Here is a 57,671-nt window from a genome sequence, read left to right on the forward strand (position 1 = left end):
ACTTCGGTAGCGTTGGCATCGGCTGCGGCATTCACGGTTTTTACTTCGGCATCCGCTTTGGCGTTGATGGTTTTCACCTCGGCATCGGCCTTGGCGTTAATGGTTTTTGATTCGGCCTCACCTTTGGCGGCCGCCACCTTTGATGCCGCCATCTGCGTATTGATCTCCACCTGCCGGGTTGATTTTACTACCTCGGGTTGCATATCGGCACCGGCCTTGGCGCTTTCAAATTCCTTACGCTCAATTTGGGCGTGGCGCTGTATCTCATAGGTCACCTTTTCCTGCTCGGCTATCTTACGGTCGGTAAGGGTTTTCATCAGCGCGGCGGGCGGCACTATGTCGCCGATCAGGGTATCTACCCCTACCACATTGTAGCCGGCTAATACGGTGCTTATATGATCCTTAGCATCATTTTGCCTTTGTATACGGTTAGCCAGAAAGCCGATAACATCACTACGCTGCGCCGAGTTGCGGAAGTAGTTGGCAATGGTAGGCTCCAATACCTGCGATACCAGGTTCTTCATCTTACCGAAACGGGCAATAACCTTTGGCGCCTCGTTACGCGGCACGTGGATGATCTGCGATACATCAAGGTTGAACGTAAACCCATCGGACGAGCGGACGGTTATGGTACACAGGTTCTTATCCAGCTCGTGCGCCTCGGTACGGCTATCGGCCCAGTTGAGTACAATGTTGGTGGTAGGCACAATCTCAACCGCGTGGGTGTAAATATTCACGGGGTGCTTACCTGGGTCGAGCGGTTCTTCCCAAACACCTTTCTCATTGCGTTTTACTATGTTACCGTGCTTAAAGCTGTCGCCGCTTGTATCCTTTCCTTCGGGGCCAACGAAGGAGTTTACCACGCCTACGTAACCTATCGGTATATAAACCATATCCACCTGCTCAACACTTACAAACCAGGGGTTAAGGTAATAGGTACCTGAAAGGATCACGTCCTCCTGCAAACCCTTGCGCCCACCGGCGTTAATAAATGCTATCGGGTCCTGATAGTTTTTATGCCCGTGTACTGATTCGCCCGCTATTTCGCCTTTGTCCAGCGGCTCGCCATCCAGCGTGGTAATGATGCCCACCTTGTTATCATTAATGTGGGTAATAGGCACGGTTTGTATCTCAAACAAAAAAGTATTGATACGATAACTACCCGGCGTAAGGAATGCCGCCTGCGGGCCTTTTTGCCCGTTATTATCCAAAAAAGCGATGGCATCCTGAAACTTATCACAATCAACAGGTTTACCCAGCACCCGGCCGGTATCTAATGATGCACCATCCTTCGCCTTAACCAGACCAAGCTTATCCTGCTCAATAATGGTGAACGGAGCCATGATCACCTCGTACTGCCATGGCCATAAGCGCCAGTATAAACCGGGGGCAAGCGCTTTGGCCTGCATACCGGCCTCGCCATGGGTAGCGATAATGCGCCCGTCGGGCATACGCTTGCTGTTGTTTAGAGTAAACTTTTTAATAACTAAACCAATACGGTCATCAGGCACGATAACCATTCCACAGAAAACCCTGAGCACAAATTTGTACATAACAAGGGCTACTACGATGGGCACAACCCACCACAGGTTAATAAATAAACCAGACATTTTTTTTATGAATTTTAGAATGATAAGCCCATAAGGTTGGGGCCTTTTTGAAAAGCTTACAGCTTTATTTTCAAAACCTTAGCTGTATAGCTGTTTAGGATTTGAGTAGAGTTACGGTCGCATTTGTATAAATATTACGTACCAAATATTGCATAGTTTTAAACCCTCGTCAAGGGTTTTTAAATATTTACTTAAGTTATAATAAAGTGATATTTTTACAATTCACTTATTAATTTTCAGCCTACCGATATGGCAAAAAATATCATTCTGTTAATAAATATCGCCTTACTTTTTTTACTTGCCGGATGCTCAGGCAACCTAAAACCCGAAAATCTGCGCGGAAAATGGAAATACGTAAAAGTTTTTAATCCGGAAGCCAACCCTCCCGACAGCGTATCGACCATGGAACTGGAGGAATTAAAACCCTACATTGAGTTTACCAGTGATGACAGATTGCAAATAATTTGGGGCGGCAAAACATTATCAAAAGGCACCTACCATATTGAGGCCGACAACATCCGCTTTAAAGAAGACCTCGGCGAAGGCCAAACCCGTGAATTCCCCTTCTACGTATCAAAACTTACCGATAAGGAAATAGTGTTTGAAACCGTAGGCGCGGACGGGTCGAAAGTAACGGCGATAAGGGAGTAGTTGATTTGGTCGATGGTCGATGGTCAATAGTAGGATTTATTTAGAGCTCAACTATGGACTATGGACCATGGACTATCGACCATCATCGACCCACTAATGCACCATAACAGCAGCTTCCCCCGTTACACCGGTAAATTTGCCGCGGTTTACGCGGAGGCTGGTGAATAGGATGACGAAGGCTATTACTGCCGCTATGCACATGGTGGCGGCCAGTGGTACTACTGATAGGCTATCGAACAAACTGATACTGGTTGATACCAGCGCGCCGATACCCAATTGCAAAGCACCAAATAATGATGATGCTGTACCCGCGTTTTTGGAGAATGGCGCAAGGGTTAAGGCGGCGGCGTTAGGGTTTGTCATGCCCAAGCAGCACAGGTAGGCAAATATCATTACCACGGTGCCCCAAAAGCCTAATACTCCTAATATCGATCCCAATAAAAATAACACCCCCACCAAAGCCTGGGCGGGTAATGATACCTTAACAATTTGCTCGCTGCTAAAGCGGCGCAGCAACAGGCTGTTCACCTGACTTGAGCCGATGAAGCCTACCGAGAGGCCGGCGAATATCCAGCCGTAAACCTTATCGCTTACGCCAAATACTTCCATAAACACCAGTGGTGAACCCGCCACATAAGCGAACAAGCCCGAAAAAGCGAACGATCCGGTAAGCGTGTAGGTATAAAACTGCGGCACTTTCAGCACATTTAAAAAGCCGTTAATGATAGGCTTGGGTTTTAACGATATGGTTGGATCGGGCTGATAACTATCGGGCAATACAAATATTACGGCCAATAAAATAAACACGCCCATAGCGGCTAATACGATGAATACCCATTGCCAGCCCGGGCCGGCGGTTACGTAACCGCCGATGGTTGGCGCTACCATGGGCGATGCACCTACTACCAACATTAGCAGGGCGAATACCTTGGCGTTATCCTTAACCGGGAACAGATCGCGCACCATGGCCATTGATGCCACCGCCGCGGCGCAACTACCTATGGCCTGTATAATGCGTAGTATAATCAGCGCGTTTAGCGAAGTAGCCATAGCGCAACCTATGGATGCGATGATGTAAAAGCTGAGGCCGAACAGCAATGGTTTGCGTCGGCCAAATTTATCTAACAAAGGCCCGTACAGCAGCTGCCCTGCCGATAGGCCGATAAAAAAGCTTGATAGCGACAGTGCCACCCCGGCAACATCGGTATGTAAGTATTTGGCAATGGCCGGGAAGCCCGGCAAATACATATCAATTGAGAATGGCCCTAAAGCGGTTAGCGTACCTAATATTAATATAAGCGAGATGTATCGTTGTCTGGTCATTGCTGTAATAAGCCGGTGTGTTGATCGGGGCAACAAAGATGCGGTATGCTTTTTAATAAATAATAAGCGCAATGTAAATTCAGCTACAGCAATGCAACAGGTTTACTCGTTATCGTAATAAGTAGCATCCTTTATTATCTTGCCATCCTTATTAAAGGTAAGTACCGAACATATAGGCAAATGCCACTTTTGCCCGCCCTGTGGCGTACCGCTCGATGTAAATTCAACCACCACTACATCGCCGCTGGCGTGTATGGCATCAATATCATCCTTAATATCGGCAAACATTTGCTGCATTGCAGTGTACTTCTCGGCTGTTTCGGCGCGGGTCTTTTTAACATACTGCGGTCCGAAGGATGGATCTAAAAAACTGGCCGTATCGGCATAGTGGTTGGCCATGGCTTTCCAATCGTGCCGGTTAAAGGCCTCGAACATGCTTTTGGCGGCTGCGGTGTTGGCCGCTCCGCGATTGTCGGTTTTTATGCAGGCACTTAATGCTGCCGCCATAGTGATAATGATAAGGTTGTTTATTTTCATATTGATCAGGTTAATAGTGTCGATAGTTCGCCCCAGTTATCGGTAGCGGTAGTGTTGAGCAGGCCTTTGCCGGTTTCGCAGTAATGCTTTAGCTTAAGCAGATGCCTTGCCCAATGGAAATTACATATCGAAAAATATTCGTTTTGCGCGGGCCAGCCGCTTTGCTTAAAGTTAAGTATCATCACGCCGTTTTTCTCTCTTATCTCAAAACTGATGATGGTGTTGTACCACTCGTCACCCTCCAGCAGGCAGCGCCAGGCTACATAGGTGTGCGGTTGCAGGCATACAACCTGCATCGGTATTACATCGCTACCCTCGTAAAACAGGTTGATATAGCCAATTTCGGGCTTGGCCTCCACACGGCTTATCCACCATTGGGCAAGACCCTCCTGCTGGGTAACCGCGTTAAATACCCGCTCGGGGCTGGCCTTTATCCATAACTGGTGTGTGATCTCGGCTGTGCCTGAATGATCGCCGTACTGAAAACAATTTAAGCCGAACATCATACAAATAGGTTTTATTAATTATACACACTTTGAGCTGATACTAAATTACAACACAATTTTGTTTACAATAAGGTGAGAACTTGACAAGGTAAGGGGGCGTATCGGACAAATTATTATAAATTAGCTACTTAATCACCTTTTGTAAACATGATACCGTTAACCGTAATGTACACGCGCCAATGCCGTCCGCTAAGCATTGCCGCCATTTTAGATGTATTTGAGAGTGTAAACAATGCCATGCTTCGCCGTGGCGAAACGCCTGTTTTTGATATACAACTAATAGGCGCCGAAACCGAAGGCTTGCTGAATAACAAATACCATATACTGAATGTTGACAATGCCGCCGATGCCCGGCTGATACTGATACCGGCCTTTAATTCGGACTACGGGAACCTTAAGGAGATGATAGGTGCCAATATGGAATTCATCCCCTGGATATTGAAACAATTTGGGCAAGGCGCCGAGGTAGCCAGTTTTTGCACCGGGGCTTTCCTGTTAGCAGCTACCGGTTTATTGAACGGTCGTAAAGCTACCACGCATGTGCTGGCCACGTATGATCTGGCCCGCAACTTTCCGCAGATTGATGTACAACCCGAAGAAGTGGTTACCCATGATGGCGGCGTTTACACCAGTGGCGGTGCTACTAATACTTTCCACCTGTTGCTTTATTTGGTTGAGAAATATTGCAGCCGCGAGGTGGCCGTACAGATAGCCAAGTTATTCGCCATTGATATGGATAGGGACAGGCAAAACTACTTCGCCACCTTTTTACCCTCAAAAGATCATACCGACCCGCTGGTAGCCAACGCCCAGCAGCGCATGGAAGAACAGTACAACAAATCGGCAACTATTGAGGAGATAATCGGCGATATACCATCGAGCCGCAGAAACTTTGTGCGCCGCTTTAAGCATGCTACCGGCATCACTCCTATTGAGTACCTGCAACGTACCCGTTTAGAGGGTGCTAAAAAGCTGTTGGAAAAAACCAACCAAAGCATATCCGAAGTGATGTATAATTCGGGATACAATGATGTAAAATCATTCAGGCAGTTATTTAAAAAAGGCGTAGGGCTTACGCCTAAAGAGTACCGCGATAAGTTCAACGTGATAAGGGCTAACTAAAAAACACGCTTGGCTTGCTATTTGCTAATCATACATATTAAATAGTAACACCTATGAAAAAGTTAGCAATATGTTTAAGCCTGGCGATGGCTACCATTATATCGGCGGGCGATGCCGCGCATGCGCAGCAGGACACAAGCAAGAAGAAAAAGATGAGTTCGCAGGGTAAGGGCGCCATTATTGGCGGTGCCGGTGGTGCCGTAGCGGGTGGCCTTATCGGCGGTGATGTTAAGGGCGCGCTTATTGGCGGCGCTTTAGGTGCCGGTGGCGGTTACATCATCGGTAACGAAAAACAAAAAAGTAAAGAGAAAAAAGCGCAGGCTAAAAAAGACAGTATCAAGAACAAACAATAACAGCCCGTGTACAAAACAGCTCCGTTATTTAACATGACGGGGCTGTTTTGTGTAAAAATGTTACTGTTTGTAGTATCACTTTTTAGTATCTTTCCGTTCAGCATATTAAATGATCAGATTTTTCGCCGCTTTACTTGCCCTGCTTGTGCCATGCTTCGCCCTGGCTCAACCCCGCATGTACAAGGATACAGCCGCCGTGATCAACACCGAAGGCCAGCGCGATCTGATCGATATAGCCAAAGACCTGTTCAACATCAAGCCTAAAAAAGTAGAGGCCGAGGAGGATAAGGATCTGTACTTTTCATTCCTGCCTGCATCATCAACCGTACCGGGTGGTGGTAAAGCCTTGTTTACCTCTACAACTGCCGGTTTTTATACGGGGGACAGGAGTACAACCTATCTATCGAGTGTTACCTTCGCACCTTATTTTAACTTTAAGGGTAGATATGGTTTGCCTATACGCTCCAACATCTGGCTAAAAAATAACTCCTGGAATATTATGGGTGATACCCGGGTGCTTAAATACCCGCAGTATACCTGGGGCATAGGCGGTGGTAAGGATAACGATACCAAGCTGTTGTTAGATTACCGTTACTTCCGCTTTTACCAAAGCGCGCTAAAGCAGATAAAACCTTATTTTTTCGCGGGGATAGGTTACAACCTTGACTACTACATCAATATTGAAACCAATAGAAGTAACGCGCTCAGGAATTTTACGGGATATGAGTCGGGGACGGAGGATAGTCAGAATTCTTTTTCATCGGGGCCGAGTATTAACCTGTTGTACGATACCCGCAATAACTCTATAAACCCACTGCCGGGTTGCTATGCTAACCTGGTGTACCGTTTCAGTAGCCCCGTATTTGGCAGCAACAATCACTGGCAATCACTTTATGTTGATATGCGCAAGTATATATCGCTTACGCCGCTGCAACGCAAAAAGAATGTACTGGCGCTATGGGCGTACTACTGGACTACCCTGACACCCGGTACACCATACCTTAACCTGCCCAGCATAGGCTGGGACCCCTACAACCGCTCAGGCCGGGGTATTGAACAGAATCGTTTTCGTGGCGATGGACTGATCTACATGGAAGGAGAATACCGCCGCGATATTACCCGTAATGGCTTGTTAGGTTATGTGGTATTTGCCAGTGTAAACTCGGTAACGCAGCAAAATACACGCAGCTTTCAGTACTGGCACCCGGCAGGCGGCGCAGGCTTACGTTTAAAGTTCAACAAAAACTCGGGCACCAATATCGGGGTTGATTATGCGGTGAGTCGTGGGTTTTCAACCATTATGTTCAATTTGGGCGAGGCGTTTTAACACACTCCAAAATATTGTCCCATAAAATGTTTATCGGCTGCTAAAACAATTAAGTGCCCCTAAATGATTATATTGCATTATGCGCCCACTTTTTTGCCTTGTAGCTTTAGTTGCATTAGCCGCCTGTTCAAACCCAAAGCAGGATGATAAGGCTATTGCCGCCGCGCAAACCAACGCCCAAAAATGGACAGCCACTCACCTGGCCGATACACCGGGTTATAAACCCGTAGGCTTTAGTGAGATGGACAGCATTATACTATCGTACCAAAATGATAGCGCATATATTCGGCTGGATGATTCAATAATGGAAGTGGAAGCTTTACGCTTTCGCGAGATGGGCGAGAACTTTAAACTGTTTAACGAGCGGAAAGAAAGCGGATTTTACGAAAATAAACAAGCCGGATTCAGGAAACTACAGGCCGGAATAATCAAAAAGGTAAAGCCAAAATTTGTAGGCTATAAAATTGACCATCAATTTACGGTGACAGATAGTACCGGGGCCGAACTGGTGAATACGTTGGTGCTTTGTTTTGACAGGGATGGCAACCTGACCAAAGTGGTGCGGTAATAATTAATTACCGTTTATCAATATATCCTTCGCCATGATCATGGGTACGCTGATATATTTTTTCTCCATATAGCTGATCACCTTCTCCAACACCTCGCGCGATTGCTGATCCAAACCTTGTACCTCATCAACAAAAACAGTGTTTAAAGCGGTGCTGCGTATCTCCTTAATTTTTTCAGGCACCTGACGCATAGCGATCTCTACGCGGCGTTGTTTAAGTTGCAAACTAAACTCGGTCATGTTATCGCCAATAATGGCTTCGGCGTGTACCAGCTCCTGGTAGCGCTCCTGTAGGTTACGTTTGGCAACCTCGTTAAGCGAGTGTACCTCAATAAAGTTAACCGGGAATTGCTCCAATACTTCGGGCGCGGTATCATTAGGTACGGCAAGGTCAACTATGGTTTTACGGCCGGTTTCGCCATTCAGTAACGAGGCGTAAAGTTCAGCAGTAATAATAGGCAACGTAGCCGATGTACAGGTTATGATGGCATCAAAGCCACTTTTATAGTTAGCCAGTTCGTCAAGGCCATAAGCTTCGCCACCCAAATCGGCAGCTAATTGCTGCGCATTGGCCACGGTGCGGTTAAATACCACAAAGTTGCTAAACTTATGTTTTTGAAGATACTTGCTGATGTTGCGGTTGGTTTCGCCGGCACCGATGATGAGGATGCGGGCGTTTGAGCAAAGTTTAAGGTCTTTTAGTTTGCGGTAAGCCAGAGATACTACCGAGATGGGGTTTTTAGAGATGTTGGTGTGGGTGTAAACTTCTTTTGCCGTTTTAACCACACAATTCATCACCATTCGCAGGTAATCGCCGGTTAGGCCGCCCTCTCTGCCTTGCTCGTATGCTTTGCGTATTTGGGCTAATATCTCCTTTTCGCCTACTACCAAACTTTCTAACGAGCATGAGGTACGTAGTAAATGGTTCAACGCATCCTGTCCCTCGTAAATAACGGCGGCATCCATAAAGGTGCCCATGTAGTGCGAGCATAAGCCCATTTCAAGCGAACCGATAAATTTTTCGGCGAAAGGCCTGTCAACTTTTTGAGAGGTGGCTAAAACAAATACCACACGGTTACAGGTAGCCAGGTAGAATAATTCGGAGATACCGAATTCAACCTTAACCCTTTGAAGTTTAACGGTCAGATCCTCCTGGCAAATAACCAATTTCCCCAACTCCTTCAGCTCGATCTGTTTGTGCGTAAAAGCTATAACCTTTAAATACTTCAAAGCAGTTTAAAATTTAACCCAACAAAAATAACAGGAATAATACCCCCTTATGTCAACACTTTGTCAAACAGCCGTATTTAGAATGTATATAAATAACACACATTCCTTGTTTACGGGGCTGCAAATAAACATTTTTCAACCCGCACACACAACATGGCAAAACAATATTTTGCGATTGATGCTTATCAGTTACCCTTGCTAACATGTACCTGTGAAATAGCGTTTAGGTTGCCTGAACTGCATTATAAATTTAATAACATTATTGATTGTTAGGCATTTATCGGCATAAATAAAATCACTATGAAAAAAGCGGCGCTTATACTTATGATTATTGGTTACGCGTTGGCCGGCATTAACCACTTTATTAACCCGGCATCATACATAAAAATAATACCGTCCTATCTGCCATTTCCCAAAACGTTGAACTTACTGGCAGGCATTTTCGAGGTATTATTTGCCATGCTTTTAATTCCGGTAAAAACAAGAAAGCCGGCGGCATTTGGTATTATACTAATGCTGGTCGCTTTTTTACCGGTGCACATCAGCATGATTGCGGATGCGCCGCTGCAATTGGGCAGCCTTACAGTTACGCCGCTGTTGGCCTGGGTACGGCTGGTTATATTACAACCCTTGCTGATAGCCTGGGCATGGTGGTGTGGTATGCCAACTATAAAACGCCAATAAACAAAACGTACAATTAGCCCGTTAATCCATTACAACTCCGTTATTACAGATGATAGTACAGCAACAATTTGTTACCCCCGGCGCTAAAGGCCGCCCCATATCGCTTGATGTTACCGTTGATACCGAAACGCCCGATGCCCCGCTCGTGATATTCGCCCATGGCTTTAAGGGGTTTAAGGATTGGGGCACGCATAACCTGCTTGCCCGCTACTTTGCCGAACGGGGTTACCGGTTTTTAAAGTTCAACTTTTCGCACAACGGGGTTACTGCCGATGAGCCTACAGAGTTTACCGACCTGACCAGCTTTAGCGAGAACACATTTTCTATCGAACTGGATGATTTAAAATACGTGCTTGATTTTGCAGGCAGCGGCGCGGCTTTTAAACCCACTAATGAGGTGTACCTGATAGGCCATAGCATGGGCGGCGGCATAAGCATTATACAAACAGCCGAGGATTCGCGGATCAAGAAGCTGATCAGCATGGCGGCGGTGGCTACCTTTCGTAACCTGTGGCCGCGCCAGGCCGAAAAGCAATGGAAGCTGGCCGGTGTAATGCACTTCCCTAACCAGCGCACCGGGCAGCAAATGCCGGTAAAATCGACCCTGTTGGATGATCTGGATAAAAACCCTGAGCGATTGAATATTATAGTGAGGGCGACGGAGATAACCCAACCCTGGCTGATAATACACGGCGATGCCGACTCGACCGTACCCCTATCGCACGCGGAGGAATTACATGCCGCCCAGCCCGATGCTGAGCTTTATGTTATTCAGGGTGGAGATCATACCATTGGCGGCAGGCATCCGTATACCGAAAAACAATTGCCCGATATGCTGCGCGAGTTTTGCGACAGATGCATCACTTTTTTACAGAACGATTAAACTACAAAGCCCCATATTAGCATTTGTATATTAACACACCACACTATGGGCATACAACACGCTAAAAAACAGGGCAAAAAGTTTGTCAACCTGATTCCTACTGATGCCGCGGGAATGGGTAAAATGCCATCGATATTACGCGAATACCTCAGCAATAAGCAGGAGAATGTACCGCTGAAAAAGCTGGGGCCGTTTACTACCGATGCCGGTATTTACAATACGCCACCCGCCAGCGGATTGCGCATTACCTGGATAGGCCACTCGAGCATTATTATTGAGATAGACGGCAAACGCCTGCTTACCGACCCGGTTTGGAGCCAGCGTGTATCCTTTTCGCAAAGCATAGGGCCTAAGCGTTTTTTTGACGCGCCCCTGCCATTGAACCAGCTGCCACATATTGATGCCGTGATCAGCTCGCACGATCATTATGATCACCTGGATGAGCATACAATTAAATATCTGGCAACCAAGAACATTCCGTTTATATGCTCGTTGGGTGTTGGCCAGTACCTGCGCAAATGGGGTGTTAAAACCTATACCGAACTGGATTGGGGCGATAGCATAACCCTTGATAACCTGAAGATAACCGCTACCCCGGCCAGGCATTTTTCGGGCAGGAGTTTGTTTAATCGTGATGAAACGCTGTGGTCATCATTCGTAATAAAAGGGCCGGAACATAATATATTTTTTGGTGCCGATTCGGGGCCCTCACCAAGCTTTAAGGATATTGGAGATGAGTTTGGTCCGTTTGATTTGACCATGCTTGAGGTTGGCGCCTACGGCAAATACTGGCCCGATATACACATGGGGCCTGACCATGCGTCAGATGCCCACCTCGCCCTGAAAGGCAAAGTAATGATGCCCATACATTGGGGAACCTTTAATTTAGCACCACATGCCTGGCATGAACCAGCCGAAAGGTTACTTGACTACGCCGAGCAAAAGAACATTAAACTGTTTATGCCTGTACCCGGCACGCCTACCGATATGGAGGGCGAGCTATTATCAAACTGGTGGACACCCTACATGAGCCTATAAAAAAACAGCGGCCGGGTTATCCGGCCGCTGAAAAAAAAAATTAAAATAATCTAAAAACTATCTTGTATACCTGCTGATGATATCAATGATCACCTTGTTTTTTTGCAGCTGCGGCAAATAATCAAACAGGATATAATGTTTTTCAGGATCGGTTGACAAGGCCATCTCTAACTGATTTAACGCCTCGTTATAGTCACCTTTGGCAAACAGGTAAGCCACCATGCGGTAGTAAAGTTCTGCCGCGTCGGGGTTATTCTTGATGGCCTGGGTCATTACCTCAATTGCTTCACCCAGTTTTTCCTGCTCGTACAGTATCGACGAATAATCAAGCCATGCATCCACATCCACCGGGTTCAACTCCACCACTTTTTCGTAGGCTTTTTCAGCTTCCTCAATATGCCCCAACTTATACTCGGCATCGGCAATGGCAAACCAGTAATCGGCGTTTGAAAGGTCAAGATCCAGCGCTTTTTTGTAGAAGTGCAGGGCCTCAAAATAACGCTCCTCAAAATCGAGCGTTACCCCAATGCCAAACCAGGCATCGGCAAGCTTAGGGTCCATTTTAACCGATTTTTTGTAGAAAGCACGGGCATCGTCCATCTGCTCCAGCTTTTCGTAGCACTCGCCAATGGCACAATAAGTATCGGCATTAGGCTGCTCGTACTCAAAAGTCTGGCGGTATACCTCAATAGCCTCGGCATACTTTTCGAGGTTAACCAGCGCGTTGCCTTTGTTAAAATAGGCTGATGCAAAGCTATCCTTGATCAGTATGGCATAATCATACGCGTCGATAGCCTTTTCAAACAAACCCAGTTTGGTAAAGGCGTTGCCGAGGTTATACCATGCGGCGTAGCTGTACGGCTCGTTATCAATATATTGCTGATAAAACTGCACGCTTTCGGCCTGGTTGTCGAGCACGTCATAGCAAAATGCCAGTTCGTACAAGGCATCCTGGTTTTCCATATTCTGCTCAAGGCAGCGTTTCAGGTAAGTTACGGCCTGTTCATAATCGCCCATGTTTTGATGAACGTAGGCCATGTGCAGCAATACCTCGTCGGTATCGTCGGCCAGTTCAAGGGCTTTTTCATAATTTTCGAGGGCTTCGGTGTAGCGCTCCATGCTTTCGTACAAATTACCGCGGATGATGTAGATATCCGGGTCAGACGCTTCGAGCATGGCGGCTTTTTCAAGGGCTTCAAAAGCATCACTCGCACGGTTTGTAACCATTAACAGTTGTGCCTGCTTTATTAAAAATACAGCGGCAAACGGATGCTGGTTACGGGCATACTCCACTACCTGTAATGCTTTCGGCGGATCGTTCTTCTCGATGTAGTAGTCGATAATGTTCTCAAACGCCTGGGCATCAAAAAAGTACTGGTCGTGGTTACGAATCATCTCTTCGTAACGTTCTACCGAGAACTTGGGATCCTCAGTAAAACCAAATTCAAATTCTTCTTCCATTCACTAATTTGTTTGCAGAACATCTCGCTTACAAAGCAATCTTTATTGCTTTAAGGCTTATTTGCGTTCAATTTAATAACTAAAATTATCGCCGGGATAATTTAGTTTTCCACATCCGAACATTAGCTAACACCTTTCGGTTGTAACTATCTGATAATAAACAAATATCAATGGGTACGAATGCGAAGATGGGCTGCTGAACGAAATCGGATTAAAAAATTACCTTTGATAAAGGTACAACATAATACGCAACCTTAGTGTTATTACGTTGACGATTTACATATTAACGACAAAAACTATACGTTTAGTACAAGCACACGCGGTATGATGCATCTGATAAATAACTCATATCGGTATAAACAACATTCAATAAATAAACATTATACATCATATAAATTATAAAACAATCATTTATTCATGCTTAATATAAAACGAACGATTGCTGCGCCGCTTTTGGCCGGCGCTTTATTGCTTAACCTTGGCGCATCCGCGCAAACCCCCGATAGTACAGCCGCCCCGGCTGTCGAATTACCCAAAAACTGGCATCTGCTCGATCTGAAAACCGATGGCTATTTCGGCATCAGCCTTACCCCGGCTTACGAGCTGGTAAAAGGCAAAAAAAGCAAAACCGTAGTGGTAGCCACCATTGATAGCGGTATTGATACCGCCCAAAAAGACCTTGCACCCGTACTTTGGACTAACCCCAAAGAAAAAGCCCGCAACGGTAAAGACGATGATAAGAATGGTTATATTGACGATATACACGGCTGGAACTTTTTAGGTGGCCCGGGCGGCAAAGCCGACTATACCGAAACTACCGAGGAAGTACGCGAATACAACAGACTAAAGGGTAAATATGGCAGCCTTACCGAGGCCACAGCTACCGACAAAAAGGAATTTGCTTACTGGCAAAAGGTAAAATCAACTCATGATACTACTGTGGCTAAGGCCCAAACAGAAACCCAGCAGCTATCGCCCGTATTGAATGTGCTGATGGCTACCAGCGGGTATGTTAAGCGTGAATTGAAGCTGAACTCCGAAGGGTCATTTAAAAAAGCTGACCTGGATAAGATCACCTCGGCTAATGATACCGTGATGCAGAGCAAGGCCATCTGGCAATCAATATTTACCCAGCAGGGTGGCGATAATGATGCCGCCGGTGTTATAAAAGAGCTTAGCGAATACCTTACCAAGCTTAACAATGATGTTAATCCCGATCTAACATCGCGCCAGCGCATTGTGGGCGATAACCCTGATGTTTGGGATACCAAGCCTTATGGCAGCAACATACTTAAATTTCCTGATGCATCGCACGGTACAGGTGTTGCCGGTTTAATTGGCGCGGTACGCAACAATGGCTATGGTATTGATGGCGTTGCCGATAACGTGCGCATTATGGCCATCAAAGCTGTACCTAACGGCGATGAGTACGATAAGGATATTGCCAAAGCCATACGTTACGCGGTGGACAATGGCGCCAAAATTGTGAACATGAGCTTTGGTAAAAAGCTATCGCCACATAAAAAATGGGTTGACGAGGCCTTTAAATACGCGGCATCAAAAGATGTATTATTGGTACAGGCCGCAGGTAATGATAACCAGGATGTTGATGCCAAGCCACAATTTCCGAATGATACTTTTGAGGATGGCTCGGTTACCGATATGGATAACGTGATAGTAGTAGGTGCATCGGCCGCTAAGAATGACCAGGAACTGGCCGGATCATTCAGCAACTATGGTAAAAAGAACGTGGATGTTTTCGCGCCGGGTGTAAAGGTAACTTCGGTTGATAAGGATGCCGAGTTTAACACTGCCGATGGTACCAGCTTTGCTTCGCCAATTACAGCAGGCGTTGCGGCATTGGTGTTAGAGTATTATCCTAAGCTGAGCGCAAAACAATTGAAACAGGTTATCCTGCAATCGGCAACGCCGCTTAACGGCACCATGGTGCTAAAACCGGGCAGCAAAACCGACAAGGTTGACTTTACCACCCTATCAAAAACAGGCGGCATTGTCAACGCCCAAAAAGCGTTAGAAATAGCTGCTACCTTGAAAGGCGAAAGGAAATAATTGGGCATTGGTCATTGTGTTCATTAGTCATTGAATAAAATACTAATGACAATTGCCTAATGACTAATGAACATTGCAAATAAAAAAGGGAAGGCCTGGTAATTTTCGCAGGCCTTCCCTTTTTTATTTATGTTTTATGAGGTAGGTGCCGCCCATGTTGGCTCGGGTTAGTTTTTTATCCTCATAGCCGTAGCTTAAATTACTTAGCACAAGCTTTACTTCAAAACTTTTTGACTGACCTGTAATGGTCAATAACGATGCACGAACCTCAACGGGCTCAAAATTGGTATAAATTCCGGTATCGTCTTTTTTGGGATATTTAGCATTTAAAGGCTGGATAATATCGTTCGAATCAAACGTGATCAGTTCATTGTTTACCCATATTGAATGTTTGTAGTTTCTATCTTCATTTTGTTTAATTGTTAAACCAGCTCCTTTTGATACATTAAAGATGGTATCAGCATCAGTATTCAGATCAACCATATAATCATAACCTTCTAAAGGCAGTATTTTATCTTTATTGATAAAATTATAGTTCACCGTGGGCTCACTGAAATCTATCCCATCACCACCATAGCCGCTGAATTTGTTAAGCTTTAATTGCTTTTTTACCCAGGTTAATTTATTACCTCTTAATTCATATCTATCCACCACAAAACCTTTATTCCATTTGCTTTTTTGCTTGCCTAATGAATCGCTTACCGCTTGCAGGTCTGCTTTAAAGTATGGTTGTAAAGAAGTAAGATCGTGGTGATTTACCAGATAATCTAAAACAGCGGCGGCGCGGTTACCATCCTTTTTGCTGATTTTTTTTACGGGGATAAATTTGCCATCGCGATAGCTGTTATTGCGTTTCATGATGTTGACCAATATGGTGCGCTGCGAATATTCTGATACCGAGTAAGCGCCTTGCGGGCCGTATATGGATAGCAGGGTAAGTATGCTCAGGCTTATGGGTATCAGCTTTATATTTTGCTTTTTAAACAGCAAAAAGTATATGGTGATAAACAACAACCAGCAAGCCAAGGCCATTAAAAAGTATCTGAACTCGGTAATGCCATACTTAAACACCCTTGCGCCAATAGCCACGAATAGCAGCGCCAGCAATGGCAGCATTAAAAAATAAAAGCTGCGGGTATAGGTTTTCAACCATTTGTTTTCGGCCTGCTCGCGTACGGGATAAACCAGCAATAACGACAGGATGCCGAATACCGAATAACCCATAATGAGATAGCCTACATTGCCTTTGGGTAGATTCCATTCGGTCAGTATCTTGATCTCATAAGCCAACAGGATGGCTACATAGATAGTCGCCAGCGGTATAAGTACGTATTGGGTAAATACCTTTAAGCCTTTGGGGTAAGTTTCATCCTGATCCAACTCCTCGTAATTTGCCGGAACACCCGATAAAAAGAAAATGGTACCGAACATGAAAACTATCCACGTCCACAAAATGCGGTAGGTATCCCACTCAAACTTAAAACCGAACAGATAGTTTACCGCCCCAATGGCTGCCGATATACCCAACCCCAGTACCACACAATACAATGCCGAAGTTAAAAACCGCAAAAACAGCGTTTTATTGAACTGCCAAAAGCCCTGAATATGCCCCTTAGCGGTAAAAGCCGCATAAGCCACCATCAGTTGAAAGGCCAGGCTCAGTAAAAAGAAACGATGATAATCGGCCTCGCGCTCCATCGGGTTTATCAAAAACAATATGCCTATGGCTACTGCCGATGCTATCAGGCTTAACAGGAGCTTTCGGCCTTTGGGCAATGCTTTAGCCTCGGCATATAAAGTTGCTGACAATGTAAGCAACAGCCCAAGGTTGCCCATCATGGTGAGGCGCAGGCACCAGCTTTCGGCATTGCGGGCAATGCTGCTCAGCTCAATATTTACCGTGGTAGCTATAGTTGCCGTGAGCGCGAAAAGCAATTCGAACGGAAAACGCCTTATGGTTTTGGCCGCGCTTGTCGCCAGGTTTTTAACCGATGGAAATTTCATAGTGATAAGTTTATTAAGGGCTAATGTAGCAATTTGTTTATATACCCAAATAAATCACCCCCTAAACAGATAACTGCAAAAACCGCCAACCCAAAACTGACCACTGACCACTAACCACTAACAAACTATATTGTAACATCGCTGTAAAATAAATAAGCATGTGCCCTACACGTTGCATTTCAAACATTATCGATTATATTTGCGTCCGTAAAAAATCATTTTTCAAAGTACAATGAGAGAAATACAATTCAGAGAAGCGCTTCGCGAGGCAATGCAGGAAGAAATGCGCAATGACGATACAATATACCTGATGGGCGAAGAAGTTGCCGAATATAACGGTGCCTACAAAGTAAGTCAGGGTATGCTTGATGAATTTAGCGCTAAACGCGTTATTGATACGCCTATCTCTGAATTAGGTTTTGCGGGTATCGGTATCGGTTCGGCCATGAATGGCTTAAAACCTATCGTTGAGTTCATGACCTTCAACTTCTCGCTTGTAGCTATTGACCAGGTTATAAACGCGGCAGCAAAAATGATGAGCATGAGCGGTGGCCAGTTCTCTGTGCCTATCGTTTTCCGTGGCCCTACAGGTAACGCGGGTATGCTTAGCTCACAGCACAGCCAGTGTTTTGAAAACTGGTATGCTAACTGCCCGGGCTTAAAAGTGGTTGTTCCATCAAACCCTTACGATGCTAAAGGTTTATTGAAATCAGCTATCCTTGATCCTGATCCGGTTATCTTCATGGAGTCAGAGTTAATGTATGGCGATAAAGGCGAAGTGCCTGAAGAAACCTACTACATTGAAATAGGTAAAGCCAAAGTAGTTAAAGAAGGTACTGATGTTACCCTGGTTGGTTTCGGTAAAATAATGAAAGTGGTTAACGCCGCTGCCGAAGAACTGGCTAAAGAAGGCATCAACGCTGAGGTCATTGACCTGCGCACTGTTCGCCCTATTGATTATGCTACAGTAATTGAATCGGTTAAAAAAACTAACCGTTTGGTAATTGTTGAAGAAAGCTGGCCATTAGGTTCAATTGCTACCGAGGTTGCTTTCAAAGTACAAAAAGACGCGTTTGATTACTTAGACGCTCCAATTCAACGCATCATGGGTGGCGACGTTCCGCTTCCATATGCCCCTACTCTGATACAAGAGTACCTGCCAAATGCCGACAGAGTGGTTAAGGCGGTTAAACAGGTAATGTACGTTACCAAATAAGCCCTCAAACCAAACTAAATACAATTTTAAAGCCTGCTTTATTTTTAAAGCGGGCTTTTTTGTGGGCGATGGATTTTTAACCCGACCGTAATCTGAATGCCATAAACGCCTGCGATGCCTGTAAAAAAGCATCATGGTTTTAATTTTGCAGCACGAAATGCAAACCATGAGCACAAACAAAATAACACTAAGCGTTCTTGATCAGTCGCCCGTACGGCAGGGAGCTACCGCCGAGCTGGCCGTGCAGGAAACCATAGCATTAGCAAAACTTACCGATAAATTGGGCTATCACCGCTTTTGGGTATCTGAGCACCATAACACGGGCATTTTAGCCGGTTCAACGCCGGAGGTATTGATAGCGCACCTCGCGGGCGTAACCAAGCATTTACGTGTAGGTTCGGGCGGTATTATGATGCCTAACCACAGTACCTTAAAGGTTGCTGAGAATTTCAGGATGCTGGAAGCACTATTTCCGGGGAGGATAGACTTGGGTATGGGGCGTGCGCCGGGTACCGACCGTATAACGGCGGGCATACTCAACCCGTCAAACCAATTCAGGGAGCAGGATTTTATTGAGCAATTGGCCGATCTGGTCGACTATTTTCACGACCGTGGCGAACCCGGCACCATCAAAGCCCGCATACGTGCCATACCGCAGGTGCAAACCGTGCCCGGCATGTGGCTGCTAAGTTCCAGCGGACAAAGCGGTTTGTTTGCCTCGCATTTTGGTATGGGGCTATCGTACGCCCACTTTATCAACCCTAATGGCGGCGCGGCAGCGGTACAGCTTTACCGCGATCGCTTTCAGCCATCAGAGGATATGCCCGAGGCACAGGCTAACGTGGCGCTGTTTGTTTTTTGCTCGGAGGATGAGGAAAAGCTAAGGCAACACCGCGCTGTTATGCAGCACCGCTTTTTACAGTTTGATAAGGGCGGCCCCATCGGTCCGCTAACGTATGATGATGTAAAGGATGCCGTTTATAGCCCTGCTGATCAGGACAGGCTGGCCCATCACAGCAAACGTGTTATTACCGGTAAACCCGATGAAATAAAACAAACCCTAACCGCCCTTGCCGAAGATTATAAGGTAGATGAGATCATCGCCGTAACCATTTGCGAGGATTTTGAGGACAGGCTAAGATCATACCAATTATTAGCCGAAGTATTTGAGCTGGAAGCCCGGGATTGATCTATCCTACCAGTTGCTGAAAGGAAAAATCGGGCGAGCGCATCTCCATTTCGTTCTGGCTTGATTCGGCTTGTGCTTTTGGGGCGTAGATAAACATTTGCTGTTCATAATCGGCAATGGCATTGCTTATGATATCGAAATTGCCGGAAGTGAGGTTATCGGCCAAAATAAGCGCGTCCACAAGTCCGGTATTCACACCCTGCCCCGCAAAGGGCGGCATCAGGTGGGCGGCATCGCCAATTAAGGTTATGGGCAATGGTCGCTCAGTTTTCCACGGCTTATCCAGGGGCAGCTTACGTGTTGGCAAACCAACAAATTGTGTTGTTGCACTAAACAGCTCCTGGTATCGTTCATCCCATCCGGAAAACCTGTCGCTCAGGTAAGCGGTAACACTATCTTTATCCTGAAAGTTCAATGCTTTTTCAAATCCGTCCTGCGGTTTTTTAAAAATTACGCCATAGGTTAGCGCACCATTGTTGTATGGGTTGGCAACCAGTAAATTACCCTGATGCGCTACCATTAGCCTGCTGCCATCACATAGTTCAAAAAACGCCGGGCAGTTGAGTTCAGGCTGAGGTATATCGCCCTGAATGATGAACGTTCCGGTTTCTTCAACCATAGCGTCAGTTACATATTGCCTTATGGCCGACATGCCACCATTGGCACCGATTACCACATCAGCCTCAACGTCGGGTTGACCCTCAAAACTCAATACCCATTTGCCTGAACGTGCTACAAGCCCGGTACATTTACTATCCCACAAAACGGTGCCGCTGGTCAGGCTATCCAGCAGTATCTTACGCAGATCATTACGGTTTATTTCGGGGTTATCATATTTGGTTTCGGCGGTAGGTTTTCGGGTAGATAATACCTTGCCGTGCTTATCAACAAATAGGATACCCATAGGTAAAGCCCCGGCATAATACTGTTCGAGCAATCCTGCTTTCAGCATAGCCTTTTGTCCTGAATCCTTATGCAGATCGAGCGTGCCGCCCCATATCCGTGCCTCGGGATCTTTATCTCTTTCGTACACGGTTACATTGGCTCCGCTTTGCTGTAACAGCCTGGCCAGCGTTAACCCAACCGGACCAGCGCCTATAATGGCTACTTTTTTATCTGTTAGTAACATAATGTTTAGCTTTTGTTTGCACTACAAATCTCCGTAGTTATAACATGATAAAATATCCATATTTGACTTAAAAATAGCCGTAAAAGACTTTATTTCTATTCATGATCGATAAATATATACCCATTGTTCTTCAGCAATTTGCCCGGTTACTCAATATCGACATTGAAAATAACCGGTTGGATATTCCTGCTGAATATGGCGCAGGTTATTGCAGCGGTTATGTTTTTAACGAGCATATCCGTATTTTGATCAGTAATTATGAGTTACACCAAGATCTCATCATCAGCAACCCAAACCTGCATTCGGCAGGTAAGGTGATATTCTTTAAATTTCAAAACATCTTCACAAAAGCTGATAATAATGGCAAAGCATTAACCGCTCCTCCATCCGTGCTCATCGCCACCAGTCGTATCAATACCGATGAATTAATAGCTATACACAGCAATACGGCCACCATCAACATTGAGGTACAGGCTGATTACCTGAACAGCATTTTTGACACCGACAATCGCTCGCCTATTTTGCAGAGCTTATTGGATAACAAGCAACCCTTAGTATTTGAACAGTTGATTTATCCCTCGCTACAAAAAGTGGTTGATGAAATTTTAGCGCAACCGGCCAGCCAAAACTTCAAGCTGTTTTTGTTACGCATTAAGGCCGAGGAGCTGATATGCAAACTATTAATGGAGTTAGAAAAACGGGAAGAAGAACAAATACATGCACTAAATATTAAAGACATACAAACCATTTACAACATAAAAGAGCAGATACTTAAGCAATTGCACATACCGCCTGTGATTGATAAGCTGGCCATTGAAGCAGGTATGAGCCCTACCAAGTTAAAGCGCTTGTTCAGGCAAATTTTTGGCGATAGTATTTTTAGTTATTACCAGACTTTCAGAATGAAGGAGGCAGCACGGTTGTTAACGGAGGAAAAATTATCGGTATCTGCCGTGGGTTATAGTTTGGGTTTTACCAACCTGAGCCATTTTACACGGGTATTTAACGAACATATTGGAATGAAGCCTAAGCAATACAGCACTGTAAACCAAACGGGGAACTTAATAAAGTAAAAGAAGAAACAGGTTCAAAAACCTTATAAAAAAGCAAAGCCCCTGATGGGCAGGGGCTTTTACTAACCAATTATAAACCTAAATTATGAGAAGAGCTGTAGGAGAAGGAGTCGAACCTCCACGGAGTGGTTATTCTTATTGCTAAGAGTTTCCCAGAATCTCCGCCACCGGGACAAGGAGGTGTGTCTGCCAAAATTTCACCATCCTACAGTATTTATCCGAGCCATCGGATGCTGTTGGGGAAGGATTCGAACCTCCACAGAGTAGTTAGCCCGCTTCGGGTTTCCTATGATCTCCGCCACCGGGACAAGGAGGTGTGTCTGCCAAAAATTTCACCACCCAACAGTATTTTTCTTAAAAGAACAAGTAAGCTTTTGTCGTTCGCTTAGAACAAAGTTAAGTTAGTTGATAAATTCTTGCAAATATTTCAACAAAATAATTTTATTTTTATTCACATTTTAATTAAACTTGTATTAAAATATAGATTTTTTAATTTATGCCCCACAGAAAAGCCCAAAATTTAGAAATTGATAATCTCGATATTCAGATATTATCGATCTTGATGAAGAACGCAACAACTCCTTACACGGAGATCGCTAAAGAACTCATCGTATCAGGCGGAACCATACACGTACGTATGAAAAAGCTTGAGGAGATGGGCGTTATCAAGGGCGCCAGCCTTGAGGTTGACCCGCAAAAACTGGGGTATGACATTACCGCGTTCCTTGGTATTTACCTTGAAAAAGGCTCGCAATACCAGGAAGCCGTGGCTCAACTAAAAAATATTAACGAGATAGTTGAACTGCATTACACCACCGGTAGCTGGAGTATTTTCGCTAAAATTGTATGCCACGATACCAACCATCTGCGCGAAGTTTTGAACGAGCAGATACAAAGCGTAAGCGGTATTCAACGTACCGAAACATTCATTTCACTCGAAGAAAGTATTAAACGCCAAATAACACTGGAATAAATTTTTACTTGAACTTACTTTTTAAAGCAGCAAGCTTTGCAGCCATATCCGTTTCCGGGTGTGGCTTATTTTTTGGGTTTGATTGATTCCTGTTATTATTATCGTTACGGCGTGGGGCGGCTTTTTCATCCTCTTTCATAGAGAGTGATATGCGCTTGCGGTTAACATCCACCTCGGTAACACGCACCTCAACCTTTTGATGCACCTTAAGCACCTCATTAGGGTCTTTAATAAAACGATTGGTAATCTGGCTCAGGTGCACCAAGCCATCCTGATGCACGCCAATATCAACAAAAGCGCCAAAGGCGGTAATGTTGGTTACGATGCCGGGCAATTTCATGCCTATCTTCAGATCACCAATAGCGTTAACACCATCGGTAAAGCTGAAGGCCTCGAACTTTTCGCGTGGGTCGCGGCCCGGTTTGGCCAGCTCGGCCATAATATCGTTCAGGGTCGGCAAGCCTACCGTGTCCGACACATATTTTTGCAGGCTGATGCTTTTGCGCAGCTTGTCATCAGTCATTAATTCCTTAACAGAGCAGTTATTATCCTTCGCCATTTGCTCCACCAGGGCATAACGCTCGGGGTGTACGGCACTGGCATCAAGCGGGTTCACGGCATCGCGTATGCGTAAAAAGCCAGCCGCCTGCTCAAAGGCCTTATCGCCCAGGCGGGCAACCTTACGCAGTTCGTCGCGGCGCTTAAAGGCGCCATTCTGATCGCGATAGGTAACAATATTTTGCGCCAGTTGCGGACCAAGGCCTGATATATAGGCCAGTATTTGTTTCGATGCCGTATTAAGCTCCACCCCTACCGCGTTCACACAACTGATCACGGTATCATCCAGTGAAGTTTGTAGTTTGTTCTGATCAACATCATGCTGATATTGGCCTACCCCTATTGATTTCGGGTCGATCTTCACCAGCTCGGCCAGCGGGTCCATCAGCCTGCGGCCGATTGAAACCGCGCCACGCACGGTAACATCCTTATCCGGGAATTCCTCACGCGCCACCTCGGATGCCGAATAGATAGACGCGCCGCTTTCATTCACCATTACAATTGTAACGCCCGGCAAATTCAATCCACGCACAAAAACTTCAGTTTCGCGCCCGGCGGTGCCGTTGCCTATGGCAATGGCTTGTATTTTATATTGATCGGCTAAGTATTTAACCGTTTTTTCGGACTCCTTAACGTTGCCGGCACCGGTGTGCGGATATATGGTGGCGTTCTCCAGCAGCTTGCCCTGTTCATCCAAACAAACCACCTTACAACCCGTACGGAAACCCGGATCAATAGCCATAACACGTTTTTGCCCCAGCGGAGCGCTCAACAACAATTGGCGCGCGTTCTCGGCAAACACTCGGATAGCCTCATCATCAGCCTGCTTTTTGGTGAACAGGCGTATCTCGGTTTCCATAGATGGCTTTAGCAAACGCTTATAACTATCCAGCAAAGCCAGCTGCACCTGTTGCGATGCCGGGTTGTTCCCTTTTATAAATGCCTTTTCAAGCAAATTGGTAGCTTCATCATCCTCCGGTTTGATATCCAGCCAAAGTATCTCCTCCTTTTCGCCACGACGCATGGCGAGCACACGGTGTGATGGTGCCGTTTTTACGGCTTCGCTCCAGTCAAAATAATCTTTGTACTTAATGCCATCCTGTTCCTTACCATCAACCACGCGACTATGTATAGTACCTTTTTGGATAAACAACTCGCGCATTTTGGTGCGGGTATCGGCATGCTCGCTAATGTATTCGGCAATAATATCGCGGGCACCAGCAAGGGCTTCGTTAATATCGGCAACACCTTTTTCGGTATCGATATATTTTTCGGCTTCGGCATCCACATCAAACCTGTTTTGTTCAAGCAGGGCATCGGCCAGTGGTTGTAAGCCCTTTTCGCGGGCGGTGGTAGCACGGGTTTTGCGCTTAGGGCGATATGGCAGGTAGATATCCTCTAACAATACCATCGTTTCAGCCTCGTTGATCTTGGCCTCCAGCTCAGGCGTTAACTTACCCATATCAACCAGGGATTTCAGGATAGCCTCACGACGCTTATCCAGATCGCGCAGTTGTTGCAAGCGGTCGCGCACGGCGGCTACCTGCACCTCATCCAAACTGCCCGTCAGCTCCTTACGATAGCGCGATATAAAGGGCACGGTAGCGCCCTCATCTAACAGGTTGGCGGTAGCGCTTACCTGTTTTTCGGCAACAGCTAATTCGGCGGCAATTTTTTTGAAATGGGTAACCATAAGCATCTTTTTTTCGGACTGCGAAGTTGGGTTTCTTTGATGAAAATTCAAAGCAAAATCCAGCCTTTATTAAAAGCTTAATGCTGATCGTTCAATATGGCTACAGCCTTTTCAAGCAATTCGTCGCGCCCCTCGCGTATACCTTTAATGGTTGGCTTAACCGGTACATCTATCTTAACACCCACACGCTGGGTTTCGGTACCATCAGGATAGTAAACACCTATGCCCGATATGGTTGAACCTAAAGCCCCCGGCAGCGGGAAGTTTGATATATTACCATCGGCACCCGCTGTTCGGCTACCAATTACGGTTACATTGGGCGAGCTTTGAAAGGCGATGGTGGTATACTCTGCCTGGCTTTGCGCATCCTGATTAACTATAACCACTACTTTGCCCTTATAACTATCGGCAGCTAAAGCCCCATTCTCTATGGCTGGCTTATAAGTAAATAAGCCGGGGTATGATGCAGATGTGGTGCTGAACTTTACAAACGGCGAAGGCATGCCTTTTATAAAATTACCGAACGTAAACGGCATAAATGCTGATGGATAGCAGCGCATATCAACTATAATGCCCTTGCTGTTTTTAAATAGCTGTTTAATTGTAAACAGATCCTCGTTTTTATACTTGGCAGGATAAACATAGCCTATACCATCTTTCCGCAAGTAATAACCCTCTTTGCCATAGTTATTATCAATAATTCCGTTGTAGGATTGCCGGTAATCCATCCCCTCAATGTTTACCGATCTGACAGCCCCTGTACCCTGTACCTCAAATTCAAACACTTTATTGGGCGACCGTAGTAAGTATTCGCGCGGCATATCGCGTAGCATAGATTCATCGTTTGATGCTATTGAAAGCGGGCGATACTTTTCGATCAATTCGGCAACACTAACGCCGTTTATTTTGGTGATCACATCACCTACCTTAAAGTTCTGCTTAACATTAAGGGTATCCTTATAATAACCGGTAACTAACAATTTACCCTCAATAAACTTTGCCTGAAACGGCGGACTATTGGTACCCTTGTATCTTTCTAACTCGCCGCGCTCGTTTGCGAAAAAGGCATGCCCCTCGTGAATACTCGAACTTAGTTTTAATACGGCGAGGGCATAATCGGTACTATTACCCGCTTGCGCGAAAATGGCTATATTCCTATCCAGCGCGTTAACCCAGTTCTCGCCTATAAGGTGCCGGTTAGGGAAAAAGTATTTAATGATGTTCCAGTAACGGTAGAGCGACAACATGCGATAGCCTGCATCAACCACCGGTAACTGGGCATAAGTATTCTCTGCAATAAAAATGGGGTTGCCTACACCTTGTGCAAAACTTATATAAATATTGGGACCCGTATTTCTGTTAGCCAGTATATATTTTAGTTTGGCCGTGAGCGATGGTTTGAAAACCTTATTAGTAAATAATGCACCATAATCGGGCTTTAGCTTGATGTTGCTTATTTTTTCGATGGGTGTGCAATCATTACAAACGGGTGGAACGCCCAGTTTATCCATCCACTTTTCAAAAGCGGCCGAAGCTTCGGCATCATTCTTGGCGGCGATAACGGCAGGCATCACCCTGAATAATTCGGCATCCCAATTATAATCGCCTTTAGCTACAGCGGGGTGATGATACTTTAAAAAGCCCCATAATTGCCCCAACAGCGAAAGGTATTTTGTGTTAACAGGTGTTACTGAGATGGCATTTATTTTAGAGCCATACTTAAATACAGTATCTCTTTCGGCTACGGAGAGCTTGCGCTGAAATAGTTTTGCCTGCTCAACGGGCTTATCGTCAATATACAATTTCAAATCATCAACCCAGGCTTGCCCCTCACCTACCATTATACCACCACCTGTAATGTTAGTGGCCTCCTCTTTATTGTAAGGTACTTTGATAGAACATTTTATCCAGTCCTGATCGCCGGTAATGCCGTGCTCGTTCATGTTATCTAATTCGAGCACTTTAGTCCGGCCATCTATACGCAGCCATAAACCGGCGTAGCCATTTTTAACTGCCTTGGTTTTTACATAACCTTCCAGGCGTACGGTATCGCCATCAAATATCTTGGGAATTCTGAACGTGACAGCGCCAAAACTCATAGCCGATTTGCCTTTTGTTAAACTAACCGAGTATTTGCCGCTGTGCGCAACGGTACTATCCAGCCTGATCAAATACCAGCTACCTTCGCCGGAATTAAAATTGATCCAGTTAACAGGTTTGCCTTTTTGCAGCTGCTCAAAGCCTCCATTAAAAGGGGACTCCGTTTGGGCATTGCACGAGATAATTAAACAAGAAAAAAACAGACAAAATAATAAAGCAGGTTTTTTCATCATGATACAGTAAGGTTTGATGTAAGGCCAACGCACTCGTATACAGCGCAATGGCATTTAACCTATAATCGTGAAAAAACCTGCTTTATTGCGTTATACGCTAATATTTATTTTATATACACAAAGCTCACACTATTCGCAACGGCAAGGCCGCTTACGCTTTGGCTATTGTATACCACGGTGTACTTACCTGGTTTTTCAATAGCATAAGCCTTTCGTAAATCAACAGTGGTTGTGGTGCTGTCGCCCGGGGCTACCTTGATATAGCTATCGGCAGGTGGGGGCATCATGCGTTTGGCCATGGCACCGCGGTAATTTACTTCCTGCCCGTCATCGCCCTTAATATCAACATACTTGCTTAAAGGCGGCTCGAACGGGGTATGCCATTTCAGGAATTGCGAGGCAGTATCGGCAGGATTATAGACAGTAAATTTCATATTCACCGGCTGGCCAACCTTTATGGTATCGGCTATTTGCATGGTGGCATATATGGTTTTGGGCATATTTTGTTGCGAGGCTGTGGTATCGGCAGCATTAGCGGTTGAATCAACATTGCCCGAGCTGTTATTGCTCACACTGCATGAAGCCAAAGCCAATACCGTGGCAGATAAAAGAAGTTTGTAGTTTTTCATGGAACAAAAATGCTAATTATATTAAATTCTAAAATCGAAATACTAAACTCTAATGGGTAAATTCTAATAGATAAATTCTAAAATCTAATATCTAAATTCTAAACTTTGACAGGCGATGCAGAGAAAGGTTAATTCCTTTAAATAATATTTCACCAATAACTAATCTCTAATTACTAACCACCAACCTCTAACTACTAATATCCAACCTCACCATTCACTACTAACCACTCACTACCTCAAAAATGCCATATCGCTTTCAAGCTCAAGTTGCGGCCCATGTTGTATATGCCGAGCCGGCCGTTGGGTGATGATTGATAGTACTCGAAATACTTTAAGCGGTTAAGGTTGGATTGATACACCTTATCGAACACATTATCGGCTTGCAAAAACAGTTCGAGGTATTTTTTATCAGATGTGGTTTTGATGGTGGTACCCGCGCTCAGGTTAATGAGTGTGTAGCCGGGGGTGTAGGTTTCGGTATTATCGAGGGCGTAAAATTTATCCTGTGCCGAATAGATATCAGCCTCAACTCCCGCGTAAATTTTGGAGAACGCCCCATATTCACCATCCAACTTAAAGCGCAACTGCGAGCGCACATGCAACGGCGGGATAAAAGGCAGATACTTTGCCGCGCCGTTCGATTGCTCTATCAGCGCATCGTTCTTATTAATACCGCGCACATAGGCCAAACTGTTATTAAAGTTAAGCCATTTTAACCCCTCGGGATGCAGGTTGAGGGTGAACTCGGCACCATACAACCTTGCCTTTGATTGCTGATATTGGTAGGTGCTGTTACCCTCCACTATCACTACCGGGTTGCCGTTAGCATCAGTAAGGCGGGCCTGGTATATGTAATTATCGATATTGTTATTGAACAACTCGGCCATAATATCCATGTGGCGCAGGTAGGCAATAAAACCCACATCCTGCTGTAAACTGAACTCCGGCTTAAAAGTGCGGTTGCCCAGGTAAACAATGTGCGCACCCGGATCAAGCCCGTTCGAGCCGATCTCTGTAATATTGGGCGCACGATACCCGCGTGCCACGTTGGCTTTAATTAACAATCGTTCGGTTATGTTATAAGTTAAACCCAAGCTGCCCGATATACCGGTATAATTTTTATCAAACTCCGGGAATTGCAGTTCAGCATCAGGTGTACCTGCCTGCACCTGTTTGCCGAAGCCGGTACGCGCATCGGTGCCTACATAAAAATCATTCCAGCGAATGTGGCGGTTATCATACCTCAATCCACCCGAAACATCAACCTTGCCCCAGCTTTTTTTGGCGAAGATGTAGGTACCGATATCAAACAAGTTATAATCAGGTATCGGGAAATCGGTAGCGTTTTTATTCCGATTGGTTTGGTAAAAACCGTTAGCGCCAATGGTGCTTTCTATCCCGGCAAATACAGGCAGGTTGTAGCGGGCTTCATAGTTGAGGGTGTTAAGTACAATATCCAACGCGGCTTGTTTAAGCGCTGTGGGGTGCGTGTACTCCTGCCTTATGTTTTGCTGTATACCAACCAGCGCGTTGATGCTCCCCTCGCCTACCTTAAACTGGCTTTGCGAGTACACCCTGTAATGTTTTATGCTTTGATGCAAGGGCGCTATGGCGTAGGTACGCAACTCACCATCACTAACCAGCGGACGGTTCTTGATATCATCGTTCTCTGCTACCTGTTTGGTAAACCTGCGGGTAAGCGAATCACGACTACCGTCGGGTATTTCCTGCAAATTATGGTACACCGTGGCGGCTATTTGTGTGTAACCCCATTTTTTATCGGTACGGGCAATGCCGGTAAAATTCAGTTCGCGAAAGCCGCTGTTATAAACATGGCCGTCGGTTTGGTTACGGTAATCGTGCGCCATTTTGTAGGTGCCGCGCAGGTTATACTTCCAATCGTTTTCGCTGTAATTTAAGCCTAACGATGTAGCGGCCATACCGTTGTTGATATGATACTCGGTAGTAACATCACCCCTGAAACCTGTGCTATCGGACTGAATATAAGGTATCATATTGATCACACCCGCCAGCGCATCAGATCCATAAGTTAAACTCGCCGGACCTTTTACCACCTCTACCCGGCCTAAACCGTAAGCGTCAATCTCGATACCGTGCTCATCGCCCCATTGCTGGCCTTCCTGGCGTATACCATCGTACAGGGTAAGCACACGGTTATAGCCCAGTCCGCGGATGAACGGCTTGGATATATTAGGCCCTGTAGTAACCGCGTTAACACCCGGCACGCCTTTTACAATACTTTCAATAATATTGGTGCTCACCTGCCGCTCGAGCGTAGTTTTTGACAGCACCGCCACGGGCACCGGGTTTTTACGCAACTGCGTGGCGCGCGATACACCGGTAACCACCACTTCGTTCAGTTTAGTATCAAGCGGTTTAAGGTTTATGTTGATGGTTTGCTGCTGCCCACCGATGATATTTACTCTAACACTCTTACCCTCAAATGTTAAGCTCGAAAAGTTGATGCTGCGGCTGCCTGTCGGGATGCCTTTCAGCTCAAAATAACCAGTGGCATCGGCACGGGTGCCTAATTTGGTACCGCTAACAGTTACCGAGGCATAGGGTAAGCCTGTGGTATCGGCAGTTACACGGCCTTTTATTTCTCCCGTTTGCGCCTTAACTATAACAGGCACAGCAATCAGCATAAAAAACAATAAAGCGTATCTCATAGATTAATTTTGCACAAACATAAATATTAAATTCAATAAACAATATAAATAAAATTAGACAAGACTAATTTTATTTATTTAAACTAATAACTATGTTTGTGTACTTGTTGTTTGAGGGATGTATACACTATCAGAAGAAAATTATTTAAAGGCCATTTACCGCCTGGCATTGGGCGAGGGTAAGATAACCCCCACTGCTATAGCCGAATCGCTGGGTAACAATCCGGCATCGGTAGTGGATATGATACGCAAGCTGAGCGAAAAGCAACTGATAGAATACGATAAGAAGAAAGGCGTAGAACTTACCCCGCAGGGTTTAAAGGATGCCGTGCTGATAGTGCGTCGTCACCGTTTGTGGGAAGTGTTCCTGCTCGAAAAACTGGGCTATCATTGGGATGAGATACATGACATTGCCGAAGAACTGGAGCATATAAACGACGAAACCCTGGCCGACCGCTTAGAGAAATTCCTGGGCTTCCCTGAATATGATCCGCATGGCGACCCTATACCCAAGGCTAATGGCAAAATGGCCAAGCCTTACTCAGTAACCCTTGCCGCCATGAAAACCGGCAGCACCTGCCAAGTAGCCGCCGTGCGCGATACCAGCAGCGCCTTTTTGCAATACCTGCTAAAGCTTAACATTGGCATAGGCACGCAGATACAACTGGTTGAGAAAATAACTTTTGATAACTCCCTGGTGATAAGCATTAACGGCAAGGAACATACCACCGTATCGCAAAAGTTCGGGGATAATATTTTGGTGGAGTAAATATTTAAGATGATCGTTGTTTGTTAATTTGGGACACCTTTATCCATAATATTATTAAAGCAGCAATAGTTACTGCTAAGGCAATTGCCGCCACTACTATCTTCCAGGTCTTATGATCCTGAACACCGCTTATAATATTGGTAATATTAAGTACGATCATACTTAAAAATGTCATTACAGGGATGGTCAGCTTTTTCGATAATGAACTTTGCATGTAGCAATATATAATATTTACCTCAGCATAAAAACAAAAGCCGTGACGGATATCGCCACGGCTCTTGTTATGAACAGACAATTTGTTATTTAAAAGAATTTATAGCCAACGCTTAATGCCCATAGGCTTTGGCGTTGATCAAAACTGTCGCTTACTTTGGTAAGACCACCTTCGTAACGCAGATCGACAGTTATATTGCCGATATCAACACCGCCACCTGCCTGAAAACCTAGCGCACTGCTCTTGTAATTTCTGAAGGCATCGCCTACATTTTGACCAAAGCTACGGCTGTCGCTTAAAATGGCGCTATAAACCGGACCAGCAGCAAGGTGCAAATTCAAACTTTCTTGTCCGAAACTTTTACCTATAAGCACCGGTACATTAAGCGTGGTAAAGCGTACTTTACCGCTGTAGGTGTTATCGTCGCTTTCAAACTTACCACCACTACTACCTAAGTATAGCTCGGGCTGTAAAAACCAATCGGAACCGAAGCGTGCGAAACCACCCACCTGGTAACCTGTGATACTTGACTCTTTCAGATCATTGGTATTGATTTTTGAGAATGTAACACCTGCCTTCGCGCCCACACTCACCTGCGCTTTAGCACCGATGACACCAGCCACCAGCAAGGCAATTGATAATAGATACTTTTTCATTTTTGTTAATATTTGGTTCAACATCGTTTTAAATGTTGGATATTTAACAAAAGTTTAATCGGTTTGTGTTAAATTTAACAAACATCAGGTTGGGGTAGCTTATTAAACTCCTCCTATATCCTCCCCGAGGGGGGGACTGAAATCCCTTCATCATATTGACTTTCTTGTCATTTCGAACGAGGTACGAGGAGAAATCTCTCGCTTTACTATAAACGTGTACAGATTTCTCGCTATCGCTCGAAATGACAAGTGGATTAAAAAAATCAAAAGCACAAACCACTAATAACCAATCCTACCGGCATCAGAAATGCTCGGAGTAGCACAAGCCCTGCCAACGCATAAACTTTCACCGGGCAGGGCGTAGCCGGCGACTTTTGTTTCTTTTGGTCGCTCAAAAGAAATTGAGGACAGGTAATGAAGATGTTATAAAGGTGCTTTAACGAACGGATTGTGCTCTGATCATTGTTAGTCTGCTCTTGGGCGCAGAGCCCAGTTACTTTGTCTTAGACACAAAGTAACCAAAAGTCAAGGCAGAAAAAACCTTCCGCCCACAAGGCCATACTCCCTGGCCCGGTTTTCTGCCAGGCCGACGCTCGTTTATTTTTAAAGTTTTTATAAAAGTCCTCCCCCTCGGGGAGGATTTAGGAGGGGTATCCCAACACGCTATTCCATAAATTACATTTTTTTATATTTTTGCATAAACTCATTATAACCATGGCCGAAATAAGCATTAGCGATCAGGACTGGAACCGCGTTAAGATCAAATTGCAACGCAAATACAACCATCTTACTGATGCGCAACTACAATATACTCAAGGGCAAGAAGATAGCCTGATAACCCGCATTATGGATCTGGTTAACCGCGACCGTAATTATGTGGTGTTCACCCTCAAAAAAGCACTGGTGAATATTGATAACAACCGCTTGTAAAATTTCAAGGCCCTCCGCTAAAACCGGGGGGCTTTTTTGTACATTTATATTTTTAGTGAACAGACGAATATCGCCCAGTGAAGATCAAGAAATATAAAGTACAGTTTTTAGTAAGCGGCATTATTGCCGCTGCCGCCCTAACGTTCGGTTTTAAGGATGACCTTTTCCAGATATCAAAAAACCTTGATGTTTTTGCCTCGCTGTACAAGGAGGTAAATATTAATTATGTTGATGATATCAACTCGGCCAAGATGGTAAAAACCGGGGTTGACGCCATGCTTAACGGACTTGATCCTTATACCGAATTTGTGCCCGAATCAGAGATTGAGGATTACAAGCTACACTACATCAGCACGCAATATGGTGGCATTGGCGCATCCATATTTACGCGGGATGAAAAGGTTTATATCTCCGATGTATTCACCGGTTTCCCGGCGCAAAAGAATGATGTGCGCGCAGGCGATCAGATATTGAAGATAAACGACATTACCCTTAACGGAAAGAACAACGAGGAGGTTAGTCAGCTGTTGAAAGGCCCTAAAGGCGCGCCCATCAAAATTGTATTGAAACGCAATGGTGAGGCTAATCCGATAGAGAAAACTTTGCTGCGCGATGAGATCAAACAACCTAACGTAAGCTATTATGGTATGGTTGATGGCAATATGGGCTACATCAAGCTTGATAAATTCCTGGAACGATCTGCCGAGGAAGTGAACACCGCGCTTATGGCCGTTAAAAAGAACAATCCGGCAGGTATTATACTCGACCTGCGATCAAACGGCGGCGGCATTTTGCAGGAAGCCGTTAAAATAGTAAACCTGTTTGTACCAAAGGATGTAAAGGTGGTATCGCAAATGGGCAAGATAAAGGAGAAAAACTATGTATACTCCACCCAAAGTGCCCCGCTTGAGCCTAACCTGCCGCTGGTAGTTTTGGTGAATAACCGTTCGGCATCAGCATCAGAGATCGTCGCCGGTACCTTGCAGGATCTGGATCGTGCCGTGGTGATCGGTCAGCGAAGCTTTGGTAAGGGTTTGGTGCAGCAATCATTCAGCTTGCCCTATAATAGCCTGGTTAAAATAACCGTGGCCAAATACTATACCGCATCGGGCCGTTGCGTGCAGGAGCTGGATTACGCTCACCGCAAAAACGATGGCAGTGTGGTTAAGGTGGCCGATTCATCCATCCATGAATTCAAGACCAAAAACGGTCGTTCGGTTTATGATGGCAGCGGTGTATCGCCCGATATCGATATAAAAAAGGATAAATATGCCCGCATTACCCAAACCCTGGTAGGCAAGCTGCTGATATTTGATTATGCTACGCAATACAAAAACACCCATCCTAAAATTGCCGATGCACGTTCGTTCGCGCTGACCGATGCGGAGTATGATGATTTTGTAAAATACCTTTCGGGCAAGGATTATAAATACACCACCGTTACTGAAACCCTGCTGAACAGCCTGAAAACACAGGCCACTAACGAAAAGCAGTTCAGCGAGATACAGGGCGAGTACGAATCATTACGCAATAAGCTGTTAGCCAGCAAGGGCAACGATCTGAAACAGCATAAACAGGAAATAAAGGAATTGCTGGAAAACGAAATATCGGCCCGTTATTATTACGAAAAAGGCCGTTACGAAACTCATTTTAAATACGATAAGGAACTGGCCGAAGCCATAAAAACCATGCAGGACAAAACCCTGCTTACCACCATATTAAGCGGCCAGGGCAAATATAAAACCATAGGCAAACCACAGTTAGCCGCGATGGCCGTTAAAAAGGATGCTACCGCGGATGATGATGACACTGAGGATTAAGCGCCTCAATACACTATGAGTTAATAATTTTAATCATAAAAAATCATTCATCTATATAAATTACTTGTTACAAATTATTTTTTATACATTGATTATCAATTGATTAAAAACACTTAAATTACTAAACGAATGCGTGTTTAAACTTTTTACAGGCTATCGCTGTCATACCTACATAACAACGATATAACACCATGAAAAAGCTCATAATAACAACCGCAATAGCCTTAAGCTTTTTAACCATACAAAAAGCCGACGCGCAAATAAGCCTTAATATAAACATAGGCAGCCAGCCTGCATGGGGCCCTACCGGGTACGATTATGTGAACTATTACTACATGCCCGATATTGATGCCTACTATGATGTACCGGCTCACCGATATGTATATTTAGAGAATAACGTTTGGGTACACCGCACTTACCTGCCTACCCGCTACCGTAACTATAACCTGTACAATGGCTACAAAGTTGTAATTAACGACCGCGACCCATGGCGCAACCATACCGTGATACATAACAAATATGTAACTTACAGAGGTCGCCCAAGTACAACCGTTATTCGCGATAGCCGCGATGTTAAGTACACCAAATACCGTACTAACCGCGCAACCGTTACCCGTGTAAAGGTTAAGGATCATGGGCCTAAAAAGGTGTACACTAAGGTAAAAGTAAAAGACGATCGCGGTCGTGGTAATGGCAGAGGCCATGACAGGCACTAAGCGAAAATTGAATAGTGATAATAGTTTCTGTATAAAAAGCGAAGCGGCTACCCTTTTGGGGCAGCCGCTTCGCTTTTTATGGTATTGGGCAATGGCTTACCATTTAACACCCATGTTGTAAAACATGAACGACCATTTATCGGCCTGCTCGCTGATAACCTGGGCGGTTGAGCGGCCTGCACCGTGGCCGGCATTGGTTTCAATACGTATCAGTATCGGCGCCTTGCCTTTCTGCATTTCCTGCAAACGCGAGCCAAATTTGAATGAATGCGCAGGTACCACACGGTCGTCATGATCGGCAGTGGTGATCATGGTAGCCGGGTAGCTTGCCGGTATAATGGCATGGTATGGCGAGTATTTGTACAGATACTCAAACATCTCCTTTGAATCTTCGGCCGTGCCATAATCATACGCCCAGCCTGCGCCGGCTGTGAATTTATTGTAGCGCAGCATATCTAACACGCCAACTGCCGGGAAGGCCACCTTACACAGATCAGGGCGCTGGGTAATGGTAGCGCCAATCAGCAAACCACCGTTTGATCCGCCTGAAACTGCCAGGTAATCCTTTGAGGTATACTTGTTGGTGATCAGGTATTCGGCTGCCGCTATAAAATCGTCAAATACATTCTGCTTTTTAAGCTTGGTACCGGCAAGGTGCCATTTTTCGCCATACTCGCCACCACCACGAATGTTGGGTACGGCGTAGATACCACCATGCTCTAACAATACAATATTTGATGTGCTGAAACCCGGTGTCATGCTCGCGTTAAAGCCGCCATAAGCGTAAAGCAACAACGGGTTCTTGCCGTTCATCACGGTACCTTTTTTATAGGTGATAATCATCGGTACCTTGGTGCCATCCTTTGAGTTATAGAATACTTGCTTTGACTCATACAACTCCGGGTTGAACTGTACACCCGATTTTTTATATACTTCGGATTTTCCTGTTGCGATATCGTACTTAAAAATAGTTGGCGGGAATATGTACGAGGTAAAGGTATAGTACAACTCCTTCTCCTCCTTTTTAGCGCCAAAGCCACCTGCCGAACCTACTGATGGCAGTTTGATATCGCGCTCCAGCTTGCCATTCATATCATACTGCTGGATGAATGAGGTAGCATCTTTCAGGTATTCGGCAAAAATCTTTCCGCCGCCGGTAGCCACGTTCAGTACGTTCTCGGTTTGTGGTATCAGATCTTTCCATTGTGATGATTTTGGATTGCTGAAATCAACCGTCACCAAACGATAGTTAGGCGCGTTAAGGTTGGTATGGATGTACAGCTTTTCGCCTACGTTATCAACTATGCTGTTATCGTTATCAAAATTATCAACAATGTTGATGATGGCGCTGCCCGGTTTAGCCAGATCCTGAATATAAAGCTCGTTACCTGATGTAGAGGTTGCGGCACTGATGATCAGGAAGCGCTCATCCTCAGTTAAACCTGCGCCTACATAACGGCGCGGAGTTTTCTCGCCACCAAAAATCAGCTTATCCTCGGTTTGTGGTGTACCCAGTTTATGATAAAACAGTTTGTGGTACTGGGTTAAACCAGCCAGCTGACTACCCTCTTTAGGTTTATCATAACTGCTGTAGTAAAAACCATCGTTACCATGCCATGCAGTGCCTGAAAATTTCACGTCGATCAGCGTATCGCCAACAACACTTTTGTCGTCGGTTTTTATCACGATCACCTTGCGCCAGTCTGACCCACCCTCGGATATCTGGTAAGCGGCCAAGCTGCCATCCTTAGTAAAGCTTATGCCAGCCAGTGAGGTAGTGCCATCCTTTGAGAATTTATTAGGATCAAGGAATATCTCCGGCTGCCCATCCTTGGTTTGGCGCCACAGTACCGATTGGCTTTGCAAACCATCGTTTTTATAATAATAGGTGTATTTGCCCTCCTTAAACGGCGCGCTGTATTTTTCGTAATTCCACAGGGCGGTAAGGCGTTCTTTAATCTTGTCGCGGTAAGGTATTTGCCCTAAATAATTTTGTGTAACCTTGTTTTCTTCCTGCACCCAGGCTTTGGTATCTGCGGCGCGGTCATCTTCAAGCCAGCGGTATGGATCGGGCACAGTGGTACCGAAATAAGCATCGGTTACATTGCCCTTTTTTGTTTGGGGGTAAGGTAATGTTTTAATGTTCATAGTTTGTGCATGCGTGTAACCGTACAGCATTACGGCAACGCCAAGTAGTGAGGTAAATTTCTTCATCGATAATAAATTATGATATGAGGCGAAGCAAGATACAAAAAATATGACAGCCCTTTGTACCCCTCCCTGCCCTCCCCGAGGGTTAGGGGATTGAGAGTCTTTGTCATTTCTCCTTCGTCGAAATGACATCATCGAATTAATAAACCCTTACAGCAATGACGCAAATACTAAATCAATCATAACCACTAAATTATCTCACCTATATTTTTTGCCATGCCTATAGCGTTACATTTTCGTACTTTTGTTTAAATATATTTCTGATAGCATGAATGCTGATGCCGTTAAGCTGCTGCAAGGCCGCTACTGTAATTCGTTAACTGAATACTCGCGCTTTGTTACCCGTGAAGTTAAGATAGGTGATATACCGATGGGCGGCAATAACCCCATCCGCATACAAAGCATGACCACTACCGACACTATGGACACCATAGGCACGGTAGAGCAATCCATCCGCATGATAGAGGCCGGTTGCGAATACATACGTGTTACCGCCCCCAGCATTAAGGAAGCCCAAAACCTGGCCGAAATAAAAAAGCAACTGCGCATGCGTGGCTACAATGCCCCGCTGGTTGCTGATATACATTTTACCCCCAACGCTGCCGAGGTAGCCGCACGTATTGTTGAAAAGGTACGTGTTAACCCCGGTAATTATGCCGATAAAAAACGTTTTGACCAGATAGATTATACCGATGCCGAATACCAGGGCGAACTGGAGCGTATCTACCAAAAATTCGCGCCGCTGGTAAATATATGCAAGGAGTATGGCACGGCTATGCGCATTGGTACCAACCATGGTTCGCTGTCTGACAGGATCATGAGCCGTTATGGCGATACGCCACAGGGCATGGTGGAATCGGCTATGGAATTTATCCGTATTTGTGAACTGCTGGATTACCGTAATCTGGTGGTTTCCATGAAATCGAGCAATCCGCAGGTAATGGTGCAAGCCTACCGTTTGTTGGTTGAAACCATGGTAGCCGAGGGCATGAACTACCCGCTGCACCTTGGTGTTACCGAGGCAGGCGACGGTGAAGATGGCCGTATTAAATCTGCCGTAGGCATAGGCACTTTGTTAGAGGACGGCCTGGGCGATACCGTACGCGTATCCCTCACCGAAGAACCCGAAGCCGAAGCACCGGTAGCTATAGCGCTGGTGGAGCGGTACAGTAAGAGGAAGTCCGAAAGTATTAAGACCATAGACCATAGACCATGGACCATGGACGCGAAGCACTCTCCCTACGAATACAAGCGCCGCGAAACCCACGAAGCCAACGCCTTTATTGGCGGGCACATGGTGCCGAGGGTGGTGGTAGATCTGTCGGCTGCTAATTTGAAAGATCCATCAATACTGAATGATGCAGGGTACCTGTACTCACCTATCCTGGATAAATATAACATGGCCGAGCAGTCGGTTGATTTTGTTTATTTGGGCGATAATCTGCCATCGTTCACCTTTCCGGGGAACCTGAAACAGTTATACAATTACAAAACATGGTTAGGTTTAACCAATAAGTTTTTATGCCACCCGGTGTTTACACTGGCTGAATATATGGATGCCTCGGCCGACCGTTCATCGCCATTAAACTTAGTGCGTGTTGCTGCCGATGATCTGGACGATCAGGACTTCGCCAATATCCCTAACGATGGATCATTAGTGTTCGTTTTAGAAACCGACAAAGCCCACGGCATGGCCGATCAGCGTACCTTCTTTTTTAAGCTGATGGAACTTGGGCTGAATACGCCGGTGATAGTTAAGCGTAAGTATGACCTTGTAGACCATAGTCCATCGACCATGGACCATGGACTATCGACTATGTACCATGATGGACTAACACTCCTTCAACTTTACGCCGCTACGGATATGGGGGCTTTGCTGGTTGATGGTTTTGGGGATGGTATATGGATTGATGCGCCGGGATTACCTGTGCAGGCTATTACCTCTACATCATTTGGCATATTGCAGGCTACACGCTCGCGTATCTCAAAAACGGAATATATATCGTGCCCAAGCTGCGGGCGCACGTTGTTCGATCTGATGATCACCACGCAGATGATCCGCAGCCGTACCAGTCACCTCAAGGGATTGAAGATCGGCATTATGGGTTGCATTGTTAACGGCCCCGGCGAAATGGCTGATGCCGACTACGGCTACGTAGGCTCGGGCACCGACCGTATTACCCTATACCGCGGCAAGGAAGTGGTTAAAAAGAATGTAACATCCGAAAACGCTTTAGACGAGTTAATCAACATCATTCGTGAAGATGGCAACTGGATTGAACCGGGGGAGAATTAAGTATCTGTTTAATGATTAAAAAAATAAAACTACCGCTTATTGTAGCGCTATGCACTTTTTTGTGCGCTTGTTCTGTATACCGCCAAACGGTGCAAACCCGCTCGGTAGCCAATAATGGCAAAGCCTGGGCATCGGCATGGCAGCAAAGGGCGGCCGAATATAAGGCACTGTGCTTTCAGGCTTATAACAGCGCACATTTGCATTTAGATCAGGCTATAAAGATACCAAGCACCAAGCCGCTGGCTATTGTTACCGATATTGATGAAACAGTGTTGGATAATAGTCCGTACGATGCGCAGCGCGCCCTCAACAATTTAGAGTACGATACCAAAACATGGAAGGAATGGACAGCCAAAGCCATTGCCGATACTGTTGCCGGTGCGCCATCATTTTTTAAATACGCGGCATCAAAGGGCATTACCATATTTTATATTACTAATCGCGATGAGGATGAGCGTGCCGCCACGCTGAAAAACCTGCAACGCTATGGTTTGCCCAATGCCGATAACGCGCATTTACTGCTGCGCACAACATCATCAAGCAAAGAGAGCCGCCGCCAGCAGGTGTTAAAAACGCACAATATCATTTTGCTTTGCGGCGATAACCTGCCCGATTTTGATGCCCTATACGACAATAAACCCACCGAGCAAAACCGTGACAAAGCAACCCGAAAACTGACCAATCAGTTCGGCACTAAATATATTGTATTGCCCAACCCATCATACGGCGATTGGGAAGGCGCTCTATACAAATTCAACTACAAACTCACCCCGGCAGAGAAAGATTCTGTGATACGCTCTGTAACTAAAGTAAGCGGGGAATAGTTGTTGGGGAGCGGTTAATAGTGAGCAGTGAGTTGTGAATGGGGAGTTTTGGTTAGAGGTTAGTGGTTGGAGATTGGTGGTTAGTAACTCCTGATTAGAATTTAGATTTTAGTATTTAGAACTTAGGTTTTAAGATCTTAGAATTTAAAACTCAGATCTTAGAATTTAGAAAAAACATATATCATCAGCTAAAGTTATCCTTACATGACAACCATTGAGAACGACCATTTAAAAGTATCTATCCGCACTAAGGGCGCCGAGCTTACCTCGGTATACAACAAAAAAACAGGCGTTGAACAACTTTGGCAGGCCGATGAGTCGGTATGGCCCTGGCATGCGCCTAACCTGTTCCCTATTGTGGGCGCGGTGTTAAATAATGAGCTATTGGTTGATGGCGAAAAGTATACCCTGCCCCGTCATGGTTTTGCCCGCCACAGCGAGTTTGTATTGATTGACGAAAGTGAGGTTCACGCCACCTTTTCGCTACCCAACAGCGCCGAAACGTTAAAGGTATATCCTTATAAATTTGATTTCCAGATAATTTATACCCTGATTGATAACGCCGTACGTATTACTTACAAGGTGATCAATCATGATGATCGTACCATATATTTTTCGGTGGGCGGTCACCCGGCATTTAACGTGCCTTTTAACGAGGGCGAGAACTACGAGGATTATTACCTGGAGTTTGAAACCGAGGAAGAACTGAACCGCTATGTACTATCGGACGGTGGATACCTTACCGGCCAAACCGAACCGGTAGCGCTTGACGGTAAAAAACTACATCTTACTAAAGAGTTGTTTAACCGCGACGCGCTGGTATTCAAAAACATCAAATCGAAATTATTAGTTATAAAAAGCGACAAGCACGATCAATCGTTAACGGTTGAATATCCGCACTTTGACCACCTGGGTATTTGGGCTAAACCGGGCGCTCCGTTTGTTTGCATTGAGCCCTGGCTGGGTTATACCGATACTGATGGCCGCCTGAACGATATCAGCGAAAAGGAAGCCATCCATTCGCTTAAACATGGCCACACTTTTGAAGCAGCATGGTTTATCAGCATCTAATTTATTGAATGTTAAATAATTGCAAATTCTTAAAACTTTTCGCGGCATTTTAAGATTATCAGTGTAAATCTTACAATAATTTGAACGATATGAAAAGGAAAATTTATCTACTTGCAACTACCATGATGCTTACTTTAGCCGCGTTCACCAGCAATGCCGCTACCTACAACGACGACAAGAACGACGGCGTTAATAAAGAGGCCATTGCCAACATGAGCGAAGAACAAAAGCAAGCACGTGTTGAAGAAATAAAACTACGCGTTGCCGAGATCAAAGCGATGGACAAATCGGAAATGAACAAGGCTGAGCGTAAAGAATTAAAGAACGAGCTGAAAGGCTTAAAGAAAGAAGCACAAGCCATGGGTGGTGGCGGCATCTACCTTTCAGTAGGCGCTATCATTATCATCATCCTGGTACTGATCCTGATCCTGTAATCGGGCATAAAAAATATTATGGAGAAAGCGGCGCATTTTGCGCCGCTTTTTTTATGCTATCTTTTTTGAATGCAACTTTTTAAGTTCAGCACCAGCATAGTTAAACCATTTGCGGTTGCTTTTGCGCTCAACAGGTGTAAGGTGTTGCTGTTCTTCCAACATATCGGCCAGTATGTCGGCAGCATCGGCAGAGCGATCATTGCGTGAAAGGAACAGCGCGTATTCATAACGCTGCTCAAAGTACGAGTAGCGGCCTTTCATCAGCTTAAATTCAGTTTCGGCTTGCGCTATATTACCGGTTTTCTCAAGGGCTATGGCATACAATATATGCGAGCGCGAGCGGATGAACTGCGGCAGTTTGTATATCTTTTTTGCTGTCGCGATGGCATCATCATAGCGTTCGCTTTGGGTGTAGGCTACAATAAGTTGTTGCAAAACGTGTTCGTTTTCTTCAAAAGCGCCGGTTAAGCTGGCCTCGTAAAGCTCGATGGCCTGTTGAGTAAAACCACCTTGCAGGTAAGCGTCGGCCAGTTTTATACGGTTGGCAAAGGTATCGCTAAAGCGCAACTGCTCCTCCAGGCGCTTGTATTTTACACCGGGATTAAGCATGGCCTTTACATCAATATTGGGTTGGCGCATTCTTCGGCCCGATATAACTTCGGAATACAGATAGGCAATGCAACCGATAACCGGCAGCACAATTATTACCCAAAGCCATTTTTGCTGATGGCCGTTACGGATGCAATGGATGGCACAAATGCCCTGTAAAATAAACGGAATGTAATACAGATAGCTATTGTCAGCAAAAAACATATAAGCGGGAATCAGTTATATTATGATAAAGCACTAAGTACCACCAAATATAACTAATTCCCGGTATGTTTAAAACAAGCCTAATTGCCCGCCTTTATCGTCAATATCGATATCATCCGGATTGGTGATCTCGAGGTCGATCTTCTTCGCCGGTTTTTCTTCGGCAACTTCGTTAACAGGGGCATCGGCAGCCGGAGGCGCGTCAACAGTGGTTTTATCTTCCGGTGTCTGGATGATCTCGGTAGCCTCAACACTATCAGGTGCCGGGTCGGGTACATCGGCGGCATCATCATGCTCGGCAATCAGCTCAACCGTTTGCACCACATGGGCCGACAGGCGGTTACCCATCGCTTTCATACCTTTAACATCAATCAGGTCGGCCAGGTTAAGTTCGGCGGCTTCGGCTACCTGGGCTTTGCCCTTTAACTGATCAACCTTAACCATTACCTGTGCAGCGCCCGATATAATAACCAGTTTTGAACCACCTTCGTCACTTATAATACTGATTTGCTTGCCTATAGCGATATTCTCAAACACAAAGCGCTTAACCATGTAGTTTTTGGCCTTGCCCTCAAAATGCACCACGGTATAAACCTTTTCAGGATCGTATTTTTCGATGACGATCATCTTATCATCGAAGTGATTATTAAGGTCGAAGCTAGTTAACTCGTACACACCGTTGCTGAGTACGGTAAGTATACGGTCGTCGCCATCAAACTCACCCAGGTACTTGCCACGGCCATCGGCGTTGAGGCGTTTAAGCACATCATCATACCATATTTTACGGCCGGCAAGCGTGCTCACCCCTTTGCTTTTCAGCAACGTTTTCTTAACCGGATACTTGGTAACAATATTACCCATTGAGCCACGTCCCTTGATGCCTATCTCCGCAAAATCCAGATCGAACTGTAGTTTTTTGAGCTTAGAGTGCGGTTTTAGCTGTATGTTCACCACCTCGGCCTCGCCGTTAGGGTTGGCGCTAAAGTATAAGGTTTTTGAGCCTTTGGTACCCTTGGTCAAATCGTACTCCTTATCGCGGGTGATGCCTGTTACCGCGAAACGCTTAACATAGCTTACACCGCTTTCGCCATCCTTGTATATCATGTTGTAGATAGTGCGCTCGTCGTTCTTTTTAAACACGGCCACATGGATGATATCCTTACCTACAAAAACCTTATCCTGTATCCTGACCACGCTAAAGCGGCCATCGCCACGGAAAACAATGATATCGTCAATGTCCGAACATTCGCCTACCAACTCAACATTCTCATCACGCTTTAATCCGGAGCCTACAAAGCCATCCGCTCTGTTTACGTACAACTTAACGTTGGCCAGGGCTACCTGCGCGGCCTCAACCTTATCAAAGGTGCGCAGCTCGGTTTTACGGCCACGATCCTTACCATATTTATCCTTAAGTTTTTCGAACCAGGCAATAGCATAATCATTAAGATGTTTAAGGTGATGCTTTACCTCTTTTATCTCATCTTGCAGGTTCTTGATTTGCTCGTCCGTTTTCTTAACATCAAAACGGGTGATGCTGCTCATCGGTTTATCGATCAGCTTTTTATAATCCTCCGGCAATATCTCACGATAAAATTGCGGGAAGAACGGCTCGAACAAGCGGTTTAATACGCCTACTACTTCCTCAAAATTGGTTGAGCTTTCGTAGTCGGCATGCTTGTACATGCCCTCCTGTATGAATATTTTGAGCAGCGAGCTGAAGAATATCTTTTCCATCAGCTCCTTAAGCCTGATCTCGAGTTCCTGCTTTAGCAGATCCTTGGTGGTTTCGGTACACTCCACCAGCATATCATTCACGCTTACAAAGCGCGGCTTATCATCCTGAATTACACAGGTGTTAGGCGATATGGAAACTTCGCAATCCGTAAAGGCGTACAGTGCATCGATAGTAACATCAGGAGATATACCCGGCGCCAGGTGGATAATGATCTCCACATCCCTGGCCGTGTTATCCTCTATCTTCTTGATCTTGATCTTGCCCTTATCATTGGCTGATATTACACTGTCTATCAACCCGCCCGTTGTGGTGCTGAAAGGAATCTCGGTAATGGCCAGTGTTTTTTTATCGCGCTCAACAATTTTGGCCCGTACCCTAACACGACCACCACGCTGCCCTTCGTTATAGTTAGAGCAATCGGCCATACCGCCTGTTGTAAAATCGGGCAGCAGGTTAGGGCGGGTGCCGCGCAATACGCCTATCGAGGCATCAAGCAGCTCTACAAAGTTGTGTGGTAAAATTTTGGTAGCCAAACCTACGGCAATACCCTCGGCACCCTGCGCCAACAGCAACGGGAACTTTACGGGCAGTGTTAGCGGCTCCTTGTTTCTACCATCATAACTGGCCTGCCATGCGGTAGTATCGGGGTTAAAAACAACCTCGTTAGCGAACTTTGACAAACGCGCCTCAATATAACGCGGTGCCGCTGCCGAGTCGCCGGTTACCGGGTCGCCCCAGTTACCCTGGGTATCTATAAGCAGGTTTTTTTGGCCTATCTGCACCATGGCATCACCAATGGAGGCATCACCGTGCGGGTGGTACTTCATGGTATGTCCAATAACGTTGGCGGCCTTGTTAAAGCGGCCGTCGTCCATTTCTTTTAGCGAGTGAAGTATACGGCGCTGCACCGGTTTTAAACCATCATTAATGTGCGGCACGGCACGGTCAAGTATTACGTATGATGCGTAATCCAGAAACCAGTTTTCGTACAAACCATCAAGTGAGGTAACATTGTGCAGTATTTCTTCGCCGTTAGTTGGTATATCGTTAGTCAGATCGTCACTCATTATTAGCAATAAAAAATATGGATTGGGTAAAGATAAGGCATCTCAGGCTATTATCTAAGTCAACTTATACACATGTTAACCTAACTTTTTCGTGATCAGCACTTTTCTGAAAAATTTTATGCCTTGTTTGTAACCTCTTTGATTTTCGCAGTGTCTTATTAATACAATCAACAATAAAATAATTAACCCCTTTACTACCGTGTCATGAAAAATTTAAAAGTACTGTTAACCATGCTGCTGATAGTAGCTGGTAGCCTGGCTAAAGCCAACAACAACGATGATGATTACAAACTAACAAAGGCCTATGCCTCTAACATATATATAGAGGCGGTAACGCTTGGCAAACTTGAAGGCTTTGAGAGCATTTTAGATAAGGATGCCAAGTTTTGTATACTGATGGGCAACAACAAGCGTGTAGCCACCTACAGCAAAGCCGAAATGCTTGAGTACATGCAGGCCAACTTAAAAGGATTAAAGCAACTGTGCACTACCAGCAGCGCGGTTGTTGAGGAGAACGGACAAATGTCTGTACTCAAGGTAGAAATGAAGTATGGTGACTTTACACGCACCAACTACGTGACCTTTGCCGACACCGGCAAGGGCTGGAAAATTACTAATGTTTGCTCGGTATATAAGTAAGCGTTGGTGTATAACAATTGTGTTTAAAGGGTCCCGATTTGGCTTTCAGGGACCCTTTTTATTTTTTTACTCCTTGCGGGATGCACGGATCATTTGCCCGTAATCCCAGCGGTTTACCAGGGCATTCACCGTTAGGGCGATACGTTTATCGCGGGTGGGCTGGGTTTTGGCGCTATCTATCCACTTAATAAAATAGCCCCGGTGCGATGGTGAAAGGCTGTAGAAGTATTCGCCGGCTTCGGGCTCGTACTCCAGGCATTCGGTGAGGTCGTCGGGCACCTCTATCTTATAATCTTTATCATGCTCCAATTGTACCCGCAGCATAGCCCCTCCACCCTTACGTATGCCTTTACGCATCTGCGCATTTATGGGCAATATAAAATTACCCTCGCCGGCGGGTAACAAAGCCACGCCCGCGATGGCCAAACCATCCAACATACCCCTCACACGGTAACTTTGCTTTTGGCCGGGTTTCATTTCTTCGGCCAGGTGGGCGGGTATTTCAATATAGGTCCAGCCGGTTTTATCGGCGTTCTCGGCAAATTGTAATATAATGGTGTCAAACGTTATCATTAAGCTTTGGGCTTTATGGGTATCCATATATCTTCTTCGGATGCCGGGTCATTATTCCTGTACTTCTCTCCCAATACCTCAAAATGCGGGCGATCATCGAGCACATAATCAGAAGCGGGCAACCACTCCGAAAATATGTAGTTAAATATCCGTGTATCCGCGCTCGAACCTGTATAGTGAAACACGGCATACATTCCACCCGGTAAATGGAATGCCTCCATACCATCGGGCACGGCCGCATCATCCTCCACTTCAACTAAAGCCCATTTTTCAAACTCCGCTTCGGCATCAAACCTTTTAAAATATCCGGAAGGGTAAACTTGTAATGAATACCTATCTGTTGATAAAGCGCCCGCGATCTCATTTCGCTTCGGCATAAAACTTCGCCATAATAAGCCTGTACGGTTGTTGGTCATGCTTGTAATTACACGCATCCCGATCATTTTTTTAGAAGAAATATTTAAAATAACAGGGGGCATTAATGTTAGTATTTGCAATGACACAGGCACTTTGGTTGTAATTCGGTTAAAGTTAATATGCTTTTAAACGCTATAAACAGGCTATTTGAGGGCATTTGTTAAATATATGTTAAAAGTGAATATGATGATAAGATTACTGTAACGTTTGCTATAGTGCCGCTGTCTTATAGATATAAAACAAAAACATAATTTATACAAACCTTTAAAAAAACAATATCATGAAAACCTTAAAATCAATCTTATTAGGCTTAGCATTATTAGTAACCGCCAACTTTGTTAAAGCCGACGACATTGCCAAATTAACAAAAGATTATGCTGTAAACACATATATTGAAGCTATTGCTCACGGTAAACTTGATGGCTTTGCCCAGGTGCTTGACAATAGCGCAAAATTCAGCATGATGCGCGGTAACAAAACCCTGAACTTCAGCAAAAATGAAATTCTGGAATCGTTAAAATCAACCAAGAACACCGAGCAGGAATGTAAAGTAAGCACATCAACAGTTGAAAGCAACGGCGAAGTAGCCATTGTAAAAGTTGACCTGGTGTATGACGGCTTTACCCGCAGCAACCTGGTAACTATTAACAACACCGGCAACGGCTGGAAAATTACCAGCGTACACTCTACCTTTAAATCGTAATTAGTTTTAGTTTATTCTTTCTTTAAGCAAAAAGCCCGGCCAATATTGGCCGGGCTTTTTGCTTTTTCATCTGCCTGAATACTACTTCACGTATTTTTTCAACACCTTCTCCCATTTGTCATACCCCTTGCTGTTAAGGTGCAGGTAATCGCCCTTGAACAGGCTTGAATCGGGTCGCATAGTTTTTTTGTTGAGGATGGGCGTGGCTACGTCAATGTATTTGGTTTTGGGCTTGCTATCCGCATAAGCCTTGATCAGGTTGTTAGCCAGTATCACCTCATTCAAAAACTTATCGCGGCTTGGGCTTGGTTTTATCGACAGGAAGTAGATCTCGGCATTGGGCAATTTGGCGTGGATCATCTCCCAAAGTTTTTCAAAGCTGCCTGCCACATTTTGCGCGGTACGGCTTGCGGCTATATCATTCTCGCCCGCATATATAAATACTTTTTTAGGCTGATACGGGAACAACACATAAGGCGTATAATATTCCACCCACTGCCAAAGCTCGGAGCCACCAAGACCGCGTTTTATTACGGGTTTTCCCTCAAAACGCTTTTCCAGATCATCCCACAAACGGATGGACGAACTACCAACGAACAATATACCACCCGGCGCCGGCATCTTTAAACTATCCTGATGCTTGAACGCCCGCACCTCGCCATCAAACGGAAAACCTTTTTGGGCGCTGGCATTAATGGTTATAAAGGCAAATATCGCCGCTAAAAATATCCTGATACTCATAAATTAATGTGTTAAACGGTCTTCAAAAAACAGGAATGGCAAAAAGCTTTGCACCCCTTCAACCACCCAAACCGGGCCGCTTATACAATATAACAGCACGCGCAGGGGGCTGTTTTGCTTTTTTTCGCATTCGGCCATTACCTGTAGGCAGGCCCCGCATGATGTTATGGGTTTCAGCAAATCGAAATCGTTTGTTTGAGCGGTAACCGCCATCGTGATCACCGCATCATCTGCATGGTTGGCACCCCAGTTAAACAAGGCCACTCGCTCAGCACATAAGCCTGATGGGTAGGCCACATTTTCCTGGTTACTGGCACGCAACACTTTACCGCTTTTTAGCTGTAAGGCCGCCCCAACCTTAAAGTGCGAGTATGGCGAATGCGAAGTATCCAAAGCTTTTACCGCCTCCAGGCAAAGCGCTTTATCGGCTTCGGGCAATTCATCAACAGAAGTATATTCTTTAAAGGTTATATTGATTTGTTTATCGGTCATTATTTAGGTGCCCTTATGTTTAAGGGGGATACAATATAAGGGTTTAGGTTACAAAAAGCAACTTTACTTATAAGATTATCAGTTTGTAAACTTCTTTCTGCTGCTAATGGACTTTTAACTTCATCAATAAAAAGCGTCGGCCTGCCGGAAAACCGGGCCAGGGAGTATGGCCTTGTGGGTGGAAGGTTTTTTCCGGCTTGATGTTTGGTTACTTTGCATCTAAGGTAAAGTAACTGGCCTCTGCGGCCAAGAGCAGACTGACGGCAATTAAAGCATAAACCCTTAAATCAAGGCACTTCACTTAAATCGCTTCATTACCTGTCCTCAATTTCTTTTGAGCGACCAAAAGAAACAAACCTTAGCGATAGCGATCTCATGAGCACCAATAAAAAACAAACAACAGCGAATAACTCGCCGGCTACGCCCTGCCCGGTGAAAGTTTGTGCTTTGGCAAGGCTTGTGCTACTCCGGGCATTTCTGATGCCGGTTATAGAGGTTATTTAGGGTTTGTGCTTCTGTTTGTTTAGTATTATTTCATGTCATTTCGAGCGTTAGCGAGAAATCTGTACGCGTTCATAGTAAAGCGACATATTCAAAATCATACTATTCAAAATCCCCTCCCCCTCGGGGAGGGTTAGGGAGGGGTAGTTATTCACATTTTTTAAAACTCATATATACCCCGTTGGTTGCTATGTAAGTGTTTAAACATAAACAATTATCAATATGGCAAAAACAGTGGCCGACCAATTGGTTGAAATGCTGATAAATGCGGGCATAAAACGCATATACGCCGTTACCGGCGATAGTTTGAATGAGGTTAATGATTCCGTGCGCCGATCGGGTAAGATACAGTGGGTACACGTACGCCACGAGGAAGCAGGCGCCTATGCCGCCGCTGCCGAAGCCGAACTGACCGGCATTGCCTGTTGCGCAGGCAGTAGCGGCCCGGGGCATGTGCACCTCATTAACGGACTTTATGATGCCCACCGTTCGGGCGCGTCGGTTATTGCCATTGCATCAACCATACCTACTACCGAGTTTGGAACCGAGTACTTCCAAGAAACCAGCACGCTGAAATTATTTGCCGATTGCAGTCATTATAACCAGATAGCCACTACGCCTAAACAGTTGCCACGCATGTTACAAGGCGCTATACAGGCCGCGCTGCACAAAAAGGGTGTGGCTGTTTTAGGCTTACCCGGCGATATTACCGGTTTAGATGCTGAGGAGATCACCACCGCTACGCAAAACTTTAACCCGGTGCCGGTTATCAAACCATCGGATGCTGATTTGGGTAAACTGGCAGCGGCTTTGGGTCAGCATAAAAAAATCACCATATTTTGCGGCATAGGTGCTGCCGACGCCCACGATGAAGTAGTAGCCCTATCGCAAAAGCTGAACGCTACGGTAGCCTACTCGTTCAGGGCCAAAATGGATATACAGCACCATAACCCTAACGAGGTGGGCATGACCGGATTATTAGGCATTCCATCGGCCTACCATAGTATGCACCATTCTGATCTGATCATGCTGCTGGGTACTGATTTCCCTTATGCTAACTTTATGCCTACCGATTGCACTATTGTACAGGTAGATACCAGGCCGGAGCGGATCGGTCGCCGTGCCAATGTTGATATTGGTTTATGCGGATCGGTAAAGGATACCCTGCAAGCCCTGCTGCCATTAGTTTCACAAAGCACCGAGGATAAATTTTTACGCGAGCAGCTGGACTTTTACGCTGAGGTAAAAAAGAAGATGCACACTTACGTGGAAGATACCGGCGATACCGACAAGATACACCCCGAATATGTATCGCACTGTATTGATGAACTGGCTAATGATGATACTGTTTTTACGGTTGATACCGGCATGTCATGCGTATGGGGCGCACGGTATATCAATGCTACGGGTAAGCGCAAAATGCTGGGCTCGTTCAATCATGGTTCTATGGCTAATGCCATGCCACAGGCTATTGGAGCGGCATTGGCATTTCCGGGCAGGCAGGTGGTGGCACTGTGTGGCGATGGCGGCCTATCGATGCTATTAGGTGATCTGGCGACTATCACCCAATATAAATTACCTGTAAAGATCATCGTATTCAATAATCGATCGTTAGGTATGGTGAAGCTGGAAATGGAGGTAGCCGGCTTGCCCGACTGGCAAACCGATATGCACAACCCCGATTTTATGCTGGTAGCGCAAGCCATGGGTATGCAGGGCTATACCGTTAACGAGCCATCGGGTGTTAAGGCTGCCATTAAAGCCGCCTTTGAACACGATGGTCCGGCACTGATCAACGTAATGACCGACCCGAACGCGCTGGCCATGCCACCACAAATTGAGTTTAAGCAGGTAAAAGGCATGGCTCTATCCATGACCAAAATGATACTGAACGGCCGTATGGATGAGGTACTTGATACCGTAAAAGCCAACTACAAACACATTAAGGATATCCTGTAAAAACAACCATATAAAAGCGAAAGCCGGGCGTTTGATCCGGCTTTTTGCTTTTCAGTATTTGCGTATCTTTGCACCTGATATGACGATTTGTGCGGGACTGCCTTTTAACCTTTTAGGCGAAGATCTGATATTACTTCCTCAGCGTGCCATATACTGGCAACAGCAAAAAACCCTGATAGCTGCCGATGTTCATTTGGGCAAGGTGGGTCATTTTCGTAAGGCGGGTATTGCCGTTCCGCGAGATATGGAGCAGGATGATCTGGCGATATTATCAGATTTGATAGAAGAATACCGCCCCGAAAAGATCATGTTTTTAGGCGACCTTTTTCACAGCGACATGAATGCTGATTGGGATTGGTTTGCCATGTGGAGGCATCGTCATGCCAAAATTGAGATGATACTCATCCGCGGCAACCACGATATTATTCACGACAGGCATTACACCGAACTGAATGTTGCCCTGCATGATGAATTGCAGGTTGGCCCTTTCCTGATGCTGCATCATCCGCTTACCGCAAAGCAAATGGAACAAGCTACAGCTTATGCCTTTTGCGGGCACATACACCCGGGCGTATCACTAAGCGGCCGTGGTCGTCAGCATATCACCCTGCCCTGCTTCGCGTTTGGCGCCAAACAAGGCATACTACCCTCATTCGGTAGATTTACCGGCCGGGTAGCCATTCGCAACCAAAAAACGGATAGGATATTTGGGGTATTGAAGGATAAGGTGATCGCGATAGCGTAATATACTTGAGTTCATTTTTTAATCAATGTCATTTCGAGCGATAGCGAGAAATCTGCACACGTTCATATTCGAGCGACAGATTTCTCCTCGTACAACCCTTCCTAAATCCTCCCACAAGGGGAGGACTTTTAATATAATTATGTTATTCAAAAAAAAGCGCGGTGGCCTGGCAGAAAACCGGGCCAGGAGTGTGGCCTGTGGGTGGAAGGTTTTTTCTGCCTTGATGTTTGGTTACTTTGCATCTAAGGTAAAGTAACTGGCCTCTGCGGCCAAGAGCAGACTAACGACAGTTAAAGCACATCATTTGAAATAAGTACAAATGCTCAATAAAGCAAAGTTCATTACCTGTCCTAAATTTCTTTTGAGCGATCAAAAGAAACAAAAATCGCCGGCTACGCCCTGCCCGGTGAAAGTTTGTGCTTAGGCAAGGCTTGTGCTACTCCGGGCATTTCTGATGCCGGTAGGGTATGTTATTTATGGGTTGTGCATTCATAGATTTTTGGCATTTCGAGCGATCGCGAGAAATCTGCACACGTTTATAGCAAAGCGACAGATTTCTCCTCGTACCTCGTTCGAAATGACATGAATAATAAAGTCAAATATGTTAACTTTTCATCCCCTCCCCCTCGGGGAGGGTTAGGGTGGGGTCTTTGGGGTACAACAAACCCCTGCCTTATCAGGGCAGGGGTTCAATCAATCTATTTACTATTATCTTATTTATGCTTGCAGCTTAATTGCTGGCTTGTTGCTTAGCTTCGTTTTTCATGGCATCGTTAGCAACAATTACTATCTCTACACGGCGGTTTTGAGCACGACCATCGGCTGTTGAGTTTGACGCGATAGGCTCGTTTTTGCCTTTACCGGTAGTGCTTAAACGCGACCCGGTAACACCGTTATCAACCAAATAGCTTTTTACTGATGATGCACGGCGTTCAGACAGCGTTTGGTTATAGCTTGCTGTACCGGTGCTATCGGTATGGCCTATGATAGAGATATTGGTTTGCGGATTATTTTTAAGCGATGTAGCTAAATTCTCCAGGTTAGTACGGGCGGCTGTTTTCAGATCGGTTTTATCAACATCGAACAATATACCTGAGTCGAACTTAACAATGATACCCTCGCCCTCGCGGGTTACGGTTGCGCCAGGTACGGTTTGTTTTATCTCGGCTGCCTGGCGGTCCATTTTACGACCGATAAAAGCACCGGCAGTACCACCTACAGCGCCGCCAATTACGGCACCCAAAGCAGTGTTACCTGCTGCCTTACCTATAAAAGCACCTATAGTACCACCAGCCCCTGCACCTATAGCTGCACCTTTTTGGGTTTTGGTTAGCGAATCGCAACCCGATGCTATGATGCCTATGGTAGCTACAGCAATACTTAACTTAGCTATTCTTAATTTTAACGTTTTCATTTTTCGTTGTATATGTATGATCTTGGTTAATGCTGATATGACAAAGGCAGTGCCAAAAAGGTTTAATAATATTTACTGCGATTATTGCATCGCAATGAATACCTGAACTATAATTTTTTAATATTTAGGAAAAGAAAATAAGGTTATAGCATTCTACGCTTATGCCATTATTACACCTATGCACAGTTTTTAGTACAACCTGACATTCTGAACCTGACAGGTCGCTTAATTTTTCAATGCCGACAGCGGGATGATCAGGCTGAAAGTACTGCCTTTTTCCTTCTCGGATACTACCTCTATCTCTATCTGATGAAAATCGGCAATGGATTTTACTATCGGCAAGCCCAAACCAAAGCTATCCTGCTGCAATGCGCGTTTCAATTTTTTAAAGCGATTAAAAATATACGGCAACTCCTCTGCCGAAATACCTATGCCCGTATCGGCAATATTTAATACCAGGTTGGCGGCATTTTTTCGTACGCTGATGTTGATACTGCCGCCCTCGTGGTTATATTTTATGGCGTTGTTGATGAGGTTAAACAGCAGGTTAAAAAGCAAAAACTTATTCACCTTTTGCAGCACTACATCGGTAGGCACATCAATATTGCACGTTATCTCCTTTTGTTCAAGGCGGATGGATATTTCGTCCTGCACATCATGCAGCATTTGGTTCAGGTTTACCTCATCCTCCTTGATGAATTGCTCATTCTCAATTTGCGATATTAGTAACAGTGTTTTGGTAATGCTTTTTAACCGGTTAAGTATACGCTGCATTTCAAGCAAACGCACCTTCAGGTCGTCGGCAATATCCTCCTCTACAAACATGTTCTCAATTTTTGTTTGCAGAATGGATATCGGCGTCATCAACTCGTGCGAGGCATTGGAAATAAACTCCCGTTCCTTTTGAAACTTGTCGGTTATAGTTTCCATCATGCGGTGTATGCTGATGTCGAGATACTGGAAATCTGTTGTTCTGGTGCGCACCTTTCTGTAACTATCAATATAAGGGAACCGACTACTATTAAGCCTCGTTTTAATGATCTGCCTCAACGGTCGCAATACATAGTTTGAGTAAAGCTGATCGGCCAGGATGGTTAGCAATATCATACACACCAGCACCAAAAAGGCAATTTTTTGCAGCGGCCCACTGGTATCATCAAGGGTTGATACACTTTTGCCCACCTCCAGCAAATAGTTCTTTTTATTTACCTTGAAGGTATGGCTCAATATGCGGTATTCAATGGTATCACCCTCTACAATACGGCGTTCGTTCAATATGGTATCCAGCTTTTCGCGGGCATCCACTTCATCAAGGCTAATGTATTCCTCCTTTAATAATGTATAACTGCCATAGCTTTCACCATCAGTTATGTAATTGCCAATGCCAAGAGTTTTAACAATCTGTAATACCTTCTCTTTTTGGGCAATGAGCTTACCATCGGTATAGCTCAGGTTTATTTGGGTGATGAGCAGGGGTAGCAACAACACAAAAAGCACCACAATTACCAGTTTTGAGATGGTATTGAACAGGGTGAGTTTTGTATTAAGCTTCAAATATTTACCGTTTAACTGTTTATAACAATTTTATAGCCCAGTCCGCGCACGGTTTCTAACCAGTTAGGGGCGGCATAGGCATTCAGTTTTTTACGTATGTTTTTGATGTGGGCATCAATATAGTTCGAGTCGTAATCATCATTAACCACGCTGCCCCAAATATGTTCGCTTAGCTGGGTGCGGGTTAGGGTGCGGTTTTTATGCAGCAGCATGTAGGCTATCAGGTCAAACTCCTTTTTGGTGATGGCGCTAACCACATCACCCTCATGGCTGATAGTGCGTTCGGTAAGGTTGATCAAAAAATCGCCCAGTGTTACTGTATTTTGCTTAAGGCCGAACTTGCGGCGGGTAATGGCCTGCATACGGCTTTGCAACTCGAGCAACGAGAATGGTTTAGGCACATAATCATCAGCACCCAAATCGAGGCCTGTTATACGGTCGTTCACCTCGGCACGGGCGGTAAGGATAATACAAGCCGCTTCGGGATTACTTGCTTTGGCTTCCTTTAACAGATCCAATCCCTCATAATCAGGCAAACCAAGATCGATCAGTATAAAATCGTACAGGTTTACCGATATTTTTTCGGACGCGGTACGACCATTATAGGCTACTTCGCAAACGTAGTTGTTGTTGGTCAGAAAAATATCTACTTCCCGGGCCAGTGAGCGTTCATCCTCTATAATGAGTACATTCATCGGTTTTTAATAGAACAGGTAATAAAACGTTAAATTAAAAAAAGATGCGTGCCTGTTTTGCAATGCGTTTTCAACATTTACAGGTATAGAGTAGCGGTAGGCTGCCTCAAGTGTATAATGCGGGGTATTATAAGCCACCGGCACTTTCAGGTAATAATTTAACGCGGTAAAGCGCCCGTTGTTACGACTAAGCATAGCCGAGCTGAATATCTTATCGCGATTGTGCAGGTAGAATCTGTCCTCCGAGTATTTCTTAACAAAGTTTTGCGTACCAATGATCATGTTTATTGATGGATTAAAAGTCAAATAATCCTCATCAGTAAAAATGCTCCAGTTGGGTTCAAAGTTTTTTGACTGGCTAATGGTCAGGAAAAAATCGTTGGATTTACCGAACAAAAAATCGGCTGTAACGCTCGATTTCATGATATTCCAATCGTAGGAGTTCTTGAAATTAATATCGTTTGTTGATGCTGATTTGATGATGCGCGCATCATTATTAAATATAAAGCGGGTATAGCTGATGTTGCTTGAGTACTTTTTGTTTTTTGATTTAAAGTAATAACCCGCGCCCAGGTCAACCTCGTCAAAAACAGGATCGTAACCTAAAACCTTAAGCGCCGAACCATAAACAAAAAAGCCCGACTTATCATTGTAAACCACATCGGTAGCTACATAGGGGTACTTTACCGGCCCTACCCTGCCAAAAAAAATGGCATCGTTACCGTAATTTATACCTACCGATACCGAACGTTTGCGCACCTGCACACTGTCGCTATCGGCCACGGCGGTTTTGGCGGCGGTTAAAAAATAACGCGGCTCGGTAGCGGCG

Annotated in this window: 50 protein-coding genes and 1 tRNA gene (2 of these 51 running past the window's edge); 25 read left to right on the plus strand and 26 right to left on the minus strand. The window is 45.2% G+C overall.

The window, feature by feature from the left end:
• Window positions 1-1,610, minus strand: partial view of an SPFH domain-containing protein gene (locus IM792_RS12405; protein WP_194102192.1) — the 5' portion only. The gene continues 265 nt to the left of window position 1, outside the view; 1,610 of the gene's 1,875 nt are visible here — the first part of the coding sequence; its start codon is at window positions 1,608-1,610; the stop codon falls past the left edge of the window.
• Between the two features lie 249 nt (window positions 1,611-1,859).
• On the opposite strand from IM792_RS12405, the gene IM792_RS12410 reads away from it, so the two are divergent.
• A complete protein-coding gene (locus IM792_RS12410; RefSeq protein ID WP_194102193.1) occupies window positions 1,860-2,261 on the plus strand; it encodes a hypothetical protein in 402 nt (133 codons plus the stop codon).
• Window positions 2,262-2,354: 93 nt separating this feature from the next.
• Here the strand turns inward: IM792_RS12410 and IM792_RS12415 are convergent, their stop codons facing one another.
• The 3 genes from IM792_RS12415 to IM792_RS12425 all read right to left on the minus strand — a co-directional run bounded on the left by IM792_RS12415 (window position 2,355) and on the right by IM792_RS12425 (window position 4,627).
• Complete coding sequence (locus IM792_RS12415) at window positions 2,355-3,584, minus strand: multidrug effflux MFS transporter (RefSeq protein ID WP_194102194.1); 1,230 nt, start codon at window positions 3,582-3,584, stop codon at window positions 2,355-2,357.
• Window positions 3,585-3,686: 102 nt separating this feature from the next.
• A complete protein-coding gene (locus IM792_RS12420; RefSeq protein WP_194102195.1) occupies window positions 3,687-4,121 on the minus strand; it encodes a nuclear transport factor 2 family protein in 435 nt (144 codons plus the stop codon).
• Between the two features lie 5 nt (window positions 4,122-4,126).
• Window positions 4,127-4,627 (minus strand): SRPBCC domain-containing protein, encoded by a 501-nt coding sequence (locus IM792_RS12425; protein WP_194102196.1) that lies wholly within the window; start codon window positions 4,625-4,627, stop codon window positions 4,127-4,129.
• Window positions 4,628-4,774: 147 nt separating this feature from the next.
• Here IM792_RS12425 and IM792_RS12430 point away from each other — a divergent pair, with 147 nt between their 5' ends.
• From IM792_RS12430 to IM792_RS12445, 4 genes are all read left to right on the plus strand, one after another.
• Window positions 4,775-5,749 carry a helix-turn-helix domain-containing protein gene (locus IM792_RS12430; RefSeq protein WP_194102197.1) on the plus strand — a complete coding sequence of 325 codons (975 nt, stop codon included), beginning with the start codon at window positions 4,775-4,777 and terminating at the stop codon, window positions 5,747-5,749.
• 53 nt (window positions 5,750-5,802) lie between these two features.
• The gene (locus tag IM792_RS12435; RefSeq protein WP_194102198.1) at window positions 5,803-6,102 is read left to right on the plus strand and encodes a YMGG-like glycine zipper-containing protein; all 300 of its coding nucleotides are present in this window, start codon (window positions 5,803-5,805) and stop codon (window positions 6,100-6,102) included.
• A gap of 109 nt (window positions 6,103-6,211) precedes the next feature.
• Window positions 6,212-7,429: a BamA/TamA family outer membrane protein gene (locus tag IM792_RS12440; protein WP_194102199.1), complete on the plus strand. Its 1,218-nt coding sequence runs from the start codon at window positions 6,212-6,214 to the stop codon at window positions 7,427-7,429.
• 79 nt (window positions 7,430-7,508) lie between these two features.
• Window positions 7,509-7,997: a hypothetical protein gene (locus IM792_RS12445; protein WP_194102200.1), complete on the plus strand. Its 489-nt coding sequence runs from the start codon at window positions 7,509-7,511 to the stop codon at window positions 7,995-7,997.
• 3 nt (window positions 7,998-8,000) lie between these two features.
• On the opposite strand, the gene hemA is transcribed toward IM792_RS12445, so the two are convergent.
• Complete coding sequence (hemA, locus tag IM792_RS12450) at window positions 8,001-9,227, minus strand: glutamyl-tRNA reductase (RefSeq protein WP_194102201.1); 1,227 nt, start codon at window positions 9,225-9,227, stop codon at window positions 8,001-8,003.
• 300 nt (window positions 9,228-9,527) lie between these two features.
• Between hemA and IM792_RS12455 the strand changes: the two genes are divergently transcribed.
• The 3 genes from IM792_RS12455 to IM792_RS12465 are packed head-to-tail and all read left to right on the plus strand — an operon-like array spanning window position 9,528 to window position 11,832.
• Entirely contained in the window at window positions 9,528-9,911 is a 384-nt protein-coding gene (locus IM792_RS12455; protein ID WP_194102202.1) for a DoxX family protein, read from the plus strand.
• A gap of 49 nt (window positions 9,912-9,960) precedes the next feature.
• On the plus strand, window positions 9,961-10,794 hold the full coding sequence (locus tag IM792_RS12460; RefSeq protein WP_194102203.1) for an alpha/beta fold hydrolase: 834 nt from the start codon (window positions 9,961-9,963) through the stop codon (window positions 10,792-10,794).
• A gap of 45 nt (window positions 10,795-10,839) precedes the next feature.
• On the plus strand, window positions 10,840-11,832 hold the full coding sequence (locus tag IM792_RS12465) for an MBL fold metallo-hydrolase (protein ID WP_194102204.1): 993 nt from the start codon (window positions 10,840-10,842) through the stop codon (window positions 11,830-11,832).
• Between the two features lie 57 nt (window positions 11,833-11,889).
• Here the strand turns inward: IM792_RS12465 and IM792_RS12470 are convergent, their stop codons facing one another.
• Window positions 11,890-13,293, minus strand: a complete 1,404-nt coding sequence (locus IM792_RS12470; RefSeq protein WP_194102205.1) for a tetratricopeptide repeat protein — start codon at window positions 13,291-13,293, stop codon at window positions 11,890-11,892.
• Between the two features lie 417 nt (window positions 13,294-13,710).
• Here IM792_RS12470 and IM792_RS12475 point away from each other — a divergent pair, with 417 nt between their 5' ends.
• Window positions 13,711-15,363 carry a S8 family serine peptidase gene (locus IM792_RS12475; protein ID WP_194102206.1) on the plus strand — a complete coding sequence of 551 codons (1,653 nt, stop codon included), beginning with the start codon at window positions 13,711-13,713 and terminating at the stop codon, window positions 15,361-15,363.
• A gap of 123 nt (window positions 15,364-15,486) precedes the next feature.
• On the opposite strand, the gene IM792_RS12480 is transcribed toward IM792_RS12475, so the two are convergent.
• The gene (locus tag IM792_RS12480; protein WP_194102207.1) at window positions 15,487-17,367 is read right to left on the minus strand and encodes a DUF4153 domain-containing protein; all 1,881 of its coding nucleotides are present in this window, start codon (window positions 17,365-17,367) and stop codon (window positions 15,487-15,489) included.
• 232 nt (window positions 17,368-17,599) lie between these two features.
• Between IM792_RS12480 and IM792_RS12485 the strand changes: the two genes are divergently transcribed.
• Entirely contained in the window at window positions 17,600-18,583 is a 984-nt protein-coding gene (locus tag IM792_RS12485; RefSeq protein ID WP_194102208.1) for a pyruvate dehydrogenase complex E1 component subunit beta, read from the plus strand.
• Between the two features lie 133 nt (window positions 18,584-18,716).
• Window positions 18,717-19,772 carry an LLM class flavin-dependent oxidoreductase gene (locus IM792_RS12490; RefSeq protein WP_228085070.1) on the plus strand — a complete coding sequence of 352 codons (1,056 nt, stop codon included), beginning with the start codon at window positions 18,717-18,719 and terminating at the stop codon, window positions 19,770-19,772.
• A 1-nt stretch (window position 19,773) separates the two neighbouring features.
• On the opposite strand, the gene IM792_RS12495 is transcribed toward IM792_RS12490, so the two are convergent.
• A complete protein-coding gene (locus tag IM792_RS12495) occupies window positions 19,774-20,901 on the minus strand; it encodes an NAD(P)/FAD-dependent oxidoreductase (RefSeq protein WP_194102209.1) in 1,128 nt (375 codons plus the stop codon).
• A 101-nt stretch (window positions 20,902-21,002) separates the two neighbouring features.
• Between IM792_RS12495 and IM792_RS12500 the strand changes: the two genes are divergently transcribed.
• Window positions 21,003-21,974, plus strand: a complete 972-nt coding sequence (locus tag IM792_RS12500; protein ID WP_194102210.1) for an AraC family transcriptional regulator — start codon at window positions 21,003-21,005, stop codon at window positions 21,972-21,974.
• Window positions 21,975-22,207: 233 nt separating this feature from the next.
• Here the strand turns inward: IM792_RS12500 and IM792_RS12505 are convergent.
• Window positions 22,208-22,319 (minus strand) — tRNA-Asp (locus tag IM792_RS12505).
• A gap of 151 nt (window positions 22,320-22,470) precedes the next feature.
• Here IM792_RS12505 and IM792_RS12510 point away from each other — a divergent pair.
• Window positions 22,471-22,947 carry an Lrp/AsnC ligand binding domain-containing protein gene (locus IM792_RS12510; RefSeq protein WP_194102211.1) on the plus strand — a complete coding sequence of 159 codons (477 nt, stop codon included), beginning with the start codon at window positions 22,471-22,473 and terminating at the stop codon, window positions 22,945-22,947.
• 4 nt (window positions 22,948-22,951) lie between these two features.
• Here IM792_RS12510 and IM792_RS12515 read toward each other — a convergent pair whose 3' ends face one another.
• From IM792_RS12515 to IM792_RS12530, 4 genes are all read right to left on the minus strand, one after another.
• A complete protein-coding gene (locus tag IM792_RS12515) occupies window positions 22,952-25,198 on the minus strand; it encodes a Tex family protein (RefSeq protein ID WP_194102212.1) in 2,247 nt (748 codons plus the stop codon).
• A gap of 77 nt (window positions 25,199-25,275) precedes the next feature.
• Window positions 25,276-27,531, minus strand: coding sequence for a S41 family peptidase (locus IM792_RS12520; protein WP_194102213.1), 2,256 nt, complete (start codon window positions 27,529-27,531; stop codon window positions 25,276-25,278).
• Window positions 27,532-27,635: 104 nt separating this feature from the next.
• Complete coding sequence (locus IM792_RS12525; RefSeq protein WP_194102214.1) at window positions 27,636-28,160, minus strand: protease; 525 nt, start codon at window positions 28,158-28,160, stop codon at window positions 27,636-27,638.
• Window positions 28,161-28,396: 236 nt separating this feature from the next.
• On the minus strand, window positions 28,397-30,850 hold the full coding sequence (locus IM792_RS12530) for a TonB-dependent receptor (RefSeq protein ID WP_194102215.1): 2,454 nt from the start codon (window positions 30,848-30,850) through the stop codon (window positions 28,397-28,399).
• A 118-nt stretch (window positions 30,851-30,968) separates the two neighbouring features.
• Between IM792_RS12530 and IM792_RS12535 the strand changes: the two genes are divergently transcribed.
• Window positions 30,969-31,619 carry a metal-dependent transcriptional regulator gene (locus IM792_RS12535; protein WP_194102216.1) on the plus strand — a complete coding sequence of 217 codons (651 nt, stop codon included), beginning with the start codon at window positions 30,969-30,971 and terminating at the stop codon, window positions 31,617-31,619.
• A gap of 4 nt (window positions 31,620-31,623) precedes the next feature.
• Here the strand turns inward: IM792_RS12535 and IM792_RS12540 are convergent, their stop codons facing one another.
• A complete protein-coding gene (locus IM792_RS12540; RefSeq protein WP_194102217.1) occupies window positions 31,624-31,833 on the minus strand; it encodes a hypothetical protein in 210 nt (69 codons plus the stop codon).
• An 89-nt stretch (window positions 31,834-31,922) separates the two neighbouring features.
• The gene (locus tag IM792_RS12545) at window positions 31,923-32,489 is read right to left on the minus strand and encodes a porin family protein (RefSeq protein ID WP_194102218.1); all 567 of its coding nucleotides are present in this window, start codon (window positions 32,487-32,489) and stop codon (window positions 31,923-31,925) included.
• Window positions 32,490-33,203: 714 nt separating this feature from the next.
• Here IM792_RS12545 and IM792_RS12550 point away from each other — a divergent pair.
• From IM792_RS12550 to IM792_RS12560, 3 genes are all read left to right on the plus strand, one after another.
• The gene (locus IM792_RS12550; RefSeq protein ID WP_194102219.1) at window positions 33,204-33,419 is read left to right on the plus strand and encodes a hypothetical protein; all 216 of its coding nucleotides are present in this window, start codon (window positions 33,204-33,206) and stop codon (window positions 33,417-33,419) included.
• 77 nt (window positions 33,420-33,496) lie between these two features.
• The gene (locus IM792_RS12555; protein WP_347343810.1) at window positions 33,497-35,239 is read left to right on the plus strand and encodes a S41 family peptidase; all 1,743 of its coding nucleotides are present in this window, start codon (window positions 33,497-33,499) and stop codon (window positions 35,237-35,239) included.
• A 191-nt stretch (window positions 35,240-35,430) separates the two neighbouring features.
• Window positions 35,431-35,955, plus strand: a complete 525-nt coding sequence (locus tag IM792_RS12560) for a hypothetical protein (protein WP_194102220.1) — start codon at window positions 35,431-35,433, stop codon at window positions 35,953-35,955.
• Between the two features lie 96 nt (window positions 35,956-36,051).
• Here the strand turns inward: IM792_RS12560 and IM792_RS12565 are convergent, their stop codons facing one another.
• Window positions 36,052-38,133, minus strand: a complete 2,082-nt coding sequence (locus IM792_RS12565) for a prolyl oligopeptidase family serine peptidase (RefSeq protein WP_228085094.1) — start codon at window positions 38,131-38,133, stop codon at window positions 36,052-36,054.
• 301 nt (window positions 38,134-38,434) lie between these two features.
• Here IM792_RS12565 and ispG point away from each other — a divergent pair, with 301 nt between their 5' ends.
• The 4 genes from ispG (at window position 38,435) to IM792_RS12585 (ending at window position 42,791) form a co-directional block, all read left to right on the plus strand.
• The gene (ispG, locus tag IM792_RS12570) at window positions 38,435-40,462 is read left to right on the plus strand and encodes a (E)-4-hydroxy-3-methylbut-2-enyl-diphosphate synthase (RefSeq protein WP_194102222.1); all 2,028 of its coding nucleotides are present in this window, start codon (window positions 38,435-38,437) and stop codon (window positions 40,460-40,462) included.
• Window positions 40,463-40,473: 11 nt separating this feature from the next.
• Window positions 40,474-41,286: a 5'-nucleotidase, lipoprotein e(P4) family gene (locus tag IM792_RS12575; protein ID WP_194102223.1), complete on the plus strand. Its 813-nt coding sequence runs from the start codon at window positions 40,474-40,476 to the stop codon at window positions 41,284-41,286.
• A 204-nt stretch (window positions 41,287-41,490) separates the two neighbouring features.
• Window positions 41,491-42,357, plus strand: coding sequence for an aldose 1-epimerase family protein (locus tag IM792_RS12580; protein ID WP_194102224.1), 867 nt, complete (start codon window positions 41,491-41,493; stop codon window positions 42,355-42,357).
• An 89-nt stretch (window positions 42,358-42,446) separates the two neighbouring features.
• Window positions 42,447-42,791 carry a hypothetical protein gene (locus tag IM792_RS12585; protein WP_194102225.1) on the plus strand — a complete coding sequence of 115 codons (345 nt, stop codon included), beginning with the start codon at window positions 42,447-42,449 and terminating at the stop codon, window positions 42,789-42,791.
• Between the two features lie 51 nt (window positions 42,792-42,842).
• Here IM792_RS12585 and IM792_RS12590 read toward each other — a convergent pair whose 3' ends face one another.
• The gene (locus tag IM792_RS12590; RefSeq protein ID WP_194102226.1) at window positions 42,843-43,604 is read right to left on the minus strand and encodes a PLDc N-terminal domain-containing protein; all 762 of its coding nucleotides are present in this window, start codon (window positions 43,602-43,604) and stop codon (window positions 42,843-42,845) included.
• A gap of 69 nt (window positions 43,605-43,673) precedes the next feature.
• Window positions 43,674-46,409 carry a DNA gyrase/topoisomerase IV subunit A gene (locus IM792_RS12595; protein ID WP_194102227.1) on the minus strand — a complete coding sequence of 912 codons (2,736 nt, stop codon included), beginning with the start codon at window positions 46,407-46,409 and terminating at the stop codon, window positions 43,674-43,676.
• A 204-nt stretch (window positions 46,410-46,613) separates the two neighbouring features.
• Between IM792_RS12595 and IM792_RS12600 the strand changes: the two genes are divergently transcribed.
• Window positions 46,614-47,048, plus strand: coding sequence for a nuclear transport factor 2 family protein (locus IM792_RS12600; RefSeq protein ID WP_194102228.1), 435 nt, complete (start codon window positions 46,614-46,616; stop codon window positions 47,046-47,048).
• Window positions 47,049-47,114: 66 nt separating this feature from the next.
• On the opposite strand, the gene IM792_RS12605 is transcribed toward IM792_RS12600, so the two are convergent.
• Both IM792_RS12605 and IM792_RS12610 read right to left on the minus strand, forming a co-directional pair.
• Entirely contained in the window at window positions 47,115-47,621 is a 507-nt protein-coding gene (locus tag IM792_RS12605) for a YdeI/OmpD-associated family protein (protein WP_194102229.1), read from the minus strand.
• Complete coding sequence (locus tag IM792_RS12610; RefSeq protein ID WP_194102230.1) at window positions 47,621-48,100, minus strand: GyrI-like domain-containing protein; 480 nt, start codon at window positions 48,098-48,100, stop codon at window positions 47,621-47,623. The genes IM792_RS12605 and IM792_RS12610 overlap by 1 nt, the downstream gene beginning before the upstream one ends.
• A gap of 218 nt (window positions 48,101-48,318) precedes the next feature.
• On the opposite strand from IM792_RS12610, the gene IM792_RS12615 reads away from it, so the two are divergent.
• A complete protein-coding gene (locus IM792_RS12615) occupies window positions 48,319-48,741 on the plus strand; it encodes a nuclear transport factor 2 family protein (RefSeq protein WP_194102231.1) in 423 nt (140 codons plus the stop codon).
• 81 nt (window positions 48,742-48,822) lie between these two features.
• Here IM792_RS12615 and IM792_RS12620 read toward each other — a convergent pair whose 3' ends face one another.
• Both IM792_RS12620 and IM792_RS12625 read right to left on the minus strand, forming a co-directional pair.
• Window positions 48,823-49,482: a GDSL-type esterase/lipase family protein gene (locus IM792_RS12620; RefSeq protein ID WP_194102232.1), complete on the minus strand. Its 660-nt coding sequence runs from the start codon at window positions 49,480-49,482 to the stop codon at window positions 48,823-48,825.
• Window positions 49,483-49,485: 3 nt separating this feature from the next.
• Window positions 49,486-49,974, minus strand: a complete 489-nt coding sequence (locus IM792_RS12625) for a cytidine deaminase (protein ID WP_194102233.1) — start codon at window positions 49,972-49,974, stop codon at window positions 49,486-49,488.
• Window positions 49,975-50,697: 723 nt separating this feature from the next.
• Here IM792_RS12625 and IM792_RS12630 point away from each other — a divergent pair.
• Together IM792_RS12630 and pdeM are read left to right on the plus strand one after the other, a co-directional pair.
• Window positions 50,698-52,434 (plus strand): thiamine pyrophosphate-dependent enzyme, encoded by a 1,737-nt coding sequence (locus IM792_RS12630; protein WP_194102234.1) that lies wholly within the window; start codon window positions 50,698-50,700, stop codon window positions 52,432-52,434.
• A 79-nt stretch (window positions 52,435-52,513) separates the two neighbouring features.
• Window positions 52,514-53,179 (plus strand): ligase-associated DNA damage response endonuclease PdeM, encoded by a 666-nt coding sequence (gene pdeM, locus IM792_RS12635; RefSeq protein WP_194102235.1) that lies wholly within the window; start codon window positions 52,514-52,516, stop codon window positions 53,177-53,179.
• Window positions 53,180-53,909: 730 nt separating this feature from the next.
• Here the strand turns inward: pdeM and IM792_RS12640 are convergent.
• The 4 genes from IM792_RS12640 to IM792_RS12655 form a co-directional block, all read right to left on the minus strand.
• Window positions 53,910-54,593: an OmpA family protein gene (locus IM792_RS12640; protein WP_194102236.1), complete on the minus strand. Its 684-nt coding sequence runs from the start codon at window positions 54,591-54,593 to the stop codon at window positions 53,910-53,912.
• Window positions 54,594-54,818: 225 nt separating this feature from the next.
• Window positions 54,819-56,147 (minus strand): HAMP domain-containing sensor histidine kinase, encoded by a 1,329-nt coding sequence (locus tag IM792_RS12645; protein WP_194102237.1) that lies wholly within the window; start codon window positions 56,145-56,147, stop codon window positions 54,819-54,821.
• 11 nt (window positions 56,148-56,158) lie between these two features.
• The gene (locus IM792_RS12650; RefSeq protein WP_194102238.1) at window positions 56,159-56,842 is read right to left on the minus strand and encodes a response regulator transcription factor; all 684 of its coding nucleotides are present in this window, start codon (window positions 56,840-56,842) and stop codon (window positions 56,159-56,161) included.
• A gap of 6 nt (window positions 56,843-56,848) precedes the next feature.
• Window positions 56,849-57,671: the 3' portion of a hypothetical protein gene (locus tag IM792_RS12655; protein WP_194102239.1), read on the minus strand. Its footprint extends 53 nt past the window's final position; the window shows 823 of its 876 coding nt (coding positions 54-876); its start codon lies off the right edge, out of view; its stop codon occupies window positions 56,849-56,851.

Source organism: Mucilaginibacter sp. JRF, from assembly GCF_015223065.1.
Taxonomy (GTDB): domain Bacteria; phylum Bacteroidota; class Bacteroidia; order Sphingobacteriales; family Sphingobacteriaceae; genus Mucilaginibacter.

Excerpts from the sequence above, each read along its gene's own strand:
- IM792_RS12640 (WP_194102236.1), bottom strand. The coding sequence starts at position 54,593 with ATGAAAACGTTAAAATTAAGAATAGCTAAGTTAAGTATTGCTGTAGCT.
- IM792_RS12565 (WP_228085094.1), bottom strand. The coding sequence starts at position 38,133 with ATGCTGTACGGTTACACGCATGCACAAACTATGAACATTAAAACATTA.
- IM792_RS12650 (WP_194102238.1), bottom strand. The coding sequence starts at position 56,842 with ATGAATGTACTCATTATAGAGGATGAACGCTCACTGGCCCGGGAAGTA.
- IM792_RS12590 (WP_194102226.1), bottom strand. The coding sequence starts at position 43,604 with ATGTTTTTTGCTGACAATAGCTATCTGTATTACATTCCGTTTATTTTA.
- ispG (WP_194102222.1), top strand. The coding sequence starts at position 38,435 with ATGAATGCTGATGCCGTTAAGCTGCTGCAAGGCCGCTACTGTAATTCG.
- IM792_RS12435 (WP_194102198.1), top strand. The coding sequence starts at position 5,803 with ATGAAAAAGTTAGCAATATGTTTAAGCCTGGCGATGGCTACCATTATA.
- IM792_RS12475 (WP_194102206.1), top strand. The coding sequence starts at position 13,711 with ATGCTTAATATAAAACGAACGATTGCTGCGCCGCTTTTGGCCGGCGCT.
- IM792_RS12445 (WP_194102200.1), top strand. The coding sequence starts at position 7,509 with ATGCGCCCACTTTTTTGCCTTGTAGCTTTAGTTGCATTAGCCGCCTGT.
- IM792_RS12495 (WP_194102209.1), bottom strand. The coding sequence starts at position 20,901 with ATGTTACTAACAGATAAAAAAGTAGCCATTATAGGCGCTGGTCCGGTT.
- IM792_RS12540 (WP_194102217.1), bottom strand. The coding sequence starts at position 31,833 with ATGCAAAGTTCATTATCGAAAAAGCTGACCATCCCTGTAATGACATTT.
- IM792_RS12470 (WP_194102205.1), bottom strand. The coding sequence starts at position 13,293 with ATGGAAGAAGAATTTGAATTTGGTTTTACTGAGGATCCCAAGTTCTCG.
- IM792_RS12610 (WP_194102230.1), bottom strand. The coding sequence starts at position 48,100 with ATGCCCCCTGTTATTTTAAATATTTCTTCTAAAAAAATGATCGGGATG.
- IM792_RS12550 (WP_194102219.1), top strand. The coding sequence starts at position 33,204 with ATGGCCGAAATAAGCATTAGCGATCAGGACTGGAACCGCGTTAAGATC.
- IM792_RS12575 (WP_194102223.1), top strand. The coding sequence starts at position 40,474 with ATGATTAAAAAAATAAAACTACCGCTTATTGTAGCGCTATGCACTTTT.
- IM792_RS12415 (WP_194102194.1), bottom strand. The coding sequence starts at position 3,584 with ATGACCAGACAACGATACATCTCGCTTATATTAATATTAGGTACGCTA.
- IM792_RS12440 (WP_194102199.1), top strand. The coding sequence starts at position 6,212 with ATGATCAGATTTTTCGCCGCTTTACTTGCCCTGCTTGTGCCATGCTTC.
- IM792_RS12510 (WP_194102211.1), top strand. The coding sequence starts at position 22,471 with ATGCCCCACAGAAAAGCCCAAAATTTAGAAATTGATAATCTCGATATT.
- IM792_RS12520 (WP_194102213.1), bottom strand. The coding sequence starts at position 27,531 with ATGATGAAAAAACCTGCTTTATTATTTTGTCTGTTTTTTTCTTGTTTA.
- IM792_RS12500 (WP_194102210.1), top strand. The coding sequence starts at position 21,003 with ATGATCGATAAATATATACCCATTGTTCTTCAGCAATTTGCCCGGTTA.
- IM792_RS12460 (WP_194102203.1), top strand. The coding sequence starts at position 9,961 with ATGATAGTACAGCAACAATTTGTTACCCCCGGCGCTAAAGGCCGCCCC.
- IM792_RS12535 (WP_194102216.1), top strand. The coding sequence starts at position 30,969 with ATGTATACACTATCAGAAGAAAATTATTTAAAGGCCATTTACCGCCTG.
- IM792_RS12515 (WP_194102212.1), bottom strand. The coding sequence starts at position 25,198 with ATGGTTACCCATTTCAAAAAAATTGCCGCCGAATTAGCTGTTGCCGAA.
- IM792_RS12615 (WP_194102231.1), top strand. The coding sequence starts at position 48,319 with ATGAAAACCTTAAAATCAATCTTATTAGGCTTAGCATTATTAGTAACC.
- IM792_RS12480 (WP_194102207.1), bottom strand. The coding sequence starts at position 17,367 with ATGAAATTTCCATCGGTTAAAAACCTGGCGACAAGCGCGGCCAAAACC.
- pdeM (WP_194102235.1), top strand. The coding sequence starts at position 52,514 with ATGACGATTTGTGCGGGACTGCCTTTTAACCTTTTAGGCGAAGATCTG.
- IM792_RS12490 (WP_228085070.1), top strand. The coding sequence starts at position 18,717 with ATGGTTTTAATTTTGCAGCACGAAATGCAAACCATGAGCACAAACAAA.
- IM792_RS12605 (WP_194102229.1), bottom strand. The coding sequence starts at position 47,621 with ATGATAACGTTTGACACCATTATATTACAATTTGCCGAGAACGCCGAT.
- IM792_RS12425 (WP_194102196.1), bottom strand. The coding sequence starts at position 4,627 with ATGATGTTCGGCTTAAATTGTTTTCAGTACGGCGATCATTCAGGCACA.
- IM792_RS12530 (WP_194102215.1), bottom strand. The coding sequence starts at position 30,850 with ATGAGATACGCTTTATTGTTTTTTATGCTGATTGCTGTGCCTGTTATA.
- IM792_RS12430 (WP_194102197.1), top strand. The coding sequence starts at position 4,775 with ATGATACCGTTAACCGTAATGTACACGCGCCAATGCCGTCCGCTAAGC.
- IM792_RS12580 (WP_194102224.1), top strand. The coding sequence starts at position 41,491 with ATGACAACCATTGAGAACGACCATTTAAAAGTATCTATCCGCACTAAG.
- IM792_RS12420 (WP_194102195.1), bottom strand. The coding sequence starts at position 4,121 with ATGAAAATAAACAACCTTATCATTATCACTATGGCGGCAGCATTAAGT.
- IM792_RS12525 (WP_194102214.1), bottom strand. The coding sequence starts at position 28,160 with ATGAAAAACTACAAACTTCTTTTATCTGCCACGGTATTGGCTTTGGCT.
- IM792_RS12630 (WP_194102234.1), top strand. The coding sequence starts at position 50,698 with ATGGCAAAAACAGTGGCCGACCAATTGGTTGAAATGCTGATAAATGCG.
- IM792_RS12545 (WP_194102218.1), bottom strand. The coding sequence starts at position 32,489 with ATGAAAAAGTATCTATTATCAATTGCCTTGCTGGTGGCTGGTGTCATC.
- IM792_RS12485 (WP_194102208.1), top strand. The coding sequence starts at position 17,600 with ATGAGAGAAATACAATTCAGAGAAGCGCTTCGCGAGGCAATGCAGGAA.
- IM792_RS12625 (WP_194102233.1), bottom strand. The coding sequence starts at position 49,974 with ATGACCGATAAACAAATCAATATAACCTTTAAAGAATATACTTCTGTT.
- IM792_RS12600 (WP_194102228.1), top strand. The coding sequence starts at position 46,614 with ATGAAAAATTTAAAAGTACTGTTAACCATGCTGCTGATAGTAGCTGGT.
- IM792_RS12560 (WP_194102220.1), top strand. The coding sequence starts at position 35,431 with ATGAAAAAGCTCATAATAACAACCGCAATAGCCTTAAGCTTTTTAACC.
- IM792_RS12620 (WP_194102232.1), bottom strand. The coding sequence starts at position 49,482 with ATGAGTATCAGGATATTTTTAGCGGCGATATTTGCCTTTATAACCATT.
- IM792_RS12595 (WP_194102227.1), bottom strand. The coding sequence starts at position 46,409 with ATGAGTGACGATCTGACTAACGATATACCAACTAACGGCGAAGAAATA.
- IM792_RS12455 (WP_194102202.1), top strand. The coding sequence starts at position 9,528 with ATGAAAAAAGCGGCGCTTATACTTATGATTATTGGTTACGCGTTGGCC.
- IM792_RS12410 (WP_194102193.1), top strand. The coding sequence starts at position 1,860 with ATGGCAAAAAATATCATTCTGTTAATAAATATCGCCTTACTTTTTTTA.
- IM792_RS12465 (WP_194102204.1), top strand. The coding sequence starts at position 10,840 with ATGGGCATACAACACGCTAAAAAACAGGGCAAAAAGTTTGTCAACCTG.
- IM792_RS12585 (WP_194102225.1), top strand. The coding sequence starts at position 42,447 with ATGAAAAGGAAAATTTATCTACTTGCAACTACCATGATGCTTACTTTA.